Genomic DNA, 55,325 nt, shown 5'->3' on the forward strand with positions numbered 1-55,325 from the left:
CTGGGATCGGCTCTCGCCTTCGACAAAACGCTTCATTCGTAACCCATGCCAGCGCGATGGCTTAGTCTAACGAGTGATGCGTTTTCACACAGCCTGGGTCGCAAGCGACCGTTGATCAGCACCAACGAGTCGATCAGGGGGAACCGGCGCAGCTGACCTGTTGAGCCGGAATCCACATGCGGGGCCGGGGCCTGTGGCAACCGGCGCATTACGACCAAAGGAAGTCCCCGTGTGACGCCTGACCGACGACGCGATGCGCCGGGTTGGCAAGCCCGTCGCGGTGCTGCGCGCCCGCATTCCATTCACCCGGCTCTACACCGGGCCGGCTAGGGTCACGCCTGCAACCGACCCCAGGAGACCTCACCATGATCGCCAAGCTCCAGCCGTGCCTTTGGTTCGACGGCAATGCCGAACAGGCGGCGCGCTTCTACGCCGACACCTTTGCAGACAGCCGCATCGGCACCGTCATGCGCGCACCCACGGATTACCCGGCCGGCAAGCAGGGCGACGTGCTGACCGTCGAGATGACCATCCTCGGCATGCCGTTCCTGCTGTTGAACGGCGGGCCGGAGTTCGCGTTCAACGAAGCCGTCAGCTTTCAGGTCGCGACCGACGACCAGGCGGAAACCGACCGCTACTGGAACGCCATCACCACCGACGGTGGCCAGGAGGTCGCGTGCGGCTGGTGCAAGGATCGCTTCGGCTTGGCGTGGCAGGTCACGCCCAAACGCCTGACCGAACTCCTGGCCCAGGGCGGCGACACGGCGGCACGCGCGTTCAAGGCGATGATGGACATGACGAAGATCGATATCGCCGCGCTCGATCGAGCGGTCGAGGGCGCCACCCCTGCTTGAGATCGCCGGCCGGCAGTGAATGACGCGAAGACCGGCCGCATCGAAGGCAAGGCGCCGCCGCGGGTCGATCGGCGCGATCCGTGACCCCGCGCCGGAGGGGGCCGGCCTGCCAGTTCCGGCCGGCAGGTGACGTGGCCCCGGTTTCCTCGGGACAATAGGCCTCCTCCCCCGAGGCACTCACGTTCCATGCTCCCATTGCGCCTAGTACTGATCTCCCTGCTGATCGCGGCCAACACCGTGTTGCATGTGTTTCCGCTGCTGTTGGTGGCGTTGCTGAAGGCGTTGCTGCCGTTCGACCGTTTGCGGCGGGCGAGCAACCCCCTGCTGACCGGGCTGGCGGAAAGCTGGATCGGGGTGAACAACTGGATGATCGACCGCTTCACCGGCATGCGCGTCGACGTGCAGGAGGACGCGGTACTGCAGGCGGATGGCCATTACCTGGTGCTGGCCAATCACCGCAGCTGGGTGGATATCCTGGTGTTGCAGAAGGTGTTCAACCGGCGCATCCCGCTGCTGCGCTTCTTCCTGAAGCGGCAACTGTTCTGGGTGCCGTTGCTGGGGCTGGCGTGGTGGGCGCTGGATTTCCCGTTCATGGGCCGGCACACGCCCAAGCAGATCGCGCGCCGGCCGGAGCTGGCCGGGCGTGACATCGCGGCCACGCGCCGCGCCTGCGAGAAGTTTCGCGCGATACCGGTGGCGATCATGAACTTCGTGGAAGGCACGCGCTTCACCGCGGCCAAGCACGACGCGCAAGCGGCACCGTACCGGCATCTGCTGAAGCCCAAGTCCGGCGGCGTGGCCTTCGTGCTGGATGCGATGGGCGAGGGCCTGCACGCGATCCTGGACGTGACCATCGCGTATCCGGGCGGGACGCCGTCGCTGCTGGACCTGATGGCCAACCGCATCCCCGAGGTTCGCGTGTGCGTGCGCCAGCGTCCGATTCCGGAAGAAATGCTGCACGGCGACTACCAGAACGACCGGGCCTTCCGTGCACGGTTCCAGCAATGGATGAACGAGCTGTGGTGCGAGAAGGACGAGGATCTGGCGCGGCTGCTGGGCAAGTAAGGGAGTGACTTCATCGGGCGGGTCGTGTTCTATCCATCCGCCGTCGCCCTTGGCGCACTCGGTCTGTGATTCAACCCTCGGCAGCGCAGCCCAGTAAACGAAGCGTACTCGGGCTCTTCTACCGTCGCGACGCAATCCCGGGTGCGGCCGGTGGCCTTACCCGGGCTACGGTTTCTGACTCACCGAGACGGTTGCTGTAGCGTCGCCTGCCCGGTGGGTGTGTGTGGAATACGCTTGCGTATCCGCCATCGTCCCTCTGCATCGTCGGGCTGCAGGAGCCAGGATTTTCTGTCGATGCGGGTGACGCGTGCCGTTTCGTACGACGCGACGCGCAGGGTGATCGTTCCCGCTCGAAAGGCGTAGTGCCCGGGCACAACGATGCCATCGCTGAACTCGACCGCGCAATCGGAGTCGTCCGTGCCTTCGGGTGCTTGCGGCACCCGGACCTTGCAGCCCGGATAGGCATGCGTGTTGCTGAGTTCGAACCGCATGTCCAACCCTCCGGATTCTCGGCTCGGCAGACTATCGTGCCTGGGAAACGTCGGATCAATCGACGCCGCATCATGCGTTGCGTCCGATTGTCACCCTGTCCAAGGTCACGGGTGCGCCCGGCCACGCTTTGCAAGAATGCCGATGCCTTCAACAAGGACGTACGGGAGCACTGCATGAGCAAGTGTTGGGCGAAGTGGGGGTGGCTGTTGGCGCTGATGGGTCCGGCTGTGGCGCAGGCGCAGGTTGATCTGACGGTGCTCGACCGGGACATGACCGGTCCGCGCGCACAAGTGCTGGTGCTGGGCACGGTGCACTTGAGCGGCATGCCCAAGGACTTCAGGCCTGCGTTGCTGGACCGGTTGGCTGCGTTCAAGCCGGAGGTCATCACCATCGAGGCGCTGTCCGGTGAGGAGTGCGATCTCGCCGCGCGCCATCCCGCTGTGTACGGCAGCGATTACTGCGCCACTGCCGACGCGGCCAAGGCCGCGACCGGGCTGGACGTGCCCGCGGCCATCGCCGAGGTGAACAAGACGCTCAAGGCCTGGCCCGCGCAGCCGACGCCCGTGCAGCGGCGGCACCTGGCGTCGCGGTTCCTGGCCGCCAACGACCGCTCGTCCGCCTACGTGCAATGGCTGCAGTTGCCCGATGGCGAGCGTCGCGCGGGCGATGGGTTGGATGCTGCGCTGGTGGCGATGCTCGAGCAGATCGCCACGCGCAACAACGAGAACTACCAGATCGGCGCGCGCCTGGCCGCGCGGCTGGGCCTGCAACGGGTGCATGCCGTCGACAACCACACCGGCGACAACATCGATGTCGCGGATGCGCAGGCGTTCGGTCAGGCGATGCAGCAGGCCTGGAGTGCGGGAAGGACGGAACTGAACGTCCGCGAGAAGCAGGAACAGGCGTTGTCGCAGGGCCGCGACCTGCTGCCGCTGTACCGCTACATCAACCAGCCCGAGCACCTGGAAGTGCTCGCCGACGTCAACGCGCGTGCTGCCATGAGGGCGCAGTCGCCGCAGGACTACCCGCAGATCTGGGTCGCCGGATGGGAGGCCCGCAACCTGCGCATGGTGGCCAACATCCGTGCGGCGTTCCGCGAACAGCCGCGGTCGCGGGTGCTGTCGATTGTCGGCGTCTCGCACAAGCCGTGGTTCGACAGCTGGCTCGGGCAGTTGCAGGGCGTGGAGATCGTCGATGCCGAGCAGGTGTTGAAGTGATCTGACGGTCTGCATGAAGTAGGGCGCAATAACATTGCGCCGCATGGGGGGCGGTGGTGGTAGTTGGGCCTGGTGGCCAGCTTCTTGAAGCAGCATGCGTGCAATCCACTTCGCTTACGCCCCGAAGGAAGTCCCCTTGGAGGATTGCACCCTACGGGCTTCGGACGCACATGGAAGTGGCCGTCGCCCGGTATCCCCGACGTTCTCTTTGCGACACCCGGGGGATACCAAACATGCGACTGCTCTGCCTGATCCTGTTGCTGGCGTGCGCGCCGGTGCTGGCCCAGCCCTACAAGGGGCCAATCATCGACGTCCACCTGCACGTGGGCGCGGCCGCGCCAGGTGCGCCCAACCCCGCGACCGGCCAGCCCACCACCGCCAACACCGACGCCGAGCGCGAGCGACTCACGCTGGAGCGCATGCGCCAGCACGGCATCGTGCTGGGCCTGGTGAGTGGCCCGGACGCGGCGATGGCGAGCATGCGCCGCGCGGGCGGCGAGGCGATCTGGGCCGGCGCGTTTCTCGACGACGGGCGCACGCCGCTGCCGCCGCCGGACGTGCTGCGCAAGGCCTTCGCCAACGGCGAGTTGAAGGTGATGGGCGAGATCGCCGCGCAGTACCACGGGCTGGACCCGAGCGATGCGTGGTTCGAGCCGTACCTGCAGCTGGCCGAGGAGTTCGACATCCCGGTCGGCATCCACACCGGGCTGGGGCCGCCGGGCACGCCGTACGGATGCTGCCCCGGTTTCAGTGCGGGCCTGGGCAACCCGATGCGGCTGGAACCCCTGCTCAAGCGTCACCCGAAGCTGCGGGTGTGGTTGATGCATGCCGGCTGGCCCTACCTGCAGGAAACCAAGGCCATCCTCCATGTGTACCCGCAGGTGCACGCCGACCTGTCGGTGATCAACTGGATCATCCCGCGCCAGGAATTCCACGACTACCTGCAGGCGCTGGTGACCGCCGGCTTCACGGACCGGCTGATGTTCGGCTCCGACCAGATGGTGTGGCCGGAGGCGATCACCCTGGCGGTGGAGGGTGTGGACAGTGCGGCGTTCCTGACGCCGGCGCAGAAGCGCGCGATCTTCCACGACAACGCGGCGCGGTTCCTGCGCGTGGCGAAGGTGGCCGGGCCGTGAGGACCGCCGCCGATGACCTCATTACTCGTCCGTTACTAGTCAGTCGCGCAGCGGCAGTGCGGCCTGCCGGGCGGTGGGCAGCGCCACGCCAAGCTCGCCGGCCAGGGTCGGCGCGATGTTGCGGATGTCGATGTGGCCCAGGTTCTTGCCAGCCTTGATGCCCGGCCCGGTGACGAAGAACGCCGAGCTCATCTCCGGGTGGGTGTTGAGGTAGCCGTGGGTGCCGGTGGTCGTGGCGGTGGGCGTGACGACCTTGCCGGTGAGCGCGCCGCCCGTGGCGAAGCCGGAGCGGCAATCCACCAGGAACGAGGCCTGCGGAAGCGCGCCCAAGGCGACGGCTTCCTCCCCGCGCAGCACCGTCGAGATCCCGTTGGCCGGATCTGCCGCCAGCGCGGTGAGGATGCGGTCCACATGGGCGCGGGTGGCTGCGTCCTTCGGATCCTGCAGGACCACCGAGGCGCTGCCGCCTGAGTTCCAGGCGTAGGCCTTCCAGGACTTCACCTTCGGGGCGGGGCCTTCGGTCAGTTCGATCAGGCCGGCATCGGCGAGCGCCGCGTTGAGGTGCAGCAGGTGGTTGACCGGGTGGAAACCGTGGTCGGAGGCGATGACGATGGTGCTGTCCGGATAAGCCTTGCGCTGGGCCTGGACGATGCGGCCGACCATGGTGTCGATCTTTTCCAGCACCGGCAGCGAATGCTCGTTGAGTGGACCGTGTTCGTGCTGGGCGCCGTCCAGCGCCACCAGATGCAGGGTGAGCAGGCGTGGCTTGGCCTGCTCGATCATCGCGATGGTGACCTCGGTCGATTTGTCGTCCAGGGCCAGGCCATCGGGACCGGCGTAGTACGGGTGGCCCGTGCGCTGCTCAACGGACTCCAGGAAGCCGCGAGGGGTGGACACCGATTCCATCAGGAACTGGTCATAGGGGCGCTTGTTGCGCCAGTACTCGGGCACGTTGTAGTCGATGGCCGGGTGGCCCACCGAGACCGGCCACAGCACCGCGGCGGTGGTCATGCCCTTGGCCTTGGCCGCTTCCCACAGGGTTGGCGCCTTGATCTGCGCGCCGTACCAGTTCCATGCGCCCTGTTCCAGGCCCAGCGGGTCGAACACCGTATTGGTGTAGATGCCGTGCTCTTGCGGCGAGACGCCGGTCACCAGGGCGGTGTGGTTGGGATAGGTCACGGTGGGCGTGACGTTGGTGACCCGTTGCGCATAGGCGCCGTTGCGGACGAACTCGCGCAGCACCGGAACCCGTGCGCCGAAACGATCGGCATCGAGCACGTAGCTCGGATGCAGGCCGTCGATGGAGATCATCAGCACGGCGCGTCCGGATTCGTGCACTTGCCGGGCCAATGCCGGGGCGGCCAGTGCGAGCAGTACGCTGGCCAACAAAAGCAGGGACGTGGAACCGAGGCGGTGCAAACGCGACATATGACAGGTCATGGTTCTGCAAAGGGAAGTGTCTGGAGGCCACACACCCTAGGCTCCACTCCATGACATGCACTTTGCAGATTTGAGTAAGCGCATCGCCGCCGCGCGCTTTGTGCGCGACTGCACGCTTTCCGTCATGAAATCTGCTCATTCGGCAAGCATCTTCTGCATGTAACACGGATTACACGACGGACTCACATGCTGCCGGGCTTCCTCCATCCACGCAGGAATCCCACAGTGCGATCGTCCGTTTCTCGGCTGGCTGCCGGTATCACCGTTGCGGTCTTGTCCATGCAAGCTTCCGCCGTCGTCCAGGCGCAAGCACGCACCTCCCACACGCCATCGCAGGAGGCGGCCCCCGAGGAGCCGGGGCAGGAAGAGGGCTCCAGCAATCCGGATTTCGTCGAGGCCCGCACGCTGGACAACGTGGTCGTGACCGGCTCGCGTGTCGCTCGCCCGGACCTGGTGAACCCGATGCCGGTCAGCGTCATCCACATGGACGAAGCACTGCGCTTCGGCCAGACCAGCCTCTACGACGTACTGACGCAGAATCCGGCGATCGGCATTGGCAACAGCCTGTCCAGCAGCGTGACCGGCTGGGATGCCGGCGCGGCCTTCGTCAACCTGCGCAACCTCGGCACCAACCGTTCGCTGACCCTGATCGACGGCAAGCGCCGCGTCTCCAGTTCGGCGCGATCTTCCGCGGTGGACATCGGCACGATTCCGCTGGGCATGATCGAGCGCGTTGACATCGTCACCGGCGGCGCGGCGGCAGTGTATGGCGCGGATGCGGTGACCGGCGCGGTGAACATCATCACCAAGAAGGACATCGAGGAAACCACGCTGTCGGCGACCAAGAGCTTGTCCGAACGCGGTGACTCCGGCGAGTTCAACGCCTCGATTTCCACCGGGTTCAAGTTCGCCGATGACCGTGGCCGTTTCACCATCGGCGGCACCTATACCAAGACCGATCCGCTGTACATGTCCGACCGCTACGACTGGACGCAGCAGCCGTTCAATCTGGCGAACCCGGCCAACACCGGCACCAGCGACGGCATTCCCGACAACATCACGCTGTACGACTACCGCCAGCACTATTACGCCTATGAGCCCAACTTCTGGCTGGCCGGCGACAAGAAGCGCTACATGCTGCAAAGCGACGGCAGCGTGCGCGCGATGGTGCATGACACTTTCTACGGCAATGGGCCGGCGCAGTTCGCCACCGGCGGTGGCGGCGATGGCCGCAACCTGACCGACCATTACCAGTTCCGCGGCGGCGAGGAATCCGCGTCCGTGCTGGGGCTGGTGGATTTCTACTTCACCGACAGTTACCGCGGCGCAGGCTGGTTCAACTATGCCAAGACCGATTACGACGGCGATTTCTACCCTTGGCGCGATGACACCCGCGCCACCTTCTTTGGCGGCGCAGGCGGCGCGAAGGCCTACCTGGACAACCCGTTCCTGCCGGATTCGATCCGCGCCGTCATGGAAGAAAAGGGCCTGACCTCGCTCAGCATCGACCGCACCTACGGCAACTTCCCGGTGCGCGACGAAGTCCACCACCGCAGGACCTTCACCGTCGGCGGGGAGCTGGGGGGTGACCTCACCGACTACATCGGCTGGAGCGCGTTCGTCCAGTACGGCAAGGTGGAAGACCACGCCATCGAAGGCAACGTGCCGTGGAAGTCGCACTGGCTGGCCGCACGCGACGTGATCGAGGTCGACGGCCAACCGGTGTGCCGCGACGTCGCCGCACGTGCCGCCGGTTGCGTGCCGCTGAACATCTTCAGCACCAGCGCGCCAAGCCAGTCACTGCTGGATTACGTGTTGAACGACCGCGATGAATATCGCACCACCACCCAGAAGCTGGCGGGTGCGCAAATCAACGGCTCGGCGTTCGAACTGCCTGCCGGCGACATGAATTTCGCCGCGGGCATCGAGTACCGCAAGGACACCTTGAAGAACACCGACGACCCGCTGGCCCTGTCCGGTGAACTGGTCTATGGCGGCGGTCCCGGTGCGCGTTCGCAATTGGACGTGGCATCCGACGTTTCCGAGGTCTTTGCCGAAGTGATGTTGCCGGTGCTGGCCGACGTGAGCTTCGCCAAACGCCTGGACCTGGAGCTGGCCTACCGCTATTCCGATTACAGCACCGTCGGTGGCACCGATGCGTGGAAGGCTGGCCTGATCTGGGAGCCGGTACAGGGCTTCGCCGTGCGCGGCGTGCGGTCGCGCAGCGTGCGCACCCCGAACTTCGGCGAGCTGTACGAACCGATATTCACCAGCACCACCGCCGGTTCGATTTCAGATCCCTGCATGGTCGGCAGCTATTACGCCACGGCCACGCGCGCGGCCAACTGCAAGGCGCTGGGCGTGCCTGAGCCGATCGTGGATCCGAAGATCGGCCCGCACATCACCACCGGCGGCAATCCGGAGCTGGCGCCGGAGACGTCGGACAGCCTGACCGTGGGTTTCGTGTGGCAGCCGTCGTTCCTTGAGAACTTCGATCTGACCGTGGACTACTGGGATATCGAGATCGCCGACGTCGTCACCCAGCTCAGTTACACCACCATCCTCAACCTGTGCGTGGATCTGCCGAGCATCGACAACCCGTACTGCGCGGCAGTGGGCCGCAATCTGACGCCGGGCGTGCCGACCCAGCAGCATGGCGTCCTCCTGCCGGCAGGCGCGGCACTGTGGGTGAAGGCGCAGCAGGACAACATTTCACGCCTGTACGCCAGGGGCATCGACGTGTCCGCCCGCTATCGCGTCGACGTTGGCCCGGGCCGTCTCGGCTTCCAGTTCGCAGGAACCTACCTGCTGGAACACGTCACCGAAACCACGCCGGGTATCGAAGCGGGCGATGTGATCAGTGACGGCGCGTACAGCAACCCGCATGTGCGCGCCAGCCTGACCACCACGTATGACGTCGGCAAGTTCGGCGTGGCCCTGCTCAGCCGCTTCCTGGGCCATGGCCGAGCCAACGTGAATGCCATTTCTAACGAGCAGTACGACGACAACACGGTGCCTTCGCGTACCTACCACGACCTGTCGGCCCGTTACAGCTTCGACAATGGCCAAACCCTCAGCTTCGGCGTGAGCAACCTGTTCGACACGAAGCCACCGTACATGGGGTTCGGCGAGCCGGGCATCTATGCCAACAGTCAGGTCTACGACCTGGTCGGTCGCGCCTACAACCTGACCTGGACCTACACGTTCTGATTGAAGGCCATGCGCGCCGTACGTCCATTGCGGTGGACGTACGGCCGGTTTCACATGCGGTTGTTGCCGCGCTGGATGACGTGCTGTGGGATGCGCGGAAGATCGAGTCGTGGAAGACGAACCATGGCGGGGCCTTGCGGTTCAGCGCCTCGTCGCCAGCACGCCGTCCAGCGCGAGCTGCGCTTTGAAGCCGGCCTTCTCAAGGCGTTTGGCCACCTCGCGCGGGACATCGCGGCCGCTGGTGAGCTTGTTCGGGCTGCCGGTGTAGTGGAACAGGCGGCCGCCGCGACGCAGGACGCGCGCCAGCTGGTCGTAGAAGACCTGCGAGTACAGCTCGCCGGCGATCCCGAAGCGCGGCGGGTCGTGCAACAGTGCGTCCACCGCGGCGTCGCCGATCTGCGTGATCGCCTGTGACACGTCGGCATGGGTGAGCTGCAGTCGGCCACCGAAGGCGGGCGCGTCCGGGTCCGGCGACCACGGGTTGAGCGTGCGCAGCCACAGCACGTCGGCGTTCTTCTCGAACGAGTGGATGCGGGCCACGCCCGCGTCGATGCAGCACGCCGCGAAGTAGCCCAGGCCGCCGCAGGTATCGAGCACGACCTTTCCTTGCGGCTCCACCAGCGCCACCTTGCGGCGCGCATCCTCGACCGGCGACTCCTTCGAGGTGGGCAGCATCTTGATGCCGTCGATCTCGAACGTGGGCGCGCGCCATTCGCTGGGCACCAGCTTGATCAGCGAGCCGGAATAGCGCGACACCGGCGCGAAGTCATCGCCGTCCCAGTAGTAGATCGTGCGGTCTTTGAGCTTGTCCGGGTACGGGTAGCGCTGATCGCGCCACTGCCAGGCGTCGGTCGCAAGCACCGCGTCGCCGTTCGAGCGTCCCAGGTCCAGCGAGCCGGTCCATGCGCCTGCACCGGTATCGCGTGCGGCCAGCAGTGCCTCGGCGAGCAGGCGTGTGAGCAGGGGGCCGGAATAATGCGGCACGCGGGCAACTCCTGGGGCGGCGAAAGGGTGGGGCATTTTCCGCCAAATCCAACGGGCTGGGTGCATTTTCCAAGGCGCGCAGGCCCTCGAACGTAGAATGCCGGCGATGGCTTATCTGGGATTGTTCGTCACGGCGTTCATCGCCGCCACGCTGCTGCCCGCGCAATCCGAAACGCTGATGGTGGGCTTGCTCGTGGCCGGCTACGTGCCGTGGCTGCTGGTGGTCGTGGCCAGTGTCGGCAACGTGCTGGGCTCGACCGTCAACTGGTTCCTCGGGCGCGAGCTGACGCGTTTCAGCGAGCGGCGCTGGTTTCCGGTCAAACCCGCGGCGCTGGCGCGGGCGCAGGCGTGGTACGGCCGCTACGGCAAGTGGACGCTGCTGCTGAGCTGGATGCCGATCATCGGTGACCCGCTGACCCTGGCGGCCGGGGTCATGCGCGAACCGCTGCGCGTGTTCCTCGTCCTGGTGACTGTCGTCAAGACCGCGCGTTATGTGGTGCTGGCCGTCGTGGCTGCGCAATATGCATGAAGGCTGCTGATCCGTAGCCGGGTAAGGCCACAGGCCGGGCTACGCCCTTGTATTGAATAACAGAAGCAACGTCCATGGATCCCCGCCTTCGCGGGGATGACGAGAGCTTGCGTAGCCCGGGTAAGCGGAGCGCACCTGGGATGGTGACGGTCCTCGAAAGGCGCCCAGGTGCGGCCTGAGGTCTTACCCGGGCTACCGGACCGGTTTGCGGATGCTGGCGTCCGCGCCGGGAACGGGGGCGACGGAGCTGCGACTCAACCAAAGTCACTCGACCGCGCGGTGCGCGGCCGCTAGGCTCCGGCGTTCCATATTTCTGCGGAACCGCCCGATGAAGTCTTCGTCCCTGAGCCTGAGCCTCGCCATCGCGCTTGGCCTGGTCTCCACCGTTTCCGTCGCCGCCGGCCGGTCGGCCAGCAAGCCCGAGCTCGGCGACTTCGGCGTCGACCTCAGTGCCCGCGACCTGTCTGTGAAGCCGGGTGACGACTTCAACCGTTACGTCAGCGGCCACTGGCTGAAGACCTATGAGCTGAAGGACTACGAGACCTCGTACGGCTCGTTCAACCAGCTGCGCGATCGCGCCGAGGAGCAGGTGCACGGGCTGGTCGAGGGGCTGCAGCAGCGCAGCGACCTCAAGCCGGGCAGCAACGGTCAGAAGGTGCGCGACTACTACGCCAGCTACATGGACCACGCCGCGCGCGATGCCGCGGGCATCACGCCGCTGCAGCCGCTGCTGGGCCGCATCGCCGCGATCGACTCCAAGCCGGCGCTGATCGCCGCCTTCGCCAACGCCGACCTCGACGCCAGCGCCTCGCCGATCCGCCTGGGCGTCGACCTGGACCGCAAGAACCCGGATGCCTATCTGGTCAGCCTCAACGTTGGCGGCCTGGGCCTGCCGGACAAGGATTACTACCTCAATCCGGACGCGCGCTTCGTCGCCATCCGCGCGGCCTACGTCGCGCACATCCAGCGCATGCTCGGCTTTGCCGGCGCGGCCTCTGTAGGCGTTGGCGACGGCAAGGCCCGCGCCGAGCAGGTGCTGGCGCTGGAAACCGCGCTGGCCAAGCCGCAGTGGGAGCGCGCCAAGCGCCGCGACCGCGACAAGACCTACAACGTGGCCACCTTCGCGCAGTTGCAGAAGCAGTTCCCGTCCTACGACTGGGCCGCGCACCTGCGCGCACAGGAAATGAAGCAGCCCGACCGCGTCAACGTGGTCACGCCGGATGCGGTGCAGCCGGTGCTCGACGTGATCGCCGCGACGCCGCTGCCGGTGTGGCGCGACTACCTGGCCTTCCACGCCATCGACGGCAATGCCGACCTGCTCAGCCGCGCCATTGACGAGGCCTCGTTCGCCTTCAACGGCAAGGTCATCGGCGGCCAGAAGGCGCAGCGCGACGACTGGAAGCGCGCGGTCGCCACCGTCGGCGCCAAGGACGGTCTGGGTGACGCGCTCGGCGAGTTGTACGTGGCGCGTTACTTCAAGCCCGAGGCCAAGGTGGCGATGGACCAGCTGGTCGAGAACCTGCGCGCGGCGCTGCGCCAGAACATCCAGCAGATGGACTGGATGGGCGAGGCGACCAAGGCCCAGGCGTATCGCAAGCTCGAAACCTTCCGGCCGAAGATCGGCTACCCGGACAAGTGGACCGACTACGCCAGCGTCAGCATCGTGCCCAACGACCTGGTCGCCAATGCCATGGCGCTGCGCCGCTTCAACCGTGCCGACGAGAACCGCCGCATCGGCCAGAAGACCGACCGCGACGAATGGGGCATGACGCCGCAGACGGTCAACGCCTACTACAACTCGACCTTCAACGAGATCGTGTTCCCGGCGGCGATCCTGCAGCCGCCGTTCTTCGACCTGAACGCCGATCCGGCGGTGAACTACGGTGGCATCGGCGCGGTGATCGGCCACGAGATGGGCCACGGCTTCGACGACCAGGGCAGCAAGTCCGACTTCGCCGGCATCCAGCGCAACTGGTGGACCGGCGAGGACCGTGCCCGCTTCGATGAACGCACCAAGGCGCTGGGCGCGCAGTACGACGCCTACTGCCCGCTGCAGGGGCAGTGCGTCAACGGCGCGCTGACCATGGGCGAGAACATCGGCGACCTCGGCGGCCTGTCCATGGCCTACACCGCCTACCAGCTGAGCCTGAAGGGCAAGCCGGCGCCGGTGATCGACGGCCTGAGCGGCGACCAGCGCTTCTTCCTGTCGTGGGGCCAGATCTGGAAGGGCAAGTACCGCGACGAGTCGCTGCTGACCCTGATCAAGACCAACCCGCATTCGCCGGGGATGTACCGCGCCAACGGCCCGGTGCGCAATTTCGACCCGTGGTACCAGGCGTTCGACGTCAAGCCCGGCGACGCGATGTACCTGGCGCCGGAACAGCGCGTGCGCATCTGGTAACCGACCATAGCGACGACGGCGCGGCGGGACTGGGTTCCGCCGCGTCCCGCTGCAACGTGTTCCACCATTCCCTCAATCGCTACAGAGTGACAGACGTTATGAATGCCCAAGCCTTCTACCCCATCGGTACCCCTGGCCAGCCTTGGGGCGACGCGGAAAAGGCGCAATGGCTGTCGCGCCAGACCCGCCAGCGCAGCTATGCGGATGAGGTGCTCAGCGTCATCGAGCGCCTGCGTCCGCGCTTCGACGTGGTGGAGTACGGCTGGCTCGAGTACGGTACCGAAACCTTCCCGCTGTTTGCGTTCAAAAGCCGTGACTGGCGCGACGACTTGCCGGTCGCACTGGTGACGGGCGGCGTGCACGGCTACGAGAGCAGTGGCGTGCACGGCGCGTTGCAGTTCATCGACCGGCACGCGGACGAGTATGCGGGCCGCATCAACCTGCTCATTGCGCCGTGCATCAGCCCGTGGGCGTACGAGCGGATCCACCGTTGGAACGCGAACGCGATCGACCCGAACCGTTCGTTCCGCAACGACAGCCCGGCCGCTGAATCGGCGGCGCTGCTGCAGTTGGTGGCGCCCGTGAGCGATCGCGTGCTGGTGCACATCGATCTGCACGAGACCACCGACAGCGACGAGTCCGAATTCCGCCCGGCACTGGCCGCGCGTGACGGCAAGCCGTTCGAGCCGGGCGAAATCCCCGACGGCTTCTACCTGGTCGACGACAGCGAGCACCCGCAGCCTGAGTTCCAACAGGCGGTGATCGCGGCGGTCGAAAAGATCACCCATATCGCCCCGGCCGACGCCAACGGCGAGATCATCGGTTCGACGGTGGCCGCGCCGGGTGTCATCCGTTACCCGCTCAAGCAGCTCGGCCTGTGTGCGGGTATCACCGATGCCACGTACAAGACCACCACCGAGGTCTACCCCGACAGCCCACGCGCCAGTGCCGAGCAATGCAACGCCGCGCAGGCCGCGGCGGTGTGTGCGGCCATCGACTTCGCGCTGGCGCATTGATAACGGCGATCGAATTTTTCCCTGTTTCAGGATGCCAAGGATGAGCTTGATCAGCAGTGGGTTGGTGGTTGGCGTGCTGGTGTGCGCGGTTTCCGCAACGGCGCACAGCGCGGTATCGAAAGACGACAAGCCTGCGGCGGGACCCGTCATCCACACCGAGGACGTCGACCGCTTCTACCGGGTCTACGACGCCGCCGGCGGACGCCCGACGGCCGAGCAGCTCCAGCACGACTACCTCGATGCGGGCTCGGAGGGCTTGCATCAGCTCGCCAAGGTCCGAAACGTCACCGGGGTCCGGATCGCCGAGAACCTGGCCAGGCACCCGCAGGTCTATTCGGGTGCCAAGCGTTGCATCGCCGTGCTGCCGCGCGTGCGCCAACGTCTGGACGTCGCTTTGGGCGAGTTGGTTCGCCTCTATCCGCAAGCGAAGTTGCCGCCGGTCACGATCGCCGTCGGCCGGGGCAAGCCGGTCGGTGTGGGCAGCCCCGTTACCGGCTTGCAGATCGGCCTTGAGGCGTTGTGCGCGACGGACTGGCTCAACCCCGACGTGGAGGACCGGTTCGTGTACGTGATCGTCCACGAATACATGCACGGGCAGCAGGTGGAGGCGCTGGTCGATGCCGAGCACCCCACGGTGCTGGAACGCTCGCTGGCCGAAGGCGCGGCCGAATTAGCGACCGAACTGGTCGCCGGCAATGTCGCGTATTCGGTGTTCGCTGCGACCACCAAGGGCCGTGAGAGGGAGATCGAGACTGCGTTCGTTGCCGACGTGGACAAGACCGACCTCTCGCAATGGCTCGACAACAGCACCACGGACAAGCCAGGCGACCTCGGTTACTGGGTCGGCTATCGCATCGCCAAATCCTATTACCAGCACGCCCCCGACAAGAGCCGGGCCTTGCGCGAAATCCTGGAAATGGACGATCCCAAGGCGTTCCTTGCCAAGAGCGGTTGGTATCCCGGCATCCAGCTGCAGTAGCCCGTGCAAGGCGGCTTGAATCGCGGTCGCCCCAATGGTTGGCGGTCACCACAGAATCGGGACGGGCGGGGCATTGAACGGCCGGTTTCCGGTGGCCCTGGGGAACTCCTCCCACGTAATCGGGTCGATTCCGACCACAGGCGACTTGTCGGACATGCTGGATGCGCTTTAACGTGACCGCTCCATCCGAATCCTCGCGAGCAGACTCCATGATCGAGCGCATCGAAGCCGGCCACCGCATGTCCGAGGCCTGTATCCACAACGGTGTCGCGTACCTGGCCGGGCAGGTGGCAGCCGATGCCACGGCCGGAATCGAGAACCAGACCCGGCAGGTGCTGGCCGAGATCGATGCGCTGTTGTCGCAGGCGGGTACCGACAAGACCCGGATCCTGCGCGCGCAGATCTTCCTGGCCGACATCGGTGACTTTGCCGGGATGAACAAGGTCTGGGACCAGTGGGTGGCGTCCGGCAAGGCCCCCGCGCGTGCCACGGTGGAGGCGCGGCTGGCCAACCCGGCGTGGAAGGTCGAGATCGTGGTGACCGCGGCGCTCTGACACCTCGGGCCGACGGCAAAGCGTCGCGTCGTCGTCCCGAGGCCTGAACCGCCCCCGTTTCCTCCGGCTCGCGGCAACCACCGCGCCGTGCTGCAATGCGACAATACCGCCCGGTTCGCGCCCGTCCGTGCCGCGACCTCTCCCAGGATTCCATGAAGACCCCCACCGCGCTGCAGGCGCTGATCGACGACGGCGTCATTGACGAGGTTTTGCGTCCGCTCAAGAGCGGCAAGGAAGCGGCGGTGTACGTGGTACGCAGCGGCGACGATGTGCGTTGCGCGAAGGTCTACAAGGACATGGCGCAGCGCAGTTTCCAGCAGCGCGTGCAGTACCAGGAAGGCCGCAAGGTGCGCGGCAGCCGCGAGGCGCGCGCGATCGGCAAGGCGAGCAAGTACGGCCGCAAGCAGCAGGAAACCGCCTGGAAGAACACCGAGGTCGACGCGCTGTACCAGCTGCGCGAAGCCGGCGTGCGCGTGCCCGAGCCCCACGGCTACTTCCACGGCGTGCTGGTGATGGAACTGGTGACGGACGCGGACGGGTTCTCGGCACCGCGCCTGGGCGAAGTCGAACTCACCGCTGAGCAGGCACGCGAGTTCCACACGGTGCTGGTGCGGCAGGTGGTGCGGATGCTGTGCTGCGGCCTGATCCACGGCGACCTGTCCGCGTACAACGTGCTGGTCGGCCCGGACGGCCCGGTGGTGATCGACTTCCCGCAGGTGGTCAGCGCCACCGGCAACAACGCCGCGCGACGGATGCTGCTGCGCGACGTCAACAACCTCACCGCAAGCCTCGGGCGCTGGGCGCCGGAGCTGCTCGACACCTGGTACGGCGAGGAGATGTGGGCGCTGTTCGAGGCCGGCGCGCTGCAGCCCGATACCGTGCTTACCGGCACGTTCGAGCACGACGAGCGCCTCGCCGACATCGACAGCGTCCGCGATGCGATCAACGAGGCCCGCGACGAGGCACTGATCCGCCAGCAGGGACGCGAGGCGGCGGCGCTGGCCGATTGAGGTGCGACGGCGGCCGTGAACGCGGGAATGTCCGACACCCGTCGCCATCGCCACTAAGCTAGGAAACCCCCAACGGCGGCAGCCGGCTGTAGTTCTGGAAACCCATGATCAACAACGATGTACTGCGCAGCATCCGCTACATGCTCGATCTCAGCGACAACAAGGTCGTCGAGATCACGAAGCTGGCCGATCCCGCGTTCCCGCTCGAGAAAACCGAGGTGCAGGCGTTCCTGCGCAAGGACGACGACCCCGACTACGCCGAATGCAGCAACCGCGTGCTGGCACATTTCCTCGACGGATTGGTCATCTACTACCGGGGCCGCGACGAGAGCCTGCCGCCGCGCCCGGTGGAAAAGCGCGTCACCAACAACGTGGTGCTGAAGAAACTGCGGGTCGCGTTCGAACTGAAGGACGTGGACATGCACCAGGCCTTCGCCGATGCCGGCTTCCCGATCTCCAAGCCGGAGATGACTGCGCTGTTTCGCCAGCCCGACCACAAGAACTTCCGCCTGTGCGGCGACCAGCTGCTGCGCAATTTCCTCAAGGGCCTGACGCTGCGCGTGCGGGGCGCTTGAAGTTCCTTGCGATGCCGGCGTGCGGTTAGGGAGAAGAGGGTTTCCTAGAACCGCTCGCCCACCGGCAGGTAACGCCATTCTCCCGCCGGCATCTTGCCCAGCGGGACCTTGCCGATGCGGATCCGCCGGATCGCCACGACATCCAGCCCGACCTGCGCGCACATGTCGCGGATCTGCCCGGGCTGCACGGCCTTGATCGCGAAGCGCAGCCGGATCTCGTTCTGCCAGCTCACCTTGCATGGCGGCAGCTCGCGGCCGCGATAATGCAGGCCGTGGTTGAGGCGACGCAGGCCGTAAGGCGCGATGTCACCCGCGACCTCGACGATGAATTCCTGCTCGATCCGGTCGGCGTCCTCGGTGAGACGGCGCCACACGCGGCCGTCCTGGGTCAGCACCATCAGGCCGCTGGCGTCGTGGTCGAGCGGTACCAGCGGCGTCAACCGGATGAAATGACGCTGCAGCAAGCGCACGCCGCTGGGGTCTTGTGCCCATCGCGTTGCCGGCGTGACCAGTGCCGCGGCGGGTTTGCGGCCGGCGATCGCGTCGAAACCGCAAGGCTTGTGCAGCAGGACCGTGGCCGGTTCCGGTGCCTCCAGGGTCGCTTCGGGGTCCAGCTCGACGTGTTCGGTCGACACCATGTGCTGTGGCGACTCGACGACCTTGCCGTCCACCGACACCCAGCCACCCTCGATGTAGCACTCGGCATCGGCGCGCGAGCAGCGGGCCAGTTCGGTCAGGCGCTTGGACAGGCGGATGGATTCGGGCATGGGACTGCCTGGCAAGAGGGGTGGGTAGTGTAGAGACAGAAGCGGAGCGCAGTGGCTTGTCGCTGACGTTACCCCAACCGGAAGCCACGCCATCCTGACGCTGCCCGGATACTTGACTGCTGTGTCGAGTGATCAATCCCGATCCGGCGCGCCGAGCGGGAAGTACGTGCGGTACGGGCGTGCTTCGTCGACGGCGCGCGCGAACGAGGGACGCGCCAGCAACCGGTGGCGGTAGGCGCGGACGTTGGCATGGGCCTCGTCGATCGGGTGGGTCCAGTCGGCATAGAACAGGAACGGTGCCGCCCCGCAATCGGCGAGACTGAAGGTATCGCCCGTCGCCCATTCGCGGGCGGCCATGACCTGGTCCAGCCAGGCGTAGGCGGTCTCGAGCATCGCGCGTGCTTCGGCGACGCCCTGGCGATCGCGCGCACCTTCTTCACGCAGGGCGTCGAGCACGATTTTCTGCTGTGGCGTCGAGATGTAGTTGTCGAAGAAGCGATCCATCATCCGCACGTCGAGTGCGGCACGTGGATCCGTGGGAATCAGCCGGACCGGCCCCGGGTGGTGCAAGCCCAGGTGCTCGATGATGCTGCTCGCTTCGATCACCGTGCGATCCGCGTCGCGCAGGACCGGGAAGCGCTTCATCGGCCACAGGGCCTCGAGCTCGCGCATGGATTCATCGCCTTCGAGCAGGCGGAACTCGAAGGGCGTGTGGTTCTCGTAGAGCGCGATCAGCACTTTCTGGCAGTACGACGAGAAGGGATGGGCATAGAGTTTCAGGGGCATGGGCGGACATCTCGAAGTGAAGGGGGGCAGCACCGTCTGCCGGCCGAGAGGCTGGTAGAAGCATCGGTGTCCTGCCTTGAGAGACCGACGATCGAGGCGGGTGCGGATCGACATTGCCTTCCCGAATAACCCGCACCATCGTGGAGGGCTTCTCGCACCCGCGAAATGGCAAAGCCCCGCCACAGGCGGGGCTTTGCTTTCCTCCCCCATTGCAGAGGCGCGGTCGCGCGAGGATGAACGGCCGCGTCGTGCAGTTCCTATTGTTTCAGTGGCTTCAATTGCGTCTTGAACACGAACCGGCCGACCTTCTCGCCCAGACGCACGGCGGCGATGCAGCCAGTGCGGAAGTGGATGCCGCCGTACACACGCGCCGATGCGGATTCGTTTGCGGCTTGCGAGAGGCTGGTGTAGCTGCGGGTGACGGTCGGGGGCAGGCCCGTCGCGGTGAAGGTGAAAGGCACTTCGTCCGAACCAAAGAAGTCGCGGAGCACTTCGGAGAATGCGCCGACGGTATTCGGCAGGCCGCAGGTGTAGTCCGGATAAGGCGGCGTGACGATGTAGGAGGTCCAATTGGGATCGGGCGTGGTAGCGGGATTGCCGTCGTCGAGCCAGCGGATCGCGGTGTAGGGGCGCCAGAAGTTGTAGTGGTACTTGGCCTCGAACGTTGCGATCAGGCCATCGTTCACGGCCATGTTCATCAGTGCGAACAGGCGTGCGTTCTCCCACAGGTCGAGGTCGTAGTCGGCGACGATCACCCGCGTGATGCCGTTGAGGTTGCCACCGCCACCGGGCCAGAAGCGTGCTATCCGGCTCTCCTCGGAGTCCGGTGTGGCGTTGCGTACGCTGGCCGATCCGACTGCTTTGACTTCGTTGTAGTCCGCAGCGTATGCCTTGCCCTTCAGGATGAAGATACGGCTGTGGCCAGGGCGGAACTGATGGCTGCTGACGAGCGCGAACGGCAGCAGGTTGCCCCAGTTGCCGAACTGCGGATACGGCGCCGGAGGCGGTGGCGTCGGCAAGGTGGGTTGGTAGACGCCCGGTCCCGGTCCGAGGGTGTATGGCAGGTGCGGCGTTTGCGAGCCGTCCAGATGGCGCATGTCGAGGATGGCATCCGCCGCCAGCGCGCCGATCGCCACGCCATCACCGATGCAGTTGGCATTTGCCGGCGGGCAGGCGGGCAGGCCGGCGATGTAGTTGGCGTAGGCGGTGTTGACGGTGGCGACCTGCGAGGGCAGCGTGGCGACCAGTACGTCGCGCGCCGCACGGGCCACGGCCGCAGCCGGGGATGCATTGGGATTGGCCGCGCCGATGGCGGCATAGGACCTGTAGCGCGGATCGATGGCATTCAACGCGTCGTGCGCCGCGATGTGCACCATGGCGAAGACCCGGAATTGCTGCGGTGGGGCGCCAGCCGCACCAATTACCTGGTTGGTCACGGCATTCCAGTCGGTGACGGCATCGGCCAGTGCCGGGCCGGGGATGGTCAAAGCGATCGCACTGGCCAGTAGCCAATGGCGAGATGGCACAGGGAAGGGGCAGGCGTACAACCGCTCGCGTCGAGCCTTCATGGGAGTTCCTCGTAACGGGAGGGCGCGTCAGTGCTGACGCGGCTGCTGGGGGATGGCAGCTACGGGGACAACGACTGGGGGCGGTGGTACCGGTCACGCGCGGTCACACTACTGCCTTGTTTCTTGGCAGCGAGTCTTCCTGTCTTGGGACAGGCCGGGGGTGTAACGAAATTCAGGCGCGCTGGCACGGTTGATGCCATGTGCTTGCCCTGGCTGACGCGGATAAAGCAGGGCCGTACGGCCCGTACAGGTTCACGTTGCCGCTTTGCCCGCGCGGTCACGACTCACGGCCCAGCCGAACAGCGCGGCGGTGACGAACATGATGAGGCTGTAGATCGCCGCCGGGATCGCCATGGTCGGGTTGTTGAGCAAGGTGGGGCTCAAGGCGACAGCGATCGCAAGCGTGCCGTTGTGGATGCCGATCTCCATGCCAATCGCAATGGCCTGCCGCCTGGCCAGGCCGAGCAGGCGCGGCACGCCGTAGCCCACGGTGAGGCTGACGAGATTGAAGGCCAATGCGGCCAGGCCGATGGTGGGCGCGTGCTGCACCAGGGTGGGCCAATCCTTCACCACCGCCAGCGCGATGATCGCCACCAGGAACAGCACCGAGACGATGCGCACCGGGCGGTTCATGCGTTGGGCGAAGGCGGGTTGGCGCGCACGCGCGGCCATGCCGATCGCCACCGGTACCAGCACGATCAGGAACACCTGCAGCACTTTGTCGAATTGCAGCGGGATGGTCGCGCCGTCGCCCATGAAGTGTGCCAGCGACAGGTTGACCACCAGCGGCAGCGTGACCACGGCCAACACCGAGTTGACCGCGGTGAGGCTGATGTTGAGGGCGACGTCGCCATGCGCGAGGTGGCTGTACAGATTGGCCGTGGTGCCGCCGGGCGAGGCCGCCAGCAGCATCAGGCCCACCGCCAGTGCCGGTGCCAGCCCGAAGGCCTTGGCCAGCGCGAAGCACACCAGCGGCAGCAGCAAAGTCTGGCAGACCAGCGCGACCAGCACGGGCTTGGGTTGCTGCGCCACGCGGCGGAAGTCGTCCAGCGTCAGCGACAGGCCGAGGCCGAGCATGATGATGCCCAAGGCCAGCGGCAGCAGAACGGTCAGCAAGGATCCGGATGTCATGCGTGGTTCCCATCCCCGTGAGATGCCGCGACATTACGGGCATTCCGCGGCCCGGACAACGGCCTGCCGCGGAAACGCAATGTGCCGTGAGGACGCAGCATCGAACAGCACTTGTCCGCAAAAACAGGGTACGTTTCCGCACTGGCTCTCCAGGAGATTCCCATGGCCCTCGATCCATTCGAGCCGCTTCTCGACCAGGCGCGCGCCCATGCCGCCGAGTACCTGCGCCGATTGCCCGATCGTCATGTCGGCGCGCTCGCCGGCCGCGACGAGATGTTGTCCGCGCTGCGGGCACCGCTGCCGCAGCAAGGCGAGGAGGGTGGCGCGGTGCTGGACCTGCTGGCCGCGCAGGCGGAGCGGGGGACGTCCGCCTGCAATTCGTCGCGCTACTTCGGCTTCGTGATCGGCGGTGCCTACCCGGTCGCGCTCGCTGCGGACTGGCTGGTGTCGACCTGGGACCAGAACGCCGGCATCTACGTGATTTCGCCGCTGGTGTCGGTAGTGGAAGAGATCGCAGCCGACTGGCTGCTCGACTTGTTCGACCTGCCGCGAGAGTCGGGCGTCGGCTTCGTGACCGGCTGCCAGATGGCCCACTTCACCTGTCTGGCCGCCGCGCGGCATGCCGTGCTGCATCACGCCGGCTGGGATGTCGAAGCGGAGGGCCTGTGCGGTGCACCGCGTGTCAATCTGGTGGTGTCCGCCGAGTCGCACATCACCATTGATGTGGCGATGCGCTACCTCGGTCTCGGCACGCGCTCACTGCACCGGATAGAAGCCGATGCGCAGGGGCGCATGCGTATTGATCGGCTGCGCGAGCGGATGGCGTCGCTCGACGGGCCGACGATCATCTGCGCGCAGGCCGGCAACGTGAATACCGGTGCATTCGATCCGTTGCGCGAGATCGCCGCGGTCGCCGATGAGTACGGTGCCTGGCTCCACGTCGACAGCGCCTTTGGCCTGTGGGCGCGCGCCAGTGGACGCCACGGCGCACTGGCTGATGGCATCGAGCTCGCCGACTCCTGGGCCACCGATGCCCACAAGTGGTTGAACGTCCCGTACGACTGCGGCATCGCCATCGTCCGCCAGCGTGAGGTGCACCGCGCGGCGATGACCTCCACCGCGGCCTACCTGATCCAGAGCCAGGGCGTCGAACGCGACGCCGTCGACTGGGTTCCGGATTTCTCGCGGCGCGCCCGCGGCGTTCCGGTGTACGCCACGCTGCGCACGCTCGGGCGTGATGGCGTCGAGGGCCTGGTGGATCGCTGTTGCGCCCGCGCGCGGCAGATGGCGGACCTCCTTGCCTGCGAGGACGGTATCCGCATTCTCAACGACGTCGTGTTGAACCAGGTGCTGGTCCGCTTCGACGACGATGACGACATCACGCGTCAGGTCATCGTCGGTGTCCAACGCGAGGGTACGTGCTGGCTCGGCGGCACCGTCTGGCACGGCATGGCCGCGATGCGCATCTCGGTGTCGAACTGGGCTACCTCCGAGGACGATGCCGAAGCAAGTGCCGCGGCGATCGTGCGGGTGTTTCGCACCTTGCGTGGTGGCCGGCACGTGTAGGGTGGCTGGCACACATTGCTCACCGATTCTCGAGTCTCGTCCATGACCCCCAATCCCGCCTACATCCAGGCCCTGCAGGACAGCGTCCGCACGGCGCCTTACCCGAACCTGATCGGGATGAAGCTCGCTGCCCTCGACCTCGACAGTTGCCGTATCGAGCTGGAGCTGGGCGAGCGTCACCTGCAGCCCTTCGGCATCGTCCACGGCGGCGTGCTGGCCACGCTGATCGACACCGCCACATTCTGGGCGGGCTTCCTGCGCTTGCCGGAGGATGCGGGGCTGGTGAATGTCGATCTCAAGCTCAACTACCTCAAGGCCGTCACGCACGGGCGCCTGCGCACCGAAGGCCGGTGCCTGCGCGCCGGCAGGCAGATCAGTTACACCGAAGCCAGCGTATTCGATGAAGCCGGCGACCTGGTCGCGCACGGCACCTCGACCTTGATGGCATTACCCGGCAAGGGCCTGACCCTGGGCGTCGAGAAGTTCCTGCCGAACGCGTAGGGCAACCATCGCAGCGGCACCGAACCGGACACCACTCAGAGCCGGCACTCATCACGGAAGGAAAGACATGCCCCCGTCCATCGCCATCGTGGCTGCCGCCACCGTACTCGCCCTTGTCGTCGGCCCCTTGTCGCTGGGCTTGACCGGTCTGCTGCGCAGCCGACATGTCTCCACGCATGCCGCAATGGAGCGCGCGCCGTGGGATGGGCGGCTGACGATTTACTCGTCGCTGCTCTACGCGCTGGCCTTCAACTTGATCTTTTTTCTCCAGGAAGTGTTCCTGGTCGTTCCCAAGGCGCTGACGCCGGGTCTGAGTCCCACACTCTTCCACAACAATCACCGTTGGGACGGCGAGCATCCGTTGGCGACGCTGTTCCAGGGCACCGGTGCGCTCGCCATCCTGCTGGTCGGCCTGATGTTCGTGTTCTGGCTGGCGTGGCGCCCGGGGCGATCTGCCGCCGGCCGGTTGTTCTGCATCTGGATGGCCTACCACGGTTGCTTCCAGGCGTTGCAGCAGGTGGTGATCGGGTCGATCAACCCGCGCAACGACGTCGGCATGGCGATGGATTATTTTCATCTGGCGCCCATCTCCAAGACCGCCGCCGCGCTGGTCGCGCTCGCAGTGATTCCGATGATTGCGATCAGGCTGACACCGCAGCTGTTGGCGCTCGCGGCCTCACCCGAGCGTATCGACCACGCCGGCAAGCGGGCGCGTTTCATCTTCGGCGTAGCCACGTTGCCGGCACTGATCGGCACGTTGCTGGTGCTGCCTTTTCGCGTGCCCGGCCACCCGATCGAAGTTGTCATCGTGCCGGTGATCACGGCCGCGGTCGGGATCGGCTGGGTCCAGGCCAGCGCCTGGTGCGTGACGCAAGTGCCGTGGCGTGCGCTGCATCCGGCCCGATCGATCTGGCCCGCCTTCGTCGCCCTGGTCGCGGTGCTGCTGCTGTTCCACCTCGTGCTGCGTCCGGGGATCGCGTTTTAGGGGCGGTGCCGCCCAAGGAGCCGTGGCGGTAGTGCGGCACGTGTGCGCGACCTGCGCCGGTGCCTGCAACGGTTTCGCGCTATTCCCGCATCTTCATTGGGATTCCAGGAAGGAGTCGTACCCGTGAAGTTCATGCCTTGCGCAGTGGGGAGTGGCTTTTCATCGTCGAGGTTGTCGGGGACGAGACGCCCGTGGTTCGGGTTGGCACTGACGGCAGCGTTTGCGCTGACCGGTGGCGCCGTGGCCAGCGGACGCGCCGCCCACGAGGACAACATGGGGGCGTTTGCCGCACTCGATCATGGGTTGCGGCCGGCGACGCTCAAGGCCGGGGTGCCACTGCCGGGCTGGTCCTTGCAGGAACGCATGATCCATTACCACGTGCCGGGCGTTGCGATCGCGGTGCTGAAGGACGGCAAAGTGGTGCAGGCGGCCGGTTTTGGCGTGCGCGCAGCCGGCACCCAGGACGCGGTCGATGCCGACACGCTGTTCTCGGTGGGTTCGGTCAGCAAGGTGGTCACGGCCGCCACGACGCTGCGCGAGGTGGCTGCGGGGCAGCTCGACCTCGACCGCGATGTCAACGCTTACCTGACTTCGTGGAAGGTTCCGAAAGCACCGGCGTTCGGCGGCGACACGATCACCCTGCGCATGCTGATGTCGCACACCTCGGGCCTGACCGTGTGGGGCTTCGAGGATTACCTGCCGGGCGAGAAGCTGCCGGACATCGTGCAGACCCTGGACGGCATCGCGCCGGCCAGGAACGAACCGGTACGCATCGATTTCCAGCCCGGCACGCGCATGCGTTATTCCGGCGGCGGCATCACCGTCGAGCAACTGGTGTTGCAGGAAACCAGCGGAAAGTCGCTGGAAAGCCTGGCGCGCGCGCAGGTGTTCCAGCCCCTCGGCATGCGCCGCAGCACCTACGTCAACCCGCTGCCGGTCTCGCTCGACAACGTCGCCAAGGCTCACGACAAGGACGGCCAGCGCGTCGCACTGCCACGTGGCTACGAGGCGTTCCCGGAACAGGCGGCCTCGGGTCTGTGGACCAGCGCGAACGATCTGGGGGCTTTCGTCGGCGCGCTGATCCGCAGCTACCAGGGCAAAGACGATTACCTGCCGCGCATCCTCGCGACACAGATGATGACCGAGGTGTCACCAAGCCTGCACGGTTTGGGACCACGGTTGGAGGGCAGCGGCCAGACGCGGATTTTTCATCACGGCGGCGCCAACGACAGCTACCGCGCCTGGATCGAGGGGCATCTGGAAACAGGCAGTGGCCTGGTGATCCTGACCAACGGCAGCAACGGCGGCAAGCTGATGATGGAAATCCGCAACGCACTGTCGGATGCGCTCGACGACGGTGTCAATCCGCTGGTGCACACGATCGACCTGGATCTGGCCACGCCGGTCTATGCCGACTACGCCGGCACGTACCGGGTCGATACTGCCTTGCCGAGTGAAGTGCGCGGCAATCTGATCGGTTACTTCGACTCCGACGTGCTGGACGTGGCGATCGCCGAGGGCGCGATCACGGTCACGGAGAAGGCCGCACCGACGACGCTGGTCCTGCAGCCGCTGGCGCCGACAAGGTTCATCGGTCCGGGTGATCTCACGCAGCTGCAGTTCGAGTTTCATCGCGATGCACACGGCGTGGTGTCCGGGCTGACCGTGGAGCGCGGCAGCGCGCGCGTGTTCTATCGCCGCCAGGACGCGACAGCCAACCAGGCCAGCGGCGGCCACTGATCCCTCGCGAATGACGGGCAACGATGGGCATCGGCTTCCCTGTTTGTCGTCGATTGCCTATCTTTTGTCGACGTTCCCGATAGCAAGAGTGGTATGACCCGACGATCCTGGTTGTGGTTGGCTGTGTCCCTGACGTGTGCGGCCCTGGTCGCCACGTTTGTCATCCCGATCCGGCGCGATGCGTTGACCACGGCGATGAAGCCGGCCGCCACACCGTTCGGCTGGGACGCGCAACTTAGCCTCAGCGCGGGTGACGGCGTCCTTGGCCTGCGCGACGGCCAAGCACTGCAGGCGCGTTTTGCCGACCCGTACGGGGTGGCGGTGGGTGCGGATGGCTCGGTGTACGTGGCCGATGCCGGCGACAACAACCGCATCCGCCGGATCGGCCGCGATGGCATGGTCAGCACGTTGGCCGGCTCGGCCGAGGGCTTCGTCGATGGCGCGGGCGTGGCCGCAAGGTTCGATACGCCGTCCGGTCTGGCGCTGGACCGTGCCGGCAATCTCTACGTGGCCGATACCGGCAATCACGCGATCCGCAAGGTCAGCCCGCAGGGCGTGGTGACTACGGTGGCCGGCACCGGCGTGGGCGGTTTCCGTGACGGCCCCGGTGCGCAGGCGCAGTTCAGTGGGCCGATCGGCGTGGCGGTCGACACGGCGGGCCGGATCTTTGTGGCTGATACCTACAACGACCGCATCCGCATGATCCAGCCCGACGGCCAGGTCAGCACGCTGGCGGGTGGCGAATTCCCGGGATACCAGGACGGCGTCGGCAGTGCCGCGCGCTTCGACACGCCGACGGCGTTGGCGGTGGATGCGGACGGCGTCATCTGGATTGCCGATACCCGGAACAACGCGATCCGTCGACTGACCCCGGCCGGCGAAGTCACGACATTGCGCACTATTCCCCAGGACCTGTACGCGATGCGGCGACCGATCAGCCTGGCACTGACTCGCGATGGTTTTCTCTATGTTGGCGAGATGGCGTCGGGCCGGGTGCTGCAGCTGTCGCGCGGCGGCGCCTGGCACGTCCTGACCGGCAACACCCAGGGTGAGCGCATGGCGCGCCCGGCCGGACTGGCCCTGGATGCCGACGGCATGCTGCACGTTGCCGATGCCGGCAGCTACCGGGTCTATCGGACCGCGCCGCGCGACACGCACGTCGAGCCGATGCCGGTGGCGATGGGGCCGTCCGAACACAACCTGTTGCCCGACACCGGCGGACGCTGGCCACTGCGGCCGCAGTTGGGCTGGCATGAAGTGGTGGGCACGCTGGGTGAGGTGCGTGGCAACTACGACGGCGAGAGCCGCGATCACCTGCACGGCGGCCTGGACATTCGTGGGGACGCCGGCGCGCAGGTGCTGGCCATCGCCGACGCCAAGGTCAGCAGCCCGTCGGGCGCCTGGGGCCTGGGTGAGCTGGGCGAGGGCATCGCCCTGGACACCATCAGCTACATCCACATGCGCGTCGGGCGCACCGCCAAGGGCGAGATGATCGATCCGGGACGCTTCCACCTGCTGCATGACGAGGCCGGTAAGCCCGAACGCATGCGTGTGTTGCGCGGCACCCGCTTCAAGGTGGGCGATGTGCTGGGCACGATCAACGGCATGGCGCACGTGCACCTGAGCGTCGGCGCCAACGGCTACGAGCGCAACGCCGTCGCGCTGGGCTTCACGCAGTACGCCGACGCGCAGCCGCCGCGCGTCGACAGCATTCGCCTGTTCGATGCGATGGCCCAGCCGCTGACGCAGAAACAACGTGGCCGCGTGCTGGTGCCGCGCGATGCTCTGGGCGTGCAGATCATCGTGGATGCCTGGGACCAGGTCGACCGCAACCTGCCGCGCCGACGGCTGGGGCTGCATGCTGTCGGTTATCAGGTGCTGCACAGCGATGGCAGCCCGCTGCCCGGCTTTGAAGCGCCGTTGATGAACATTCAATTCAACCGCATGCCGGCCGACAGCGAGGCGGTCAAGATCGCCTACGGCCCGGACAGCGGCATCACCGTGCATGGCAGCGCGATCACGCGTTTCCAGTATGTGGTCACCAACACCGTGCGTGACGGAACGCTGCTGACCGGTTACTGGCAGCCGGGCGAGCTGCCGGCCGGCGACTACACCGTGCGCATCACGGCGCGCGATTACAGCGGCAATGTGGCCAGTACGGGGCGGGATCTGCCGTTGACGCTGCAGTAACCAAGGCGCTGCAGGCTGGGCCAGCGTCGCCGACATCCGGCACATGCAGGGGCGGCCGACGTGTCCTAGGATGCGCGGCGCGTGCCTCGACACGCCCATCCCGCCTCGGAGCATCACCATGACCCGTATCGGCAGTACGCATTCACCCGCCTGGCTGCAGGTGTTCCTCGGCGGCCTGGTGGTGGCGATCGGCGACATCGTCTTTGCCACCACCCTGTGGTTCTCGTGGACCGCCTCGGGACTGACCCGGGTGTTCCAGACGATTGCGGTTGGCGTGCTCGGCACAGCCAGCTACGACGGCGGCGTGGCGACGGCCTGGCTCGGTGCCGGGCTGCACCTGTTCATGGCGACCATGTTCGTCGTGGTCTACACCCTGGCCGGACGCCGCGCGCCACAACTGCTGGGCAAGCCTTTCGTGTACGGGGTGCTGTACGGCGTACTGCTGTACGTCGTCATGAATTTCGTGGTGATGCCGCTGTCGCGGGTGGGGCGTTCGCCGTCGTTCGAGCACCCCGACTGGATCGGGCTCAGCCTCATTGCGCACATGCTGTTCGGCGTCATCTGTGTGCTGTTTGCGCGGCGGGCGTTGCGGCGCCGTTGAGCGGTACGCCTCGCATCCTCGATGTGCGGCAGCAGCGCGGCGAGTCCTGGCCGTGCGCGGAGATCGTCCTGATCGTTGGCGCGCTGCGACCCGTGCGGTCGAGCCGGATGCAGACTGACCGCACCACCAACACCCAAGGCTGTTGGCGCCGGCTTTTGTCGTTACCTGCGGTATCGGATGGAGGAGCGCACATGGCAAAGATTCCACGCGGACGCAATCGGCTGCTCGGTGACCTGCCGAAACGGGTGGACAGCGGTGCTCGTGATGCACTCCACGTCACGACGCGACTGCAAGACCTGCAAGGTACCGGCTCGGTGCAGCGCATCGTGGATCTGTTCCGCGAGCGGTCAGTGTCGGCAGCCGGTGGCGATGCCGAGCCCCGCGCGGCCTTGCTGTGGATACTCGACCCGGATCCACAGCGGCCGGGGCGGCTGGTCGAGACGCTCAGCGAAGGCATGGGCAAGCCTCTGCTGCGTATCGACCTTGCGGAGATCGTCAGCCCATACATCGGCGAAACCGAGAAGAACCTGCGACGCGTGTTCGAAGCCGCCGAAGCCGGGGGCGCGATCCTCGTGTTCGACGAGGCCGATGCGTTGTTCGGCAAGCGCAGCGAGGTTGGCGAAGCGCACGACCGCTTCGCCAACCTCGACGAAAGCTGGTTGCTCTGCCAGCTGGGAGAGTACTCCGGGCCGGTGGCCGTACTGGCGCGACCGCGCGAGTGCGACGACGCGACACTGCCGGACGCGACACTGCGGCTGGAATGGCGGCCGCTGCGGCGGCCGCCCGATTAGATGCCCGTATCAAGGGGTGGAGGCAGCCAGGCGTCAAGAAGCCGCGGTAGCACCGGCATCAACACCCGCATCCGCGGTCGTCTCGCTGCGCTCCATCGCCACTTCGCGTACCAGCCGCGACACCAGGGCATCCACCTCGGCTTCGGCTGCGGCAATGGAGGCCTGCAGGCGTTCGTCGCCGAATTCGTCGTATTCGATCGCGATGCGGTCGGTCGCATCGATACCCAGATAGCGCAGCGGCGTCATCACGCCGGCTTCGACGTGATTCATCGCAGCCAGGCGCTCGCCCGGGTTGTAGCCGTAGTCGCCGCGCGAGCTCAGCAGCACCAGGCGCTTGCCCTGGTCGGCCAGCAGCGGCCAATAGGGCTCGCCCAGGCGCTCGCGGTCGAAACCGAAGGTGCGGCCGACACGCACGACATTGTCGATCCAGGCCTTGAGCGTGGACGGCATGCCGAAGTTGTACATGGGTGCGCCGATGACGATGAGATCGGCGGCGATCAGCTCGTCGATGAGGGTGTCGCTCTGCATCAGCGCCGCCTGCATCCAGGGCTCGCGTCGCGCGGGCGCGGTGAAGGCGGCATGCACCCACTGGCCGGTGACTGCTGCTGGCGGCTGCAGGGCAAGGTCGCGGTAGACGACTGCATCGAGGGGACGCTGCGCCTGCCAGCGGCGCAGGAAACGGGCCGAGAGGCGGCGGGTGTGCGAGCCGTGCGCGTGCTCGCCGGAGCGGCCGGGACGGGCGCTGGAGTCGATGTGGAGTAGCCTGATCATGATTCACCTGTTGCTGGGCGGTGAAAACAGGATCGACCAGCTAATAGTCCGCGTAAAACGATCATTTCGCATCCAAAGGATGCAAGGAATTCATCCATTGGATGCCCGCCAGCTGCCGCCCCTGACCGCATTGCGCGCCTTCGAAGCGGCCGCGCGGCATTTGAGCTTCAAGCATGCCGCGGCCGAGCTGTCGCTCACGCCGACGGCGATCAGTCATCAGATTCGTCAGCTGGAAGATCGCCTTGGCGTGCGCTTGTTCGTGCGCGGCACACGGCGCGTGGACCTCACGCCGGCCGGGCAGAGCCTGTTTCCGGCGTTGCGTGACGGCTTCGATGCCATGACGCGGGCGGTGCAGGCAGTGCGGCCCGGGACGCGCCCGCGTGGGCTGGTGCTCAGTACGACGATGGCCTTCGCCTCGCGCTGGCTGTTGCCGAAGCTGGCGCGGTTTGCAGCAGCACACCCGGACATCGCCTTGCACTTGCATACCAGTGACGAGACGGTCGACCTGCTCGGCGGCGCAGCGCAATTGGCCGTTCGCTACGGCCCGGGCCGCTACCCCGATTTGAACGCGACCCCGTTATTGCCGTCGCGTTTTGCGCCCGTGTGCGCACCGGGGTTGGGTGTGCACGCCCCGACCGATCTGGCGCGGGTTGCGCGGATCGGCTTCGCGTGGCTGCGCCGCGATGCGGCAACGCCGGACTGGCCGTTATGGTTCGAACGCGCCGGTTGCGCACCGTTGCCGCGACAACTGCACTTCTCGGATGAGGTCCACGCCATCCAGGCGGCGATGGCCGGGCAGGGGGTCGCGCTGGTCAACCTGGCGCTGGTCGGTGACGAGCTGAGGTCGGGCCTGCTGTGCCAACCCTTCGGCCCCGAGCTGGCCGGGCACGACTTCCACCTGGTGTGGCCGGCGCGTGACGACAGCCATTCGGACCTCGCGGCCGTGCGTGCGTGGCTGCTGGCTGAAGCAGCCGGGTGAGTGGCTTGACTAGCACTCCACCGGATACAGCCCATCCGCGTAGGCCCCGGCGTGGTAGCCCTTGGTGCCGATTGCCTGTGCCAACGGGCTGCGCGGGTCCTCACCCGCCTGCAACCGCGAGAGCGCATGGGCGAAGTCGTAACGCGGGCGCCAACCGAGTTCTTCCCGTGCCAGCGTGTTGACGTAGACGCGGCCGATACTGGGAAACATGCGCCAGCCGCGGCGCAGATACTCGGCCTCGAAGCCCGGCACGCGCTGCGCGACCACGGTGGGAGCGTGACTGCGCAGCGCGCCCAGGTCGTCGCGCGTGAACGGCGTGGTCGCGCTGAGGAGGTAGCGACCGAAACCGATCTGCGGCGCCCGCTCGATTGCCAGCAGGTGGGCGTCGACGAGATCCTGGACGTCGGCCCGACGATAGAGGAACTCGTTGGCCTTGATGTTGCCGTCGACATAGACGTTGCGGATGACCGGGTTGTCGTCCGGCTCCGGAAAAAAGCGCGAGGTCCGCAACACCACGCACGGCAATCGTTGGTTGCGATGGAACAGCCGGCACAGGTCCTCGGCGGCGGTCTTGGTCGTGCCATAGATGTTCTTGGCGACAGGCGCGACGTCTTCGGTGATCCACACCGCCGGTGCGCCATCCGCCGGCGTCAGCGCATCGCCGAAGGCACTGGTGGTGCTGGTGAACACGAACGCGCCGACGCCGTGGCTGGTCGCCGCTTCGAGCAGGTTCAGCGTGCCGGTGATGTTGGTGTCGATGAAATCCTGGCGCGTGTGCGTGGCGACATGCGGCTTGTGCAGTGTTGCGGTGTGCAGCACGGCCTGCACGCCGGCCGCGGCATGCTCGGCGAAGACACGGTCGACAAAGGCGCGGTCGGCGATGGAGCCGACCCGGTCGGTGTAGGGCGAGGGCGAGATGTCCAGACCGATCGCGTCACGGCCCTGGCTGCGTAAGGTGCGCATCAGCGCTTCGCCAAGATGGCCGGCACTGCCGGTGACCAGGATGCGCATGGTGGAGGCTCGATCGGGGCGGAACCTGGATTCTAAACGGCGCCGCGGCGCAAGTCCTCGCAGGACGGGCTGAGCGCAGCGATACCCATCGCCCATTACCTAAACAGCAAGCCCGCCAGATGGCGGGCTTGGATGCGGCATTGCGTGAAAAGCTGGAGGTATCGCACCAAAGGCCGGGAGCGATCGACCTCGGTTCACTGTGCTCTGATGGCTCCCGGCGCCGGCAGCGCCAGGCCCTTGCCCATGGCTTCGTTGATCAGTTTCTGCAAATCGCGCTCGGCCGTGGCGATTACTTTTTCGTGCTGCTTGCTCAGGACTTCCATCTGCGCGCTCAAGGCTTCCATCGGTTTGCTCGCCGCCTCCATCTGGCGGCCGAGGGCTTCCATCGGTTGCGCTTGGGCCTGCAGCCGCTTCGCCTGGGCATCGATGATGTCGGCCTGCTGGTCCATCTGTTGCGACAACGCATCCTGCTGCTTCGACAGCGCATCCATCTCGCGCGACAGCTGCTCTTGTTCTGCGTCGTTGCTGCGGGCCATGGCCCGGGCCAGCTTCGACTGCTTCTCGGCCAGGTTCTGCTGCTGTGTGGCCAGGGTCTCCATGCGACGCGTCGCGGCGTCCATGGCGGGGTTGTCCTCGCGCCTTGCCGACAGTTGCTCCATCTGCTCGCCGAGCACCTCCATCTTGTCGCCGTGGACTTCCATCTGGTCTCCGAGCGCTTCCATCCGGTCGCCGAGTTTTCTGCTCTCGTTCCAGGCAGCCTCGGCGCGCGTGATGAGGGCGGGATCGAGGACGACATAGGCCTTGTCGTCGCGGCGGAACCAGATGAAGTCGCCGTCCAGGGAGCGCCTTGCGCTTTCGATCGCCGGCAGGTCGTCGGTCGATCCAGACAGGGTGATGCCGTCGCGTCCCTTGCGTATCAGTGCATAGGCTTCGTCCCGCTCGCCGGAGTGCAGGCGGATGGTCTGTGCGGCGATGGTGCGCGGCTGTGATGACGCGGTGGGCGGGTCCTTTGCGATTTGCGCCTGGGCATAGAAGGCGATGCATGCAGCGGCGATGCCGAGCAACGGGAAGGCGATCCGGCCGGCGCTGGCGCGATGGCCGGGGCGGACAAGCTGTTCGATACGGGACATGAGGTGGCCTCCGTGGGCGGCTTGCGCGAGATGGGGTGGGGGGCAGCTGGAGCGGTTGAGCGTGGACAGTTCAGACAATTCGGACAGCGCGAGGGCGAGGCGGCGCGGCTCGCCGGTGACCTCGGCGGCCAATCGGTCGGCGATGTGTTCGCGCTCGATGCGGATCCGGCGTGACAGCCACCACGTGACCGGGTGGTAGAACAGCAAGGCCTCGACCACGCCTTGCATCAGGTTGACGAGATAGTCGTGGCGACGGATGTGGGCGAGTTCGTGCGCGAGCAGGGCTTCGATCAGGTCGGTCGGCATGCGCGTGATCAGCGCGGTCGGCAGCAGCACGACTGGATGCCACCATCCGGCGGATACCGGCGAATCGAGGCTGTCGACCAGGTGCAGGACGATGCCGGGCTTCAAACCAGAACGGACGGCGAGGGCATCGAGGCGCGCCTGCCACGGTGCCTGCGCCTCGGCTTGCGGCGTGGCGCGCAGGCGCCTGATCCAGGCCAGGCCCATGGCCATGCGCAGCGACAGCACGCAGGCACCTGCGGCCCACAGCGCGACGATCCAGGGCAAGGCGTTGTCGAGTTGCGTGGGCCACGCGACCGGATCGATGACCAGCCGCGAGGCCATCGCCGGCGCTGCCATCGAGGCGGTGGTGACGGGAGCGGTTGCTCCGGCCGGGACGCCGACATGCGCCACGATGCTGGCCATGGGCGCCAGCACGCACACCAGCAAGGCCACACAGGCAACGGCATAGCGTGTCTGCGGCCGCGCATTGCTCAGCAACTGCAATACGATCGCCGCGACCAGGCCGATCACGGCGCCCTGCCACAGGAAGTGCAGCAAGGCGCGGCCGAGCGCAGGGACGAGGCTTGCCAACAGGTCAGCCATCGGGGTTCTCCTTGAGGAAGCGCTTGATCTCCTCGCGCTCCTTGTCGCTGACGTGGTCGTTCAGGGCGGCCAGGACGAGGGCCTTGCCGGAGCCGGAAAACGCCTTCTGGATGAGGTCCTTGAGCAGATTGGTCTGCAACGCGTCCTGTGCGTGCGCTGCGGCATAGACGTGCGAGCGCTGGCTTTCGTCGCGGCGCAGAAGACCCTTGCCGTGCATGACCTGCATCAGCCGCAGCACGGTGGCATAGGTCAGGTCGGGCCGCTCCGGCAGACGCGCCTGGTGCACGTCCTTGACCGTGGACGGCCCCAGGCGCCAGACCACCCGCAGCAGGTCGAGCTCGGCGGCGGTCGGCTTGGGCGGCTTGGCGACCTTCTTGGGCATGGGTGTGTCAGTTGGATTGGCGCAGGCACAAGCCTGGATCAAGTAGATCGATTTGTCTAGACAATTTTGTCTATGTCTAAAGTCATGGGCTGGGCGTGCAAGGTGTCCGAGCACGAGCAGTCGACACGACGAGGTGTAGCAACCCAGAGCCACCGCGGCCTGGTTGTGCAATTAGAGAAACGGCGTGATGCGCCGCTGGGTGTCTCCTGTTGTCTGGCGAAGGCCATCAGAGTCACGGGCCAGAGAGCGCAGGATCGGCAGGTGCACCAAGCTGTATCCACCGCCACATGCGCACGGACGGTTCATCGGCGCGACTGTTGGGGTGGCGCCGTTACGGAGCGGTTCGCAGCGGCCGTCGACGTGGCGAAATAAGCGCATACTCGACTGCCATTGCAGGAGCCGAGCGGATGAAGCACCAGATCGCCATGTTCAAGTTCACCCTCGGCAATGGCCAGAGCATCGGGCCGACGGCCTTGCAGGCGCTGTGGGTGCGCGCCTGCCAGTCCCCGAACGTCAGCGTCGGTCGACAGACGCCGGGCTTTGGTGGCGACACCAAGCCGACCTACTCGCTGTATGCCTCGCAGCAGCTGGAGAACCTGCCGCAGGTCGAGTTGCGCCTGCGCCGGTTGCTGGAGGAGTGCAAACTCTCGGCGTCGCTGATCTCGTTGCACCACTGATCGCCGGGCAACGGCGGGCAGCGGCTATCGCTCCCGCGTCGTGCCTGTTTCAGTACAACTTCAGCGGGATTTCGTGGTCATAGCGATGGCGGTAGGCCTCGCGCTCGGCGAGGCAGTAGGGACTGCCCATTGCGAATTTTCGACAGATGGCGGGGCGCTGCTCGTAGATGCTGCAGCACATGCGCTGGTGGTCGAGGGCAACGCACCAGCCGTCCTCGCCACGTGCCATCACTTCCAGTCCACGCTCGCTGCGCTCGACCAGATGGCGCGGCACTTCGTCCTCGGGCATCACCACCACAGTCAGCCGGCAACAGACCGCGTCACAGCGGCTGCACGACACGGCCGACGGCTGCGATGCGCTGCTCATGACTCAACCTCCGTGAACTGCGGCACGGCCACCCGGCTGTAGCTCAACGTGCGCCCCCGGAACGGCGCGACGTCGGCTTCCTCAAAGCGGCTCCGTACTTCGGTTACGGTATAGCCTTGCGCGGTCATCGCCCGCGTGAACGGGCCACTCAGGCCGCGTCCGGGGTCGGTGATCACCACTTCGGCATCGGGTCTGGCATGGCGCTGCATCATGCGCGACAGCAGCGCGGCGTGATCGCGCTCGTACAGGATATCGCTGCCGATGATCAGGTCGAAATGCCCCAGCGTTTCGTCGGGCACGGCCCAGGGGAGGTCGTGGTAGGCGATCGGGGGCAGGCCGTTGAGGGCGGCGTTGTATTCGAGGAAGGAGGCCGCCAGTGGATGGTGATCGCTGGCGGTGATGTCGGCGCCACGATGTTGCAGCACCAGGCTGGACAGGCCTAGACCGCAACCGAGTTCGAGGATGCGCTTGCCGGCGATGTCGAACGTGCTCATTGCCTCGGCGAGCACACGCCCCGACGGCCATGGATGCCCGAACAGGCTCCACAACGCGGACGAGATACCGGCGCGCTCGGCTTCACCGTGGGGGTCGGCGAACTGCTGGCGGTCGCTCAGCGCGCGCAGACGGTAGTCATGACCGCCGACACGCACGGTGAGATTGCGGGTGGTATAGCCCGGCATGGGAGCTCCCGAAGGGGCGTCACCGCGCCAAGGCGAGGTGATGACGCGTGAGAGGGAGCGAAGCGGGCGACTGGAGAGCGGTCGGGCGAGACGCGCGGAACAACGTGCGGCGCCGTCATCTTACACCCAGATAATCAGGCCGATGAATGGGGCTTACGCAGCTGCGCGGTCATTCCCCGCGTCCACCGTGGTGAGTTCCTGATCGTGTTCATGCCTGATGCGTTCAATGCCGGGAATGGCAAAGATGGTTGCGGGCAGCCTCGCGCGGATGAATTGGTCCGCTGCCGCCGCGCTGTTCACCCCACCTGAGGCGGCCCGTGCCGCTTGGGGATGGCGTTATCACCGAAACCGACAGCGAGGACAGGTGCCCCATGCTCAGGAAAGTGGCTTTCACGATGTACCCGGTCGCGGATGTGCAACGGGCGCGCGGATTCTACGAGGGCCTGCTGGGCCTTACCGCCGGCTCGGTCGGCAACCAGGGCGATGGCTGGTGGGTCGAGTACGACCTGCCCGGCGGCGGCTGCATGGCCCTCACCAACTTCATCCCCGACCAGCCGAGCAGTGCCGCCGGTGGCACGATCGCGTTCGAAGTCGAGGACCTCGACGCCCTGATGGCCGATCTCAAGGGCAAGGGCGTCACCTTCCTGGGCGATGTGGTGCACAGCCCGGTCTGCCGGATGGCCGTGTGCCTTGACACCGAAGGCAATTCCATCCTGCTGCACCAGCTCAAGGCCAAGTGATGCCACGCACGGTGACTATGGCAACCAAGCCGCGACAACGCACAACCGCCACAGCGACCAGAGGCGAGCGTCCGGTCGCGGTGTTGTTGCAGGAGGCGCTTGATGACCTCAAGCGCCATGCCTCGCAGGCCACGCGTGACGGCATGGCGCGCTACGCCATTCCCGCGGACAAGGCGCTGGGTGTGTCCATGGCCAACATCCAGGCAATCGCCAAACGCCTCGGTCGCAACCACGAGCTCGCCGCGGCGCTATGGGCGACCGACGTGTACGAGGCACGGATGATGACGGCCTACGTCGACGAGCCGGCCCGCATCACTGCGGCGCAGATGGAGCGCTGGTGCCGTGATTTTGACAACTGGGCGCTGTGCGACACGCTGAGCTTCGCTTTGTTCGACCGCACGCCGCATGCCTGGCGCAAGGTCGAGCAATGGGCCGGCCGACGCGAGGAGTTCGTCAAACGCACCGCTTTTGCCTTGCTGTGGGGCCTGGCCCTGCACGACAAACAGGCCGGCGACGAGCCGTTCCTCCGGAGCCTGCTGCTTGTCGAACAGGCCGCCAGCGACGATCGTAATTTCGTCAAGAAGGCCGTGAGCATGGCCTTGCGGGCAATCGGCAGGCGCAATCCCGCGCTGCATGCCGCCGCGGGAGTGGTGGCGCAGCGCCTGGCACAGTCGGACAGTACCGCCGCACGCTGGATCGGCAAGGACGCGCTGCGCGACCTTGCAAAACATGCGCCGCGAGGCGACGCCAAAGGGCTGTCCCGCTCGTAGGTATCCACGACGCCCTGCGAGAGGCGCGCGATCCGCAGGGCGACCGAAGTCCTGTGGCTGGCCGCTGCCTGGCCGCCAGCCTTGATAAAATGTCCGCTCAACGACGACGTATCGCCCTGAAATGCGTGGCGAGTCGAGGGTTCGCGTAAGCCGGGTAGGTGGCACGAATCAACAGGTCATCGGGTGCTTCGAACCGGTCGCGGTACTGCTCGGAGAGGTCGATCAGCGCGCGAGTGTTCTCGTAATAGCGCGACGCGGTGCCAGCGTTGCGGCTCAGCGCGTCTATCGCGCCACCGAGGTCTTCGGTGCGGGTCCGTCGCCAATGACGAGGCCAGTCCAGCACCGCACCGCCGTAGTCTTTCAGGAAGTCCTTCTTCAAGTGCGCGTCGAGCGGTAGCAGGAATCTTTGCGGAATCGTCTGCCGTGCGAACGAGGCGCACAGGCTGGCGCCGATCACGGTCTGGCCGCGTTCGAGGGTGGCTGCTTCGATCAGTGGTTCGCCGATAAAAATGCTGCGTTGTCTGTCCAGCAGGGCGGGGCCCATCGCTAACGCGCCGCGGAACGGAAGCCCGACTTCGATGCTGCGACAGATCAGCTCGTTGCAGACGTTGAGCAGGTTGTCGCAGGGGATGGTGGTGTAGAGCCAGCCCTGCGCCGGGTCCTGGGCGAGCGCGTCGCGTTCTTCCTCGGTCTTTCCCCGCGCCTCGGGCCAGACTGCAGGCGCCCAGACGACGATCGAGTCGCTGGCATAGGCGCCGGCGATCTGGTTGAGGATGAAAATGTCGCCATCGCAGGTCCAGTAGGCGGACTCCTTGAAGCTCAGGTCGCCGAACAGGCTGGCCGTGTTGGCATTGAACCTGTCGACGGTGGCGATGAGCGACAGGTACCTGTCTTCGATATCGGACAAGCCGCGTGTCTCGAACTTCTTCTTGAAGCCCAGGATGTCGAAGAAGGCTACGGCGTACTGGTGGTGCATGCCCGCTTCCCTTGCGCGGCGACCGGCATCGATCCGGACCATCCGGTTACTTGTAGCGCAGGCGGTTAGAGCGCGGCCTCGAATCCGGGCCACAGTCACTTCGGCCGACAGGCATGGCCGTGGTTTCGACTAAAGTACGCATCCCCACGTTCGACCCACGGTATCGCCATGTCCACGATCCCCGCCTGCCCGCAATGCAGCCTGGAAAACACCTACGCTGATGGTGACCGCTACATCTGCGCGGACTGCGGCTACGAATGGCCGATCGTCGCTGAAACCAGCGACGCCGCCGGTGTGGTGGTGCGCGACAGCAACGGCAATGTTCTGGCTGACGGCGATACGGTAGTGGTGATCAAGGACCTGAAGGTGAAGGGGTCGTCGATTCCACTCAAGCAGGGCGCCGTGATCAGGAACATCCGCCTGGTCGAGGACGATGCCGAGCACATTGAAGGCAACTCGGAGAAGATCAAGGGGCTGGTGCTCAAGACCTGCTTCCTGCGCAAGGCCTGAGAACACCACCCCACTTTCGCGGTTCGGGCATGAATCTGGCGCTGTTCGATTTCGACGGAACGATTACCTACGGCGATACGTTCTCGGTGTTCGTGCGCGACACCGTGTCGCCGGGCCGGCTCGTGGCGGGCCAGTTGCTGCTCGCCCCGCTGATCGCCGGGTACAAGCTCGGGGTGGTTTCCGGCAGCCTGCTGCGTACCCGTGTCACCGGCTTCGGCTTCCGGGGGTTGCGCGAGGACGACATCCGGCGAGCCGGTATCCGTTATGCCCGCGAGGTGTTGCACGGCGTGGTCCGGCCACAGGCGCTGGAGCGGATCCTATGGCACAAGGCGCAAGGCGACGTCGTGGTCGTCGTATCGGCGTCCCTGGACATGTATCTGACTCACTGGTGCCGGCATCATGGACTGGACCTGATCTGCAACGAGCTTGAATCGCGCGACGGCGTGTTGACCGGACGCTACCGCCATGGCGATTGCCACAGCGACGAGAAGGCCCGGCGGATCCTCGCCAGGTATGACGTCAGTGATTTCCCGACGGTCTATGCTTACGGCGACACCCGCGAAGACTTGGCAATGCTGGATCTCGCACACAAGAAGTACTTTCGCTGGAGGGAAGTCGTCGATTGACAGGAAGCCCGGGATGTCGGGTCGTCGTGTCCGTCACGGCGCAGTAACGCGGAGCCTTCAAAAGTAAGTCGCGCGGCACGTGGGCTGCCGTCAGGAGATTGAGATGAGCCAATACCGGATCGCCGTGGTCGTCGGCAGTCTTCGCCGCGATTCGTTCAACCAGCAACTGGCGAATGCGCTGGTCAAGCTGGCGCCGCAGGACTTCAGTTTGACGCGCCTGGAGATCGGCGATCTGCCGCTCTACAACCAGGACGACGATGGCCAACAGGCGCAGGCCGTGAAGCGGCTCAAGCAAGAGGTTTCGTCGGCGCAGGGCGTGTTGTTTGTCACGCCCGAGTACAACCGCTCGGTGCCGGGTGTGCTGAAGAACGCGATCGACCACGCCTCACGGCCCTACGGTCAGAGCGCATGGGCGGGCAAGCCTGCGGGGGTGATCGGCATCTCGGTCGGCTCGATCGGTACGGCGCTGGCGCAGCAGCATCTGCGCAACATCCTGGCCTATCTGGATATGCCGACCCTGGGGCAGCCGGAGGCTTTCCTCCAGGCCAAGGAAGGGCTGTTCAATCCGGACGGCGGCATCGGCGAAGGCAGCCGCAAGTTCCTGCAGGACTGGATGGACCGCTATGTCGCATGGGTGAAGAAGCACACCGACTGATTGGCGGGTATTTGTGGACAATGGGCAATGCCACTTGCGCCGGCGAGGCCGATGAACCCATGACCGCTCCCGTCCCGTTGACGTTGCCGGATCCGCAGCGCATCGCGCTGGAAGCAGCCTATGCCACGCCGCCGCGTGCGTACCACAACTTCCAGCATGTGCAGGAAGTACTGCGCCATTACGACGTCGTGGCCGAGGGCCCGGGCTGGCTGCAGCCGGCCGAGGCTTATCTGGCCGTCCTGTATCACGACGCCATCTACGAGGCGGGCAAGCGCGACAACGAGGCGCGTTCGGCGCAACTCGCGCGTGAGCACCTGGCCCACTGGGCGTCGCCGCAGGACGTGGATGCGGAACGGGTAGCCGCGCTGATTGAATTGACCGCTCGCCACGGCAGTTTGGCGCCAGGCGATGTCGACCGCGATGCGGCGCTGTTTCTCGACTGCGACATGGCCATCCTTGGCGCCGAACCGGCGCTGTTCGATGCCTACGACCGCGGCATCGCCGCCGAGTACCGCGGGCATGTGCCGGCGTGGCTGTTCAAGCTCAATCGGCGACGCTTCCTCAAGGGCCTGCTGGCGCGCGAACGCATCTACCTCAGCGATTTCTTCCATGCGCGCTGTGATGCGCAGGCCCGCCGCAACCTGCGCCGTGCGGTTACGGAGAAGCGTTAGCGACGTGTAATGGCGTGGTTTGTTTACGGTCTGCCTGTCTGCGTAGCTGGCCTTGATCGGCTGCGCTGATCGCCACCAGGTGCCGTTACTTCAAGGGCAGGCAGATGGCGGTGCGCCACTCGGCCGGCGGCAGCGAGCCGGGATCGTTGAGGTACTCCTCGAACACCGGCGCGTTGCCCGCTTCTTCAAAACTGTTGGGCAACCACTGGCAGAACAGCCAGTCGTAGGCGCGGTCCAGCTCGGTGTAGGGACCGGTATGCACGACCACGGCATGGCGGCCACCGGCGATCTCGAGCCAGCGCATGCCATCAGCGAGCGGGGTGTCGGCTGGTAGGGCCAGGCAGGCATCAGAACGCAGCTCGTCCTTGGGCGTGGCCGCGGGGACGTCGTAATAAATGCCGAAGCTGCGCGTGCCGGGCTGCAGCAGGTCGCGCTCGCCGGCCCAGGCCATCAGGCGGCCGAAGGTCTCGCCAATCTGCATGTAGTCGCCCTGATGTGGCAAGGCAACGACACGGGTCGGGACGAAGGTGTTGATCTGTGCGCTGTACATGGACGGTTCCTGTGACGACGGGGTGGCCCTGCCCGGCCCTTCGGCCGGGAGGACGACACGACGCTTGCGGAAGGCTGCGGGCGCGCAGCGGTAGGTATTGGCGAAGGCGCGGCTGAATGCGGAAACGCTGCCGTAACCGGCGTGACGGGCGATGGCGGCGATGCCGCGATCACTGCCGAGCAGTTCGCTGGCGGCGCGGTGCAGGCGCAGCCGACGCACCGTATTGGCCACGGTCTCGCCCATCAGGCCGCTGTAGACGCGGTGGAAGTGATAGGGCGAAAAATGGCCAGCCTCTGCCAGTTGCGCCAGCGTCAGCGGCTGGTCGAGCCGGGTCGAGATGAAGGCGACGACCTTCTCGATGCGGGCGCTGTAGCTGGCCAGGGTGCTGCTGCGGTTCAAGCGTGGCTCCGTTCGCGTCGTGTGCCGACATCCTGGTCACGATGGCTTGATCGAGGTTGCTCAGTTGTCGATACGCAGTCCAGCGGCACCGGTCACGGGTGCTGGTAAACGAACTTCGGCATCTCCCATTCGTAGCGGATCGCCAGCATGCGCAGCGCGAAGCCGCCGCCCAGGCAGGCCAGCACGCAGCGATTCTCGCTGACACCCAACTGCAGCAGGGCGAGGTAGGCGATGCCGGTCAGCATCGACACGATCGCGTACAGCTCTTTCTGGAACACCAGTGGGATCTCGTTGCAGAGTACGTCGCGCAGCACGCCGCCGAAGGCGCCGGTGAGCATGCCGCTGATGACGATGATCGTCGGCGCATGACCGGTGTCGCGCGCGATCGCGCAGCCGATCAGGGAGAAGGCCACCAGGCCGAGCGCGTCCAGCCACAGGAACGCGCGCCGCAGCCGATGCATGCGCGAGGCCAGGACGGTGGCCGCGATCGCGGCGCCGATGGTGTAGGCCAGGTACTCCGGGTGCGCTACCCAGCCCAACGGGTAATGGCCCAGCACGATGTCGCGCAACGAGCCGCCACCGAGCGCGGTGACGCAGGCGATGATAATCACGCCGAACAGGTCCATGCGGCGGCGCCCGGCGGACAGGGCGCCGGTCATGGCTTCGGCGGTGATGGCGACGAGGTAGATGAGATCCAGCAACACGGCAGGCTCCGATGGACAGACAACAGGGCCGCGGCCTGTGCCGGTTCGGAGGTCGTGCCGGGTGCGCGTGCGGGACATGCGCGGGACAGCGACGTCATCGCGCAGACGAAGGACGCACGATGATCGCGCCCGGTGCCGCACGATGTCCCGAAGCCGGTCAGGCCACGGTGCCGCTCCCGCTGTCCTTCTACCTGAGAGTTTGCGCGGCGAAAGCCGCTTGCCCCTTCGGTGGGCCGCGATCGGCCTCTCTCCAGCCCGGCGATGTCGTTGCGCAGTGGATGGGCACGTTGCGGTGCCGGCCTGAGCGATTATGGGAGCCTGCGCCTTCGGCGGGCGCCGGCTGACCGGCGCCACTCTTCTGCGAACGGTGACGATGATAGCGCCCTTGCAGCCCACCGTGGCAGCAGCTTTCTCTAGGGTACGAGCACCGCGCGGCCCTTGATCTTGCCCTCGCGCAGGCGCTGGTAGACCGCGACGGCCTGCTCCAGCGGAAATTTCTCGACCTGCGGATGGATGTGTCCGGCCGTGGCCAGCGCGATCACTTCCATCAGTTCGGTGCGCGAGCCCCAGTACGGAACGGTCACCGCGCAACCGTACGGCGGATTATTGGCGCTGTAGTGCAGCGTGCCGCCGCCGAGGCCGACCACGGTGATGCGGCTGTTGCGCCCGACCACGCGCGCGCACAGGTCGACGGTCGGCTGCGCGCCGACGAAATCCAGTGCCAGGACCGCGCCGCGCGCGCCGGTGATCTTGCCGATGGCGGCGGCCGCGGCATCGCCATCGCGGGTATTCACCGTGTGCTTGACGCCCAGCTCGCGCGCGTGTGCCAGCTTGCTCTCGTCGATGTCGCCGGCGATGACGGTGGCCGCGCACAGTGCGTGCAGGATCTGCACGGCCATGTGGCCGAGGCCGCCGATGCCGATCACCACCACGTGGGTGTCGGGCGTGAGCAGCGGCAGGGCGGCCTTGATCGCGTGGTAGGGCGTGAGGGCGGCGTCGCTCAGGGGCGCGGCGATGGCGGGGTCGAGCGTGCCCAGTGGCACCAGCAGGCGCGGCGAGGGCACCAGCATGTACTCGGCCATGCCGCCGTCCGAGCCGAGACCGCCGCCCATCGTGCCCAGCGAAGCGTGGTTCTCGCAGTAGTTCTCGGCCGAGGTCTGGCAGGTGTGGCAATGCCCGCAGCCCCACGGGCCATAGACCGCGACCGGATCGCCTTCCTTCCAGCCGTCGACGCCCTGGCCGACGCCGGCGATCCAGCCGGCGTTCTCGTGACCGAGGGTGAACGGACCCTTCAAGCCCAGCTCCTCGTCCATGACATGCAGGTCGGAGTGGCAGACGCCGGCACCGCCGATCTTCACCAGGATCTGCCCCGGTCCCGGCTTGGGTTGCGGCAGGTCGACGACCTCGGCGGGCTGGCCGACTGCGATGAAACGCACGGCTTTCATGGCGCACTCCTGCGACGCGAGGGGGCTTGGGCAGTGTGCCGACGCGGCGGTCAGGGCATCGTGAACTTCGCGCGATAAACCATGACCGCCATGCGACATGGCCCGTGCGATTGCACGGCCGTGCCGGTTCAGTACGCCTGCAGTGTCGGTCGCACCACCAGTTCGTTGACATCGACATCGTCCGGCTGGCCGATGGCATAGGCGATCGCGCGCGCGATGGCGTCGGCCGGCAACAGGTCCTTGCGGAAGACCTCGTCGACTTCCTTCTTCATGGCCGGGTCGGAGATGGTGCTGGTCAGTTCCGAGGCCACCGCGCCCGGGGAAATGATGGTCACGCGCAGGAACTGCGACTCCTGGCGCAGGCCTTCCGACAGCGCGTGCACCGCGAACTTGCTGGCGCAATACACCGCCGCCAGCGGATAGACATGGCGACCTGCCACTGAAGACACGTTGACGATGTGCCCCGCCTGCTGGGTCTGCATCACCGGCAGTGCCGCGCCAATGCCGAACAGGACGCCCTTGAGGTTGACGTCGACCGTGCGCTCCCACTCGTCGACCTTGAGATCGGTCATGCGCGACAGCGGCATCACGCCGGCGTTGTTGACCAGCACGTCCAGACGGCCGTACGCAGCGACGGTATTGCCGATGAACGCCTCGACCTGCTCGCGGCGGGTGACATCGAGCGATTGCACGATGACCTCGCCGCCGCGCTCGCGGATCTGCGCGGCGAGCGCGTCGAGGCGGTCGGTACGGCGTGCACCCAATGCGAGCCGGGCGCCGTGTTCGGCCAGGCGCAACGCGGTGGCTTCGCCGATGCCGCTGCTGGCGCCAGTGATGGCGATGACTTTGTTTTCGATGTTCAACACGGAAGTTCTCCGGAAACGGGATGAAGGCATGGAGGTCGTGCGGCCAGGGCGTACCCGGCTGCAATGGCGATCAGGCGTTGAGTACCGCCATTTGCGCGGCCGGATAGCGGGTGCCGACAATCTCGTGCGTGGTCAGCACGTCGTCTAGGCGGCGCTGTTCGGCCAGGGTGAGGTCGACACGGGTGGCATCGGCGTTCTCGTCAAGGCGAGCGATGCGGCGCGTACCCGGGATCGGCACGATGTCGGGGCCGCGATGCAGCAGCCAGGCCAGTGCCAGCTGCGCCGGCGTGCAGCCGCGGGCGGTGGCCATGTCCGTCAGCGTGGCCACCAGCGCCTGGTTGCGGTCGATGTTGCCGGCCTGGAAGCGCGGATGCAGGCGGCGCCGGTCGTCATCGGCGAGGTCGTCGGTCTTCTGGATGGCGCCGGTCAGGAAGCCGCGACCGAGCGGGCTGTAGGCGACGAAGCCGACGCCGAGCTCGCGGCACGTGCGCAGCGCATCGTCCTCGACATCGCGCGTCCACAACGAGTACTCGCTCTGCAACGCTGCGATCGGATGCACCACAGCGGCGCGACGCACGGTGGCGCCCGAAGCTTCCGACAGGCCGAGATGACGGACCTTGCCCGCCTCGACCAAGCGCGCCATTGCCCCGACGGTGTCCTCGATCGGCACGTTCGGATCGACACGATGCTGGTAGTACAGATCAATGTGATCGACGCCCAGGCGCTGCAGGCTGGCGTCACACGCGGCGGCCACGTATTCGGGACGGCCGTCGATGCCGAGGAAGTCGCCGTTGGCCGCGCGCACGTTGCCGAACTTGCTCGCCAGCACGATCTCGTCGCGACGCGTGTGCAGCACCTTGGCGAGCAGGCGCTCGTTGTCGCCGACGCCGTACATGTCGGCGGTGTCGAGGAAGTCGATGCCGATGTCGATGGCGTGATGGAGCACGGCGAGATTGGTCGCTTCTTCGCTGGGGCCGTAGAAGTCGGACATGCCCATGCAGCCCAGGCCGATCGCGGACACGGTCAGGCCTTGGCGGCCGAGGGTGCGGCGGGGAAAGGGAAAGCTCATCATGGTGTCTCCAGGTGGGTGGGGAGCGTGCCGGGAAACAGTAGAAGTGGCGTGTCCCGCGGCGTTAGCCCATTGCTCGTGGATGCTTGCCCGATCCTCCACGGCCATGCCGGATGATCTGGCGCCTGCACCAGGCCGGCGCATAATCGCCGCATCCCCCGAACCGGCGATATGCCATGACCGACAACGCTTCCAACGTGGTGCCCGCGCGTCTCGGGCTCGAGGCGCAGCAAGCTGAGCTGGCTGACCGGATTGCCCGAAACGTGCCCGGTGACGGCTTGCACGCGAGCGCGGTGCCGGGGCTGTCGCTGATCCAGGCCAGCGCGCCGTCGCAACCGCTGCCGTCCGTCTACCACCCGAGCCTGTGCGTGGTGGTGCAGGGCCGCAAGCGCGCGTTGCTGGCCGATGAGGTCTTCACCTACGACCCGCTCAACTACCTGGTGGTGTCGATGACCCTGCCGATCAGCGGGCAGATCATCGACGCCACGCCGGAACGGCCGTACCTGTGCCTGCGCATCGACATCGGCCCGGCGCTGGTCAATGAGCTGCTGCGGCAATTAGGCTCCCCGGCGCCTGCGAGCGCGCGTGGCGGTCGTGCGGTGTACCTGGCCCGCACCAGCGCTTCGCTGCTCGACGCGGTGTTGCGACTGGCACGCCTGCTCGACACCCCCGACGAAGCGGCGGTGCTGGCGCCGCTGGCGCTGCGCGAGATCCATTACCGCGTGCTCACCGGCGAGCTCGGCCAGCGCCTGCGCGAGCTGTGCGAGGTTGACGGACCATCGCAACGCGTTGCGCGTGCGATCGAGCTGATCAAGACGCGTTACGCCGAACCGCTGCGCATCGGGGAGCTGGCCGCCGCTGCGCACATGAGCGCCTCGGCACTGCACCAGCGTTTCAAGGCGGCCACCGCGATGTCGCCGTTGCAGTTCCAGAAGCAGTTGCGCCTGCAGGAAGCGCGGCGGCTGATGCTGATGGACGGCATCGAGGCGGCCTCGGCCAGCCATCGCGTTGGTTACGAAAGCCCGTCGCAATTCAGCCGCGAGTACCGGCGTCTGTTCGGTGCACCGCCGCGACGCGAAATCGAGGAGATGCGCAGCACCGGTGGCTGAAACGTTGGACGTCGCGGCGGGTCAGGCTTCCCTGACAGGTTGCACGCGCGTGGCCAGGACCGCGCCAAGCAGGGCCAGCACTGCCGAAATCGCGAAGCCGGCGAGGTAGGCCACGCCCGGTGAACGCACCAGCAGCGCCGCGAACAGCGAACCGCCCACGGCCAGCACGGTGGCGGTGAACAAGGCATCGCACAACTGCAGGGCGGAGGAATTGACGCCTTGCTGTTGCGGCGGTGACAGCTCCAGGGTCAGCACCGACAGTGTCGGGAACAACGCACCCATGCCAAGGCCGGCGACGATCCAGCCGGCGACGCCGACGGCCACCGGCACCTGCGGCGATACCGTCAGGGCGACGCTGGCCACGCCGAGCACGATCAGGCTCATGCCGATCCGCAGCAACTGCGGTGGCGTGAACGGTTGGCTGGGGCGACTGCGGTACCAGGAGCCAGCCGACCAGCCCAGTGCGCCGACGGTGAGCACGACGCCGGCCGCGGTTGGCGACAGCCCGCGTTCGCGTGACAGCAGCAACGGCAGGAACACTTCGGTGCCGAAGAACGCGGCAGAGGCAATGCCGCGCAGCGCGATCACGGTTGGCAGTCCGCGTCCCGCGCGCAGGGTGCCACGCGGCAGCAATTGCCAGGCGCAGACCAGCAGGCCGGTGATCGCGACAGCGAGCATCGTCACCGCAGCGGCATCGCGTTGTTGCCCGGCATGGTGCAGCAGCAGCGCGCTGGCGGCGGCGCCGACCGCCCAGGCGAGGCGATGCGGTTGCGCCATGCCGGCATCGCCGCCGCTGTCGACCGGTGCGCCGAGTCCGCGCACCGCCGGCAATACCATCCAGGCCGCCGCTACCGCGATCAACGGCACCGACAGGAACACCCAGCGCCAGCCCAGGTGCTGTACCAGCAGGCCGCTGATGGTCGGGCCGATCACCGCCGGCAATACCCAGGCGGCGGCGAACGCGGCGAAGATGCGCGGATGCAGATGCGGTGGATACACGCGGCCGACGGCCACGTACAAGGCCACCGACATCAGGCCGCCGCCGAAGCCCTGCACGATCCGGCCGAGCAGCAGCACCCACATCGTCGGTGCCAGGCCAGCGATGATCAGGCCCAGCGCAAACCAGGCGATGCCATGCCGCAACGGCGGTGCCGGTCCGCGGGTGTCGGCCCAACGACCGGCCGCGACCATGCCGACCACGCCCGCCGCGAGCGTTCCACCAAAGGCCAGGGCGTACAGCCGCAGGCCGCCGAGTGCCTGCGCGACCGTCGGCATAGCCGTGGCGACGGCCAGCGCCTCGAAGGCGTACAGCGCGACCAGGGCGACCGCACCGAGTGTGACCGCGCGATAGCGGCGGTCCAGCAGCCCCGGGCCGACTGGGTTTGACGCGACCGGCGCGGTCACGGTCATCTCGGCTGTATCGGCCGCCGCTGTCGGCGCCGAAGCGGTCGGTTCCCAGTCCTGGCTGTGTTCGGAGCGGTTCAATGCGTCCTGCGCGGGCTCTTTCATGGGGCGTGATCGAATGTGCTGTACACCATCAGCACCACCTTGCCACGACCGTGACCGTTTTCCACATCGCGGTGCGCCACGGCACGCGCCAGCATCAAGGGCGCGGACGGCACGCTGCTGTTCACCACGACCAGCCATGAAGCCGTCGACCTGAGCCGGGACACCACCGATCGCATGCTGGTACTGCAATCGGTATCGCGTTAGCCCGCGCGCGGGCCGGATAGTGGATCGATCTGAATGCCGCCGCAAGGCGGCATTCCCTTTGGCAGCGATGGCGACTGTCATAAAGGTGCGCATCCAGGCACTTAGGCTGTCGTCATGAACATCCTGATGCTGTCCGACGTCTACTTACCGCGGGTCAACGGCGTCTCGACCTCGATCCGTACCTTTGCGCGTGCGCTGGCCCGCCGGGGCCACGCAGTCACCGTGGTGGCGCCGGATTACGGTGCGGACAGCGGACAGGAGGCGCATGACGGCCACGGCGAGTTCGAGGTCCTGCGCCTGCCGGCGCGGGTGATCTTCTTCGATCCGGAGGACTGCCTGATCCGCGGTGCGTCATTGCGCACGGCCCAGGCCCAATTGCTGCGGCGCGACTGGGACGTGATCCACATCCACACGCCGTTCCGCGCCCACGTGCTCGGCACGCGTCTGGCCCGACGCAGCGGACTGCCAACGGTCGAGACCTATCACACTTATTTCGAGGAATACGTCGGCCATTACCTGCCGTGGCTGCCGGCCCCACTGACCCGCTGGCTGGCCCGGCGCGTCTCGCGCCATTTGTGCCATGGCGTCGATCACCTGGTCGTGCCGAGCCAGCAGATGGCCGAAGTGCTGGAGCGTTATGGCATCGCCACGCCGTCCACGGTCATCCCCACCGGCATCGACCTGGACGAGTTCGCCGGTGGTAACGGCGCGCGCTTCCGTCTCGCCCACGGTATCGACCCGCAGTGCCCGACGCTGGTCACCGTCAGCCGCTTGTCGATGGAGAAGAACATCGCCTTCCTGCTGCGTGTGGTGCACCAGCTGGTCATGGAGTTTCCCGATCTGCAGTTCCTGATTGCCGGGGAAGGCCCGGATGCGGCACGCCTGAAACATCTTGCCGGCGAGCTTGGGCTACAGGAGCATGTGCGCTTCTTCGGAAACCTCGATCGCCGCAGCAGCTTGCTCGATGCCTACCGGGCCGGCGACGTGTTCGTATTCGCCTCGCCGACCGAAACGCAGGGGCTGGTGCTGATTGAGGCAATGGCGCTGGGCGTGCCGATCGTCTCCACGGCGGTCATGGGCACGGCGACCGTGTTGCGTGATGCGCGCAGTGCCCTGGTCAGCGCCGAGGACGTTGACGCGTTCGCCAGTCAAGTTGCGCGTTTGCTGCGCGCACCGGAACTGCGCGCGACGCTTGTCAAGGCCGGGCCCGAGGACGCCCGTGCGTGGAGCATGCAGGCGCTTGTGCACGAGGTCGAGACGCTTTATGGCCATCTGGCCGGACAGGAAAGGGTGCCAGCCATGCGGTGAGTAATCATCGGGACACCCGCGTCAGTTGCGTCGAAGGCAACCTCGGCGTGCGCGTCACCTGGTGAGCCAACGTGGTGCCGGGCAGGGACTGCGGATCCTGCCCGGCACGGTACACGGCTTCGATCCGCGACCGTCCTGTCCCGAGGCAGGCGTGCCCGTGCCTGTACCATGCGCGCTTCGCTCAGAGGAGATCCGCCATGACCGTTTCCATGTACGCCGCATCGGTGCCCGTGTTCGAGCAGATGCTCGGTGGCCTCGGCGGGGTGTTGAACAAGGCCGAGGCCTATGCGGCCGAGAAGAAGATCGAGCCGGCGGTGTTGCTGCAGGCCCGGCTGTTTCCCGACATGTTCCCGCTGGTCCGCCAGGTGCAGATCGCCTGTGACTTTGCCAAGAGCGTGCCGTCGCGGTTGGCCGGTGTCGAAGTGCCGGCTTACGACGACAACGAGCAGACCTTCGCCGAACTGCATGCGCGCATCGCCAAGACCCTGGCCCTCATCGGCGGCCTGGACGCCATGCTGTTCGAGGGCAGCGAACAACGCGAGATCGTGCTGCGCCCGGGCACGCCGAAGGAGCGCAAGCTCGACGGCCAGGCGTACCTGCTGAGCTACGGCCTGCCGCAATTCTTCTTCCACGTCACCACCGCCTATGCGTTGCTGCGCCACAACGGCGTCGAGGTCGGCAAGCGCGATTACATGGGCGCGTACTGAGTGACACATCTGCCGGCCATGCGCCACGGCCATCCCGTGGCGCGGGAAGGCGCGGTAATGCGCCGGCTCGCCACGGCCGTGCTGGCCGGCCTGTTGGTGTTCGTTGTGGTGTGCGTGGCCGTGCAACTGCTGCGTGACGACCTGGATTGGTGGCTCGCGCCTCTGAGCTTTTACCTGGTCGGCGACTACGGCAGCTGGTTGCAGGGCGCGTACCTCGTTCTTGCCGGCGCCCTGGCCATGCTGGGCGCCGGCTATTACGCCGCGCTGCCAGCGCCGGCGCGCAGTGCGGCGCCATTGTTGCTGTTCGTGCTGGCGGCGCTGGCGTTGGGCGTGACCGCAATGGCGGAAACCGACCGCCCGCAGCGTCCGCCAACCTTCGAAGGCCTGGTGCACGGCATCGCCGCATCGACCGCTTTCCTGTGCGTGACCACGGCCATGCTGCTGCAGTCCTGGCGTTTCCGTGGCGATGCACAGTGGCGACCGCGCTTTGTGCAGGCGTTCGGGCTGGCCATGATCTGCTTCGTCGCGATGTGGGTGCACGCCCTGTGGCGCGAAGCGCCGCGTGGATTGAGCCAGAAGCTGGTGATTGCGGCGATCGTGGCCTGGCTGGTCCTGGCTGCGTTCTGGCTACGGCGGGCCAGCGCGGTCGGTCCCCATAATTCCTCGAATCCTTAACCGATCAATGGCTTGCGAGCAGCTCCGGCAAGCATGGCGGCCGCTTGGCACCTAGAATGCGCCGATGATTCTCAACATCGCCGCCTACCACTTCACCCCGATCGATCAGCCCGATGCGTTGGCCGCGCAACTGCAGGCCTGGGCGCAGGCCGGCGAGTTGCAGGGCACCGTGCTGGTGGCGGGCGAGGGCATCAACCTGTTTCTTGCCGGTCGCGACGCCGCGGTTCACGGTTTTCTGGACCAGTTGCAGGCAGACGCCCGCTTCACCGCGTTGACGGTCAAGTTCAGCCACAGCCACCGGCAGCCGTTCGCGCGGCTCAAGGTCAAGGTCAAGCCGGAGATCATCAGCTTCCGCCGCGACGACGCCTCGCCGCTGGCCGGACGTGCGCCGACGGTGGCGCCGGACCAGCTCGCGCGCTGGCTCGAACACGGACGCGACGATTCGGGCCGGCGCGTGGTGATGCTGGACACCCGCAATCGCGAGGAGGTCGGCTATGGCACGTTTGCGCAGGCGCTGACGCTGCCGATCGACAACTTCACCGACTTGCCACGGGCCCTGGCGCCGCATCGCGAAGACCTGCGCGATGCCACCGTGGTCAGCTTCTGCACCGGCGGTATCCGCTGCGAGAAGGCCGCGCTGTGGATGCACGGCAGTGGAATGAGCAATGTGTTGCAGCTCGACGGCGGCATCCTGGGGTATTTTGAGCAGGTCGGCGGCCGCCATTACGATGGCCGCTGCTTCGTGTTCGACGAGCGCGTCGCGCTCGATTCCGAACTGAAACCGTTGATGGACGACGTCGCCTGACGACGATCGTGGGTGGCCCGGCAGCGACGTTGCCGATCGAGGCGCCAGCCCATCCACCACAGTGAGGATTGCGATGTTGAATCAAGTTTGGACGTCCCGTTTTCTGCCGTTGGCCGCGGCAATGACCAGCGTGCTATTGCTGGTGGCCTGTGAGGCACAGCCTCCGGTCAACAGCGCCGCACCGGAAGCGATCACCGCGGCGCCTCCTGCCGCGAACCCGCAGCCGGACGTCAATGCCGCGCCGGTCGAGCGCGCGGCGCCGCCGATGCTGAAGCCGGTGGCGCTGGGCGTGTACGAGCCGGGCAATCCGGTCGCAACGGCCGTGACCGGCAAGCTGACCATCGAGGATGCGGTGCTGCGCGGCGGCAACGGTGCCAGCTTCACCACCGAGCGCGTCGCGATCGTCAATGGTGGCGACCAGTACTCGGCCGGCAGCACCTATGCGCAGGCGATGATGATCCAGCCTGACCAGCCGGTGGAACTGCGCCGCGTGCTGGAGGAGACGCCGCCCACCGAATTGCCCGCCAATGCCATGTGCGGCGGCCAGCCCACTGGCTTCATCGCCCTGGCCAAGGTGTTGGAAGGCGGCACCGGAGTGGTCAAGCTGATCGGCCTGCAGGGCAGCGACCTGCCGGCGGCCTCGGCGTCTGGCATCACCCTGTGCGCGAGCACCAGCTACTTCGGCGTGGACAGTCCCGACGCCGGGTAATCGTCGCGTCCGCGCGCTGCACTCAGCGCTGCCGTTGCAGCCACGCCACCGCGCCGCGCCCGGCGCGCAAGCCGCTGGCAAAACAGGCGGTGAGCAGGTAGCCGCCGGTCGGTGCCTCCCAATCGAGCATCTCGCCGGCACAGAACACGCCTTGCGCAATCCGGCCCGGCGGTGCCTTCAGCATCAAGGCCGGATCCAGCGCCTCCAGGCGCACACCGCCGGCGCTGCTGATCGCCTCGGCCAGCGGACGCGCGCGCAGCAGGCGCAGCGGCAGGCGTTTGATCGTGCGCGCCAACAGCGACAGGTCGTTGAGCTGGTCCTTGCTGAGCACCTCATACAGCAACGCCGCCTTGACCCCGCTGATGCCGGCTTGACGGCGCAGGTGCTCGCTGAGGCTGCGGCCGGCACGCGGCTTGGCGAGATCACTGTGCAGGCGTTCCAGGGCACGGCCCGGGGCCAGGTCCAGTTCGAGATGTGCTTCTCCCCGTGCCGCGATGGCATCGCGCAAGGTTGCCGACAGCGCATAGATCAGGCTGCCTTCGATGCCGGTTTCGGTGATCACGCATTCGCCCTGCAGCGCGTGCTCGACACCGGTCGCATCACGCCAGTGCGCGATGACCGGCTTGAGCGGTGCGCCGGCGTGGCGAGCGGCAAAGTGTGTGCTCCAGCCGATGTCGAAGCCGCAGTTGGACGGTTGCAGTGGCGCCACGTCGATGCCGTGGGCGAGCAGAACGTCCTGCCACGCGCCGTCGGAGCCCAGTTGCGGCCAGCTGCCACCGCCCAGCGCCAGTACCACCGCATCGGCCGGCACCGACTGCCCGCCATCGGGCGTGGCAAAGCGCAGGGCGCCGTCCTCGCGCCATCCCAGCCAGCGGTGCTGGACATGGAACCGCACACCGGCGTCGCGCAGTCGGCGCACCCAGCCGCGCAGCAGCGGCGCGGCCTTGCGGTCCGTCGGAAACACGCGACCGGAGCTGCCGATGTAGGTGTCGATGCCGAAGCCGCGGGCCCATTCGCGCAGCGCGTCGGCATCGAAATCGTCGAGCCAGGCCGCTACGTCGTGCTGACGGCTGCCGTAGCGGGTATCAAAGGCTGGGCGCGGTTCGCTGTGGGTGAGGTTGAGCCCGCCCTTGCCGGCAATCAGGAACTTGCGCCCGACCGAGCCCTTGGCCTCGTACACGTCGACCTCGATGCCGGCGCTACGCGCGACCTCTGCTGCCATCAGGCCGGCGGGGCCACCGCCGATGACGGCGAGACGGGGGAGGTGATCGGGTGCGGGCATGCGGCGACACGGCAACGGTAAGGGGCGCCATTATGCCGGCCCTGACCTGCGGCCCAGGTCACA

55 protein-coding genes and 1 riboswitch are annotated in these 55,325 nt (G+C 66.6%); of the genes, 33 read left to right on the plus strand and 22 right to left on the minus strand.

Annotated features, from left to right (window positions below):
• Positions 1-365: 365 nt before the first annotated feature.
• Positions 366-854, plus strand: a complete 489-nt coding sequence (locus ACFOLC_RS11635) for a VOC family protein (protein WP_386759429.1) — start codon at positions 366-368, stop codon at positions 852-854.
• A gap of 186 nt (positions 855-1,040) precedes the next feature.
• Entirely contained in the window at positions 1,041-1,919 is an 879-nt protein-coding gene (locus tag ACFOLC_RS11640) for an acyltransferase (protein WP_386759430.1), read from the plus strand.
• 179 nt (positions 1,920-2,098) lie between these two features.
• On the opposite strand, the gene ACFOLC_RS11645 is transcribed toward ACFOLC_RS11640, so the two are convergent.
• Entirely contained in the window at positions 2,099-2,410 is a 312-nt protein-coding gene (locus ACFOLC_RS11645) for a hypothetical protein (RefSeq protein WP_386759431.1), read from the minus strand.
• Between the two features lie 174 nt (positions 2,411-2,584).
• Between ACFOLC_RS11645 and ACFOLC_RS11650 the strand changes: the two genes are divergently transcribed.
• Together ACFOLC_RS11650 and ACFOLC_RS11655 are read left to right on the plus strand one after the other, a co-directional pair.
• Positions 2,585-3,628 carry a DUF5694 domain-containing protein gene (locus ACFOLC_RS11650; RefSeq protein ID WP_386759432.1) on the plus strand — a complete coding sequence of 348 codons (1,044 nt, stop codon included), beginning with the start codon at positions 2,585-2,587 and terminating at the stop codon, positions 3,626-3,628.
• Between the two features lie 233 nt (positions 3,629-3,861).
• Positions 3,862-4,764 (plus strand): amidohydrolase family protein, encoded by a 903-nt coding sequence (locus ACFOLC_RS11655; RefSeq protein WP_386759433.1) that lies wholly within the window; start codon positions 3,862-3,864, stop codon positions 4,762-4,764.
• Positions 4,765-4,803: 39 nt separating this feature from the next.
• Here ACFOLC_RS11655 and ACFOLC_RS11660 read toward each other — a convergent pair whose 3' ends face one another.
• On the minus strand, positions 4,804-6,192 hold the full coding sequence (locus tag ACFOLC_RS11660) for an alkaline phosphatase family protein (RefSeq protein ID WP_386759434.1): 1,389 nt from the start codon (positions 6,190-6,192) through the stop codon (positions 4,804-4,806).
• A 291-nt stretch (positions 6,193-6,483) separates the two neighbouring features.
• On the opposite strand from ACFOLC_RS11660, the gene ACFOLC_RS11665 reads away from it, so the two are divergent.
• Entirely contained in the window at positions 6,484-9,414 is a 2,931-nt protein-coding gene (locus ACFOLC_RS11665) for a TonB-dependent receptor domain-containing protein (protein WP_386759435.1), read from the plus strand.
• Positions 9,415-9,555: 141 nt separating this feature from the next.
• Here the strand turns inward: ACFOLC_RS11665 and ACFOLC_RS11670 are convergent, their stop codons facing one another.
• Positions 9,556-10,398 (minus strand): class I SAM-dependent methyltransferase, encoded by an 843-nt coding sequence (locus tag ACFOLC_RS11670; RefSeq protein WP_386759436.1) that lies wholly within the window; start codon positions 10,396-10,398, stop codon positions 9,556-9,558.
• Between the two features lie 106 nt (positions 10,399-10,504).
• Here ACFOLC_RS11670 and ACFOLC_RS11675 point away from each other — a divergent pair, with 106 nt between their 5' ends.
• The 7 genes from ACFOLC_RS11675 (at position 10,505) to ACFOLC_RS11705 (ending at position 17,462) form a co-directional block, all read left to right on the plus strand.
• Entirely contained in the window at positions 10,505-10,927 is a 423-nt protein-coding gene (locus ACFOLC_RS11675) for a YqaA family protein (protein ID WP_386759437.1), read from the plus strand.
• Positions 10,928-11,255: 328 nt separating this feature from the next.
• A complete protein-coding gene (locus ACFOLC_RS11680; protein WP_386759438.1) occupies positions 11,256-13,328 on the plus strand; it encodes a M13 family metallopeptidase in 2,073 nt (690 codons plus the stop codon).
• 98 nt (positions 13,329-13,426) lie between these two features.
• A complete protein-coding gene (locus ACFOLC_RS11685; protein ID WP_386759439.1) occupies positions 13,427-14,344 on the plus strand; it encodes a M14 family metallopeptidase in 918 nt (305 codons plus the stop codon).
• Between the two features lie 40 nt (positions 14,345-14,384).
• Entirely contained in the window at positions 14,385-15,323 is a 939-nt protein-coding gene (locus ACFOLC_RS11690; protein WP_386759440.1) for a gliding motility protein GldB-related protein, read from the plus strand.
• A 209-nt stretch (positions 15,324-15,532) separates the two neighbouring features.
• Entirely contained in the window at positions 15,533-15,877 is a 345-nt protein-coding gene (locus ACFOLC_RS11695) for a RidA family protein (RefSeq protein WP_386759441.1), read from the plus strand.
• A 152-nt stretch (positions 15,878-16,029) separates the two neighbouring features.
• Positions 16,030-16,887: a PA4780 family RIO1-like protein kinase gene (locus ACFOLC_RS11700; RefSeq protein WP_386759442.1), complete on the plus strand. Its 858-nt coding sequence runs from the start codon at positions 16,030-16,032 to the stop codon at positions 16,885-16,887.
• A 104-nt stretch (positions 16,888-16,991) separates the two neighbouring features.
• Positions 16,992-17,462, plus strand: a complete 471-nt coding sequence (locus tag ACFOLC_RS11705; protein WP_386759443.1) for a YehS family protein — start codon at positions 16,992-16,994, stop codon at positions 17,460-17,462.
• Positions 17,463-17,506: 44 nt separating this feature from the next.
• Here ACFOLC_RS11705 and ACFOLC_RS11710 read toward each other — a convergent pair whose 3' ends face one another.
• From ACFOLC_RS11710 to ACFOLC_RS11725, 4 genes are all read right to left on the minus strand, one after another.
• Complete coding sequence (locus ACFOLC_RS11710) at positions 17,507-18,229, minus strand: rRNA pseudouridine synthase (RefSeq protein WP_386759444.1); 723 nt, start codon at positions 18,227-18,229, stop codon at positions 17,507-17,509.
• A 132-nt stretch (positions 18,230-18,361) separates the two neighbouring features.
• Complete coding sequence (locus ACFOLC_RS11715) at positions 18,362-19,015, minus strand: glutathione S-transferase family protein (protein ID WP_386759445.1); 654 nt, start codon at positions 19,013-19,015, stop codon at positions 18,362-18,364.
• 257 nt (positions 19,016-19,272) lie between these two features.
• A complete protein-coding gene (locus ACFOLC_RS11720) occupies positions 19,273-20,583 on the minus strand; it encodes a vanadium-dependent haloperoxidase (protein ID WP_386759446.1) in 1,311 nt (436 codons plus the stop codon).
• A 252-nt stretch (positions 20,584-20,835) separates the two neighbouring features.
• On the minus strand, positions 20,836-21,714 hold the full coding sequence (locus ACFOLC_RS11725) for a bile acid:sodium symporter family protein (RefSeq protein WP_386759447.1): 879 nt from the start codon (positions 21,712-21,714) through the stop codon (positions 20,836-20,838).
• Positions 21,715-21,876: 162 nt separating this feature from the next.
• Between ACFOLC_RS11725 and ACFOLC_RS11730 the strand changes: the two genes are divergently transcribed.
• The 7 genes from ACFOLC_RS11730 (at position 21,877) to ACFOLC_RS11760 (ending at position 30,088) form a co-directional block, all read left to right on the plus strand.
• Entirely contained in the window at positions 21,877-23,280 is a 1,404-nt protein-coding gene (locus ACFOLC_RS11730) for a pyridoxal phosphate-dependent decarboxylase family protein (protein WP_386759448.1), read from the plus strand.
• Between the two features lie 42 nt (positions 23,281-23,322).
• Positions 23,323-23,781, plus strand: coding sequence for a PaaI family thioesterase (locus ACFOLC_RS11735; RefSeq protein ID WP_386759449.1), 459 nt, complete (start codon positions 23,323-23,325; stop codon positions 23,779-23,781).
• Positions 23,782-23,869: 88 nt separating this feature from the next.
• Positions 23,870-24,766 (plus strand): hypothetical protein, encoded by an 897-nt coding sequence (locus tag ACFOLC_RS11740; RefSeq protein WP_386759450.1) that lies wholly within the window; start codon positions 23,870-23,872, stop codon positions 24,764-24,766.
• Between the two features lie 201 nt (positions 24,767-24,967).
• Positions 24,968-26,506 carry a serine hydrolase domain-containing protein gene (locus ACFOLC_RS11745; RefSeq protein WP_386759451.1) on the plus strand — a complete coding sequence of 513 codons (1,539 nt, stop codon included), beginning with the start codon at positions 24,968-24,970 and terminating at the stop codon, positions 26,504-26,506.
• Positions 26,507-26,599: 93 nt separating this feature from the next.
• Entirely contained in the window at positions 26,600-28,696 is a 2,097-nt protein-coding gene (locus ACFOLC_RS11750; RefSeq protein WP_386759452.1) for an NHL repeat-containing protein, read from the plus strand.
• A gap of 118 nt (positions 28,697-28,814) precedes the next feature.
• The gene (locus ACFOLC_RS11755; RefSeq protein ID WP_386759453.1) at positions 28,815-29,297 is read left to right on the plus strand and encodes a hypothetical protein; all 483 of its coding nucleotides are present in this window, start codon (positions 28,815-28,817) and stop codon (positions 29,295-29,297) included.
• A gap of 191 nt (positions 29,298-29,488) precedes the next feature.
• Positions 29,489-30,088 (plus strand): AAA family ATPase, encoded by a 600-nt coding sequence (locus tag ACFOLC_RS11760; protein WP_386759454.1) that lies wholly within the window; start codon positions 29,489-29,491, stop codon positions 30,086-30,088.
• 33 nt (positions 30,089-30,121) lie between these two features.
• Here ACFOLC_RS11760 and ACFOLC_RS11765 read toward each other — a convergent pair whose 3' ends face one another.
• Positions 30,122-30,859, minus strand: a complete 738-nt coding sequence (locus tag ACFOLC_RS11765) for an FMN-dependent NADH-azoreductase (RefSeq protein ID WP_386759455.1) — start codon at positions 30,857-30,859, stop codon at positions 30,122-30,124.
• Here ACFOLC_RS11765 and ACFOLC_RS11770 point away from each other — a divergent pair.
• Positions 30,858-31,838: a LysR substrate-binding domain-containing protein gene (locus tag ACFOLC_RS11770; RefSeq protein WP_386759456.1), complete on the plus strand. Its 981-nt coding sequence runs from the start codon at positions 30,858-30,860 to the stop codon at positions 31,836-31,838. The two genes, ACFOLC_RS11765 and ACFOLC_RS11770, sit on opposite strands and share 2 nt — an antisense overlap.
• Before the next feature lie 9 nt (positions 31,839-31,847).
• Here ACFOLC_RS11770 and ACFOLC_RS11775 read toward each other — a convergent pair whose 3' ends face one another.
• The 3 genes from ACFOLC_RS11775 to ACFOLC_RS11785 form a co-directional block, all read right to left on the minus strand.
• Positions 31,848-32,849, minus strand: a complete 1,002-nt coding sequence (locus tag ACFOLC_RS11775; RefSeq protein ID WP_386759457.1) for an NAD-dependent epimerase/dehydratase family protein — start codon at positions 32,847-32,849, stop codon at positions 31,848-31,850.
• Between the two features lie 194 nt (positions 32,850-33,043).
• Positions 33,044-34,867 (minus strand): M56 family metallopeptidase, encoded by a 1,824-nt coding sequence (locus ACFOLC_RS11780; protein ID WP_386759458.1) that lies wholly within the window; start codon positions 34,865-34,867, stop codon positions 33,044-33,046.
• On the minus strand, positions 34,860-35,249 hold the full coding sequence (locus ACFOLC_RS11785; RefSeq protein ID WP_386759459.1) for a BlaI/MecI/CopY family transcriptional regulator: 390 nt from the start codon (positions 35,247-35,249) through the stop codon (positions 34,860-34,862). Before ACFOLC_RS11785 ends, ACFOLC_RS11780 begins: the two co-directional genes overlap by 8 nt.
• Before the next feature lie 407 nt (positions 35,250-35,656).
• Here ACFOLC_RS11785 and ACFOLC_RS11790 point away from each other — a divergent pair, with 407 nt between their 5' ends.
• Positions 35,657-35,926 carry a hypothetical protein gene (locus tag ACFOLC_RS11790; protein ID WP_386759460.1) on the plus strand — a complete coding sequence of 90 codons (270 nt, stop codon included), beginning with the start codon at positions 35,657-35,659 and terminating at the stop codon, positions 35,924-35,926.
• Between the two features lie 49 nt (positions 35,927-35,975).
• Here the strand turns inward: ACFOLC_RS11790 and ACFOLC_RS11795 are convergent, their stop codons facing one another.
• Together ACFOLC_RS11795 and ACFOLC_RS11800 are read right to left on the minus strand one after the other, a co-directional pair.
• Positions 35,976-36,293 carry a YkgJ family cysteine cluster protein gene (locus ACFOLC_RS11795; protein ID WP_386759461.1) on the minus strand — a complete coding sequence of 106 codons (318 nt, stop codon included), beginning with the start codon at positions 36,291-36,293 and terminating at the stop codon, positions 35,976-35,978.
• Entirely contained in the window at positions 36,290-36,973 is a 684-nt protein-coding gene (locus ACFOLC_RS11800; RefSeq protein ID WP_386759462.1) for a class I SAM-dependent methyltransferase, read from the minus strand. Before ACFOLC_RS11800 ends, ACFOLC_RS11795 begins: the two co-directional genes overlap by 4 nt.
• 371 nt (positions 36,974-37,344) lie before the next feature.
• On the opposite strand from ACFOLC_RS11800, the gene ACFOLC_RS11805 reads away from it, so the two are divergent.
• Entirely contained in the window at positions 37,345-37,713 is a 369-nt protein-coding gene (locus ACFOLC_RS11805) for a VOC family protein (protein ID WP_386759463.1), read from the plus strand.
• Positions 37,714-37,730: 17 nt separating this feature from the next.
• The gene (locus tag ACFOLC_RS11810) at positions 37,731-38,483 is read left to right on the plus strand and encodes a DNA alkylation repair protein (protein WP_386759464.1); all 753 of its coding nucleotides are present in this window, start codon (positions 37,731-37,733) and stop codon (positions 38,481-38,483) included.
• Positions 38,484-38,580: 97 nt separating this feature from the next.
• Here the strand turns inward: ACFOLC_RS11810 and ACFOLC_RS11815 are convergent, their stop codons facing one another.
• Positions 38,581-39,501 (minus strand): hypothetical protein, encoded by a 921-nt coding sequence (locus ACFOLC_RS11815; RefSeq protein WP_386759465.1) that lies wholly within the window; start codon positions 39,499-39,501, stop codon positions 38,581-38,583.
• A 126-nt stretch (positions 39,502-39,627) separates the two neighbouring features.
• On the opposite strand from ACFOLC_RS11815, the gene ACFOLC_RS11820 reads away from it, so the two are divergent.
• The 4 genes from ACFOLC_RS11820 to ACFOLC_RS11835 all read left to right on the plus strand — a co-directional run bounded on the left by ACFOLC_RS11820 (position 39,628) and on the right by ACFOLC_RS11835 (position 41,921).
• Positions 39,628-39,969, plus strand: a complete 342-nt coding sequence (locus ACFOLC_RS11820; protein ID WP_386759466.1) for a zinc ribbon domain-containing protein YjdM — start codon at positions 39,628-39,630, stop codon at positions 39,967-39,969.
• Between the two features lie 29 nt (positions 39,970-39,998).
• Complete coding sequence (locus ACFOLC_RS11825; protein WP_386759467.1) at positions 39,999-40,595, plus strand: HAD family hydrolase; 597 nt, start codon at positions 39,999-40,001, stop codon at positions 40,593-40,595.
• Between the two features lie 103 nt (positions 40,596-40,698).
• Positions 40,699-41,250, plus strand: coding sequence for an NADPH-dependent FMN reductase (locus ACFOLC_RS11830; protein WP_386759607.1), 552 nt, complete (start codon positions 40,699-40,701; stop codon positions 41,248-41,250).
• A gap of 59 nt (positions 41,251-41,309) precedes the next feature.
• Positions 41,310-41,921, plus strand: a complete 612-nt coding sequence (locus ACFOLC_RS11835) for an HD domain-containing protein (protein ID WP_386759468.1) — start codon at positions 41,310-41,312, stop codon at positions 41,919-41,921.
• Between the two features lie 85 nt (positions 41,922-42,006).
• On the opposite strand, the gene ACFOLC_RS11840 is transcribed toward ACFOLC_RS11835, so the two are convergent.
• The 5 genes from ACFOLC_RS11840 to ACFOLC_RS11860 all read right to left on the minus strand — a co-directional run bounded on the left by ACFOLC_RS11840 (position 42,007) and on the right by ACFOLC_RS11860 (position 46,954).
• Positions 42,007-42,870, minus strand: coding sequence for an AraC family transcriptional regulator (locus ACFOLC_RS11840; protein ID WP_386759469.1), 864 nt, complete (start codon positions 42,868-42,870; stop codon positions 42,007-42,009).
• 92 nt (positions 42,871-42,962) lie between these two features.
• On the minus strand, positions 42,963-43,574 hold the full coding sequence (locus ACFOLC_RS11845; RefSeq protein WP_449284296.1) for a trimeric intracellular cation channel family protein: 612 nt from the start codon (positions 43,572-43,574) through the stop codon (positions 42,963-42,965).
• Between the two features lie 171 nt (positions 43,575-43,745).
• Positions 43,746-43,838: riboswitch (glycine riboswitch) on the minus strand.
• Positions 43,839-43,987: 149 nt separating this feature from the next.
• Positions 43,988-45,019, minus strand: coding sequence for an NAD(P)-dependent alcohol dehydrogenase (locus ACFOLC_RS11850; RefSeq protein ID WP_386759470.1), 1,032 nt, complete (start codon positions 45,017-45,019; stop codon positions 43,988-43,990).
• 128 nt (positions 45,020-45,147) lie between these two features.
• Positions 45,148-45,882 (minus strand): SDR family oxidoreductase, encoded by a 735-nt coding sequence (locus tag ACFOLC_RS11855; RefSeq protein WP_449284297.1) that lies wholly within the window; start codon positions 45,880-45,882, stop codon positions 45,148-45,150.
• Between the two features lie 73 nt (positions 45,883-45,955).
• The gene (locus ACFOLC_RS11860; protein ID WP_386759472.1) at positions 45,956-46,954 is read right to left on the minus strand and encodes an aldo/keto reductase; all 999 of its coding nucleotides are present in this window, start codon (positions 46,952-46,954) and stop codon (positions 45,956-45,958) included.
• A gap of 176 nt (positions 46,955-47,130) precedes the next feature.
• Here ACFOLC_RS11860 and ACFOLC_RS11865 point away from each other — a divergent pair, with 176 nt between their 5' ends.
• Complete coding sequence (locus ACFOLC_RS11865) at positions 47,131-48,063, plus strand: AraC family transcriptional regulator (RefSeq protein WP_386759473.1); 933 nt, start codon at positions 47,131-47,133, stop codon at positions 48,061-48,063.
• A gap of 21 nt (positions 48,064-48,084) precedes the next feature.
• On the opposite strand, the gene ACFOLC_RS11870 is transcribed toward ACFOLC_RS11865, so the two are convergent.
• Both ACFOLC_RS11870 and ACFOLC_RS11875 read right to left on the minus strand, forming a co-directional pair.
• Positions 48,085-49,473: an MFS transporter gene (locus tag ACFOLC_RS11870; RefSeq protein WP_386759609.1), complete on the minus strand. Its 1,389-nt coding sequence runs from the start codon at positions 49,471-49,473 to the stop codon at positions 48,085-48,087.
• Positions 49,474-49,568: 95 nt separating this feature from the next.
• Positions 49,569-49,748, minus strand: coding sequence for a hypothetical protein (locus ACFOLC_RS11875; protein ID WP_386759474.1), 180 nt, complete (start codon positions 49,746-49,748; stop codon positions 49,569-49,571).
• 142 nt (positions 49,749-49,890) lie between these two features.
• On the opposite strand from ACFOLC_RS11875, the gene ACFOLC_RS11880 reads away from it, so the two are divergent.
• From ACFOLC_RS11880 to ACFOLC_RS11900, 5 genes are all read left to right on the plus strand, one after another.
• Positions 49,891-51,084, plus strand: coding sequence for a glycosyltransferase (locus ACFOLC_RS11880; protein WP_386759475.1), 1,194 nt, complete (start codon positions 49,891-49,893; stop codon positions 51,082-51,084).
• A gap of 197 nt (positions 51,085-51,281) precedes the next feature.
• Positions 51,282-51,791 (plus strand): DUF1993 domain-containing protein, encoded by a 510-nt coding sequence (locus ACFOLC_RS11885; RefSeq protein WP_386759476.1) that lies wholly within the window; start codon positions 51,282-51,284, stop codon positions 51,789-51,791.
• A 57-nt stretch (positions 51,792-51,848) separates the two neighbouring features.
• Positions 51,849-52,466 carry a DUF998 domain-containing protein gene (locus ACFOLC_RS11890; RefSeq protein WP_386759477.1) on the plus strand — a complete coding sequence of 206 codons (618 nt, stop codon included), beginning with the start codon at positions 51,849-51,851 and terminating at the stop codon, positions 52,464-52,466.
• 64 nt (positions 52,467-52,530) lie between these two features.
• Complete coding sequence (locus ACFOLC_RS11895) at positions 52,531-53,271, plus strand: sulfurtransferase (protein WP_386759478.1); 741 nt, start codon at positions 52,531-52,533, stop codon at positions 53,269-53,271.
• Positions 53,272-53,392: 121 nt separating this feature from the next.
• The gene (locus tag ACFOLC_RS11900; RefSeq protein ID WP_386759479.1) at positions 53,393-53,980 is read left to right on the plus strand and encodes a hypothetical protein; all 588 of its coding nucleotides are present in this window, start codon (positions 53,393-53,395) and stop codon (positions 53,978-53,980) included.
• Positions 53,981-54,002: 22 nt separating this feature from the next.
• On the opposite strand, the gene ACFOLC_RS11905 is transcribed toward ACFOLC_RS11900, so the two are convergent.
• Complete coding sequence (locus tag ACFOLC_RS11905; RefSeq protein WP_386759480.1) at positions 54,003-55,262, minus strand: TIGR03862 family flavoprotein; 1,260 nt, start codon at positions 55,260-55,262, stop codon at positions 54,003-54,005.
• Between the last annotated feature and the right edge of the window lie 63 nt (positions 55,263-55,325).

Source organism: Lysobacter cavernae (assembly GCF_042648505.1).
Taxonomy (GTDB): Bacteria; Pseudomonadota; Gammaproteobacteria; order Xanthomonadales; family Xanthomonadaceae; genus Lysobacter_L; species Lysobacter_L cavernae.

Bases quoted from the DNA above. Each gene is read 5' to 3' on its own strand.
- ACFOLC_RS11635 (WP_386759429.1), top strand. From the start codon at position 366: ATGATCGCCAAGCTCCAGCCGTGCCTTTGGTTCGACGGCAATGCCGAA.
- ACFOLC_RS11640 (WP_386759430.1), top strand. From the start codon at position 1,041: ATGCTCCCATTGCGCCTAGTACTGATCTCCCTGCTGATCGCGGCCAAC.
- ACFOLC_RS11645 (WP_386759431.1), bottom strand. From the start codon at position 2,410: ATGCGGTTCGAACTCAGCAACACGCATGCCTATCCGGGCTGCAAGGTC.
- ACFOLC_RS11650 (WP_386759432.1), top strand. From the start codon at position 2,585: ATGAGCAAGTGTTGGGCGAAGTGGGGGTGGCTGTTGGCGCTGATGGGT.
- ACFOLC_RS11655 (WP_386759433.1), top strand. From the start codon at position 3,862: ATGCGACTGCTCTGCCTGATCCTGTTGCTGGCGTGCGCGCCGGTGCTG.
- ACFOLC_RS11660 (WP_386759434.1), bottom strand. From the start codon at position 6,192: ATGTCGCGTTTGCACCGCCTCGGTTCCACGTCCCTGCTTTTGTTGGCC.
- ACFOLC_RS11665 (WP_386759435.1), top strand. From the start codon at position 6,484: ATGCAAGCTTCCGCCGTCGTCCAGGCGCAAGCACGCACCTCCCACACG.
- ACFOLC_RS11675 (WP_386759437.1), top strand. From the start codon at position 10,505: ATGGCTTATCTGGGATTGTTCGTCACGGCGTTCATCGCCGCCACGCTG.
- ACFOLC_RS11680 (WP_386759438.1), top strand. From the start codon at position 11,256: ATGAAGTCTTCGTCCCTGAGCCTGAGCCTCGCCATCGCGCTTGGCCTG.
- ACFOLC_RS11685 (WP_386759439.1), top strand. From the start codon at position 13,427: ATGAATGCCCAAGCCTTCTACCCCATCGGTACCCCTGGCCAGCCTTGG.
- ACFOLC_RS11690 (WP_386759440.1), top strand. From the start codon at position 14,385: ATGAGCTTGATCAGCAGTGGGTTGGTGGTTGGCGTGCTGGTGTGCGCG.
- ACFOLC_RS11695 (WP_386759441.1), top strand. From the start codon at position 15,533: ATGATCGAGCGCATCGAAGCCGGCCACCGCATGTCCGAGGCCTGTATC.
- ACFOLC_RS11700 (WP_386759442.1), top strand. From the start codon at position 16,030: ATGAAGACCCCCACCGCGCTGCAGGCGCTGATCGACGACGGCGTCATT.
- ACFOLC_RS11705 (WP_386759443.1), top strand. From the start codon at position 16,992: ATGATCAACAACGATGTACTGCGCAGCATCCGCTACATGCTCGATCTC.
- ACFOLC_RS11710 (WP_386759444.1), bottom strand. From the start codon at position 18,229: ATGCCCGAATCCATCCGCCTGTCCAAGCGCCTGACCGAACTGGCCCGC.
- ACFOLC_RS11715 (WP_386759445.1), bottom strand. From the start codon at position 19,015: ATGCCCCTGAAACTCTATGCCCATCCCTTCTCGTCGTACTGCCAGAAA.
- ACFOLC_RS11720 (WP_386759446.1), bottom strand. From the start codon at position 20,583: ATGAAGGCTCGACGCGAGCGGTTGTACGCCTGCCCCTTCCCTGTGCCA.
- ACFOLC_RS11725 (WP_386759447.1), bottom strand. From the start codon at position 21,714: ATGACATCCGGATCCTTGCTGACCGTTCTGCTGCCGCTGGCCTTGGGC.
- ACFOLC_RS11730 (WP_386759448.1), top strand. From the start codon at position 21,877: ATGGCCCTCGATCCATTCGAGCCGCTTCTCGACCAGGCGCGCGCCCAT.
- ACFOLC_RS11735 (WP_386759449.1), top strand. From the start codon at position 23,323: ATGACCCCCAATCCCGCCTACATCCAGGCCCTGCAGGACAGCGTCCGC.
- ACFOLC_RS11750 (WP_386759452.1), top strand. From the start codon at position 26,600: ATGACCCGACGATCCTGGTTGTGGTTGGCTGTGTCCCTGACGTGTGCG.
- ACFOLC_RS11755 (WP_386759453.1), top strand. From the start codon at position 28,815: ATGACCCGTATCGGCAGTACGCATTCACCCGCCTGGCTGCAGGTGTTC.
- ACFOLC_RS11760 (WP_386759454.1), top strand. From the start codon at position 29,489: ATGGCAAAGATTCCACGCGGACGCAATCGGCTGCTCGGTGACCTGCCG.
- ACFOLC_RS11770 (WP_386759456.1), top strand. From the start codon at position 30,858: ATGATTCACCTGTTGCTGGGCGGTGAAAACAGGATCGACCAGCTAATA.
- ACFOLC_RS11765 (WP_386759455.1), bottom strand. From the start codon at position 30,859: ATGATCAGGCTACTCCACATCGACTCCAGCGCCCGTCCCGGCCGCTCC.
- ACFOLC_RS11775 (WP_386759457.1), bottom strand. From the start codon at position 32,849: ATGCGCATCCTGGTCACCGGCAGTGCCGGCCATCTTGGCGAAGCGCTG.
- ACFOLC_RS11780 (WP_386759458.1), bottom strand. From the start codon at position 34,867: ATGGCTGACCTGTTGGCAAGCCTCGTCCCTGCGCTCGGCCGCGCCTTG.
- ACFOLC_RS11785 (WP_386759459.1), bottom strand. From the start codon at position 35,249: ATGCCCAAGAAGGTCGCCAAGCCGCCCAAGCCGACCGCCGCCGAGCTC.
- ACFOLC_RS11790 (WP_386759460.1), top strand. From the start codon at position 35,657: ATGAAGCACCAGATCGCCATGTTCAAGTTCACCCTCGGCAATGGCCAG.
- ACFOLC_RS11795 (WP_386759461.1), bottom strand. From the start codon at position 36,293: ATGAGCAGCGCATCGCAGCCGTCGGCCGTGTCGTGCAGCCGCTGTGAC.
- ACFOLC_RS11800 (WP_386759462.1), bottom strand. From the start codon at position 36,973: ATGCCGGGCTATACCACCCGCAATCTCACCGTGCGTGTCGGCGGTCAT.
- ACFOLC_RS11805 (WP_386759463.1), top strand. From the start codon at position 37,345: ATGCTCAGGAAAGTGGCTTTCACGATGTACCCGGTCGCGGATGTGCAA.
- ACFOLC_RS11810 (WP_386759464.1), top strand. From the start codon at position 37,731: ATGGCAACCAAGCCGCGACAACGCACAACCGCCACAGCGACCAGAGGC.
- ACFOLC_RS11815 (WP_386759465.1), bottom strand. From the start codon at position 39,501: ATGGTCCGGATCGATGCCGGTCGCCGCGCAAGGGAAGCGGGCATGCAC.
- ACFOLC_RS11820 (WP_386759466.1), top strand. From the start codon at position 39,628: ATGTCCACGATCCCCGCCTGCCCGCAATGCAGCCTGGAAAACACCTAC.
- ACFOLC_RS11825 (WP_386759467.1), top strand. From the start codon at position 39,999: ATGAATCTGGCGCTGTTCGATTTCGACGGAACGATTACCTACGGCGAT.
- ACFOLC_RS11830 (WP_386759607.1), top strand. From the start codon at position 40,699: ATGAGCCAATACCGGATCGCCGTGGTCGTCGGCAGTCTTCGCCGCGAT.
- ACFOLC_RS11835 (WP_386759468.1), top strand. From the start codon at position 41,310: ATGACCGCTCCCGTCCCGTTGACGTTGCCGGATCCGCAGCGCATCGCG.
- ACFOLC_RS11850 (WP_386759470.1), bottom strand. From the start codon at position 45,019: ATGAAAGCCGTGCGTTTCATCGCAGTCGGCCAGCCCGCCGAGGTCGTC.
- ACFOLC_RS11860 (WP_386759472.1), bottom strand. From the start codon at position 46,954: ATGAGCTTTCCCTTTCCCCGCCGCACCCTCGGCCGCCAAGGCCTGACC.
- ACFOLC_RS11865 (WP_386759473.1), top strand. From the start codon at position 47,131: ATGACCGACAACGCTTCCAACGTGGTGCCCGCGCGTCTCGGGCTCGAG.
- ACFOLC_RS11870 (WP_386759609.1), bottom strand. From the start codon at position 49,473: ATGACCGTGACCGCGCCGGTCGCGTCAAACCCAGTCGGCCCGGGGCTG.
- ACFOLC_RS11875 (WP_386759474.1), bottom strand. From the start codon at position 49,748: ATGCGATCGGTGGTGTCCCGGCTCAGGTCGACGGCTTCATGGCTGGTC.
- ACFOLC_RS11880 (WP_386759475.1), top strand. From the start codon at position 49,891: ATGAACATCCTGATGCTGTCCGACGTCTACTTACCGCGGGTCAACGGC.
- ACFOLC_RS11885 (WP_386759476.1), top strand. From the start codon at position 51,282: ATGACCGTTTCCATGTACGCCGCATCGGTGCCCGTGTTCGAGCAGATG.
- ACFOLC_RS11890 (WP_386759477.1), top strand. From the start codon at position 51,849: ATGCGCCGGCTCGCCACGGCCGTGCTGGCCGGCCTGTTGGTGTTCGTT.
- ACFOLC_RS11895 (WP_386759478.1), top strand. From the start codon at position 52,531: ATGATTCTCAACATCGCCGCCTACCACTTCACCCCGATCGATCAGCCC.
- ACFOLC_RS11900 (WP_386759479.1), top strand. From the start codon at position 53,393: ATGACCAGCGTGCTATTGCTGGTGGCCTGTGAGGCACAGCCTCCGGTC.
- ACFOLC_RS11905 (WP_386759480.1), bottom strand. From the start codon at position 55,262: ATGCCCGCACCCGATCACCTCCCCCGTCTCGCCGTCATCGGCGGTGGC.